Source organism: Streptomyces hokutonensis (assembly GCF_000376565.1).
In the GTDB taxonomy this organism is placed as follows: domain Bacteria; phylum Actinomycetota; class Actinomycetes; order Streptomycetales; family Streptomycetaceae; genus Streptomyces; species Streptomyces hokutonensis.
Genome location: NZ_BARG01000062.1, coordinates 1 through 57,671, shown reverse-complemented (window position 1 = coordinate 57,671; position 57,671 = coordinate 1). Strand labels below are relative to the sequence as shown.

General features: G+C 70.4%; 50 protein-coding genes and 1 pseudogene (1 of these 51 running past the window's edge). 35 read left to right on the top strand and 16 right to left on the bottom strand.

Annotation, left to right across the window (positions count from 1 at the left end):
• Positions 1-245 carry the final stretch of an ABC transporter ATP-binding protein gene (locus SSP08S_RS36570; RefSeq protein ID WP_019072608.1) on the top strand. It extends 1,633 nt beyond the left edge of the window, so only the last 245 of its 1,878 coding nucleotides appear in the window; its start codon lies off the left edge, out of view; the stop codon is at positions 243-245.
• An 11-nt stretch (positions 246-256) separates the two neighbouring features.
• On the opposite strand, the gene SSP08S_RS36565 is transcribed toward SSP08S_RS36570, so the two are convergent.
• The 3 genes from SSP08S_RS36565 to SSP08S_RS56580 all read right to left on the bottom strand — a co-directional run bounded on the left by SSP08S_RS36565 (position 257) and on the right by SSP08S_RS56580 (position 2,972).
• Complete coding sequence (locus SSP08S_RS36565; RefSeq protein WP_019072607.1) at positions 257-1,708, bottom strand: purine-cytosine permease family protein; 1,452 nt, start codon at positions 1,706-1,708, stop codon at positions 257-259.
• A 163-nt stretch (positions 1,709-1,871) separates the two neighbouring features.
• Positions 1,872-2,453: an Rv1733c family protein gene (locus SSP08S_RS36560; RefSeq protein WP_019072606.1), complete on the bottom strand. Its 582-nt coding sequence runs from the start codon at positions 2,451-2,453 to the stop codon at positions 1,872-1,874.
• Positions 2,454-2,579: 126 nt separating this feature from the next.
• Entirely contained in the window at positions 2,580-2,972 is a 393-nt protein-coding gene (locus SSP08S_RS56580) for an STAS domain-containing protein (protein ID WP_019072605.1), read from the bottom strand.
• A gap of 212 nt (positions 2,973-3,184) precedes the next feature.
• On the opposite strand from SSP08S_RS56580, the gene SSP08S_RS36550 reads away from it, so the two are divergent.
• From SSP08S_RS36550 to SSP08S_RS36525, 6 genes are all read left to right on the top strand, one after another.
• Positions 3,185-4,285 carry a zinc-dependent alcohol dehydrogenase family protein gene (locus SSP08S_RS36550; protein ID WP_019072604.1) on the top strand — a complete coding sequence of 367 codons (1,101 nt, stop codon included), beginning with the start codon at positions 3,185-3,187 and terminating at the stop codon, positions 4,283-4,285.
• Entirely contained in the window at positions 4,278-5,027 is a 750-nt protein-coding gene (locus SSP08S_RS36545) for a helix-turn-helix domain-containing protein (protein ID WP_019072603.1), read from the top strand. Before SSP08S_RS36550 ends, SSP08S_RS36545 begins: the two co-directional genes overlap by 8 nt.
• Before the next feature lie 49 nt (positions 5,028-5,076).
• Positions 5,077-5,523, top strand: coding sequence for a pyridoxamine 5'-phosphate oxidase family protein (locus SSP08S_RS36540; protein WP_019072602.1), 447 nt, complete (start codon positions 5,077-5,079; stop codon positions 5,521-5,523).
• Positions 5,524-5,872: 349 nt separating this feature from the next.
• Entirely contained in the window at positions 5,873-6,925 is a 1,053-nt protein-coding gene (locus SSP08S_RS62030) for a HEPN domain-containing protein (protein WP_158697263.1), read from the top strand.
• Between the two features lie 216 nt (positions 6,926-7,141).
• Positions 7,142-7,975, top strand: coding sequence for a universal stress protein (locus SSP08S_RS36530; RefSeq protein ID WP_019072600.1), 834 nt, complete (start codon positions 7,142-7,144; stop codon positions 7,973-7,975).
• Positions 7,976-8,111: 136 nt separating this feature from the next.
• Positions 8,112-8,732, top strand: a complete 621-nt coding sequence (locus SSP08S_RS36525) for a DoxX family membrane protein (RefSeq protein WP_019072599.1) — start codon at positions 8,112-8,114, stop codon at positions 8,730-8,732.
• An 82-nt stretch (positions 8,733-8,814) separates the two neighbouring features.
• Here SSP08S_RS36525 and SSP08S_RS36520 read toward each other — a convergent pair whose 3' ends face one another.
• A complete protein-coding gene (locus SSP08S_RS36520) occupies positions 8,815-9,249 on the bottom strand; it encodes a pyridoxamine 5'-phosphate oxidase family protein (RefSeq protein ID WP_019072598.1) in 435 nt (144 codons plus the stop codon).
• A gap of 562 nt (positions 9,250-9,811) precedes the next feature.
• Between SSP08S_RS36520 and SSP08S_RS36515 the strand changes: the two genes are divergently transcribed.
• The 3 genes from SSP08S_RS36515 to SSP08S_RS62025 all read left to right on the top strand — a co-directional run bounded on the left by SSP08S_RS36515 (position 9,812) and on the right by SSP08S_RS62025 (position 12,915).
• Complete coding sequence (locus SSP08S_RS36515; RefSeq protein WP_019072597.1) at positions 9,812-11,539, top strand: GAF domain-containing sensor histidine kinase; 1,728 nt, start codon at positions 9,812-9,814, stop codon at positions 11,537-11,539.
• Positions 11,540-11,840: 301 nt separating this feature from the next.
• The gene (locus SSP08S_RS36510; RefSeq protein ID WP_043259926.1) at positions 11,841-12,689 is read left to right on the top strand and encodes a universal stress protein; all 849 of its coding nucleotides are present in this window, start codon (positions 11,841-11,843) and stop codon (positions 12,687-12,689) included.
• An 88-nt stretch (positions 12,690-12,777) separates the two neighbouring features.
• Positions 12,778-12,915: a hypothetical protein gene (locus SSP08S_RS62025; RefSeq protein ID WP_158697262.1), complete on the top strand. Its 138-nt coding sequence runs from the start codon at positions 12,778-12,780 to the stop codon at positions 12,913-12,915.
• A 62-nt stretch (positions 12,916-12,977) separates the two neighbouring features.
• Here SSP08S_RS62025 and SSP08S_RS36505 read toward each other — a convergent pair whose 3' ends face one another.
• Positions 12,978-13,967, bottom strand: coding sequence for an Acg family FMN-binding oxidoreductase (locus SSP08S_RS36505; RefSeq protein WP_019072595.1), 990 nt, complete (start codon positions 13,965-13,967; stop codon positions 12,978-12,980).
• A 136-nt stretch (positions 13,968-14,103) separates the two neighbouring features.
• Positions 14,104-14,793 (bottom strand): response regulator, encoded by a 690-nt coding sequence (locus SSP08S_RS36500; RefSeq protein ID WP_019072594.1) that lies wholly within the window; start codon positions 14,791-14,793, stop codon positions 14,104-14,106.
• A 229-nt stretch (positions 14,794-15,022) separates the two neighbouring features.
• Between SSP08S_RS36500 and SSP08S_RS36495 the strand changes: the two genes are divergently transcribed.
• The gene (locus SSP08S_RS36495; protein ID WP_019072593.1) at positions 15,023-15,592 is read left to right on the top strand and encodes an Rv1733c family protein; all 570 of its coding nucleotides are present in this window, start codon (positions 15,023-15,025) and stop codon (positions 15,590-15,592) included.
• A gap of 65 nt (positions 15,593-15,657) precedes the next feature.
• Here SSP08S_RS36495 and SSP08S_RS36490 read toward each other — a convergent pair whose 3' ends face one another.
• Positions 15,658-16,317: a CBS domain-containing protein gene (locus SSP08S_RS36490; RefSeq protein ID WP_019072592.1), complete on the bottom strand. Its 660-nt coding sequence runs from the start codon at positions 16,315-16,317 to the stop codon at positions 15,658-15,660.
• Between the two features lie 35 nt (positions 16,318-16,352).
• Positions 16,353-16,817, bottom strand: coding sequence for a Crp/Fnr family transcriptional regulator (locus SSP08S_RS36485; RefSeq protein ID WP_019072591.1), 465 nt, complete (start codon positions 16,815-16,817; stop codon positions 16,353-16,355).
• Positions 16,818-17,013: 196 nt separating this feature from the next.
• On the opposite strand from SSP08S_RS36485, the gene SSP08S_RS36480 reads away from it, so the two are divergent.
• The 13 genes from SSP08S_RS36480 (at position 17,014) to SSP08S_RS36420 (ending at position 31,564) form a co-directional block, all read left to right on the top strand.
• Positions 17,014-17,214 (top strand): hypothetical protein, encoded by a 201-nt coding sequence (locus SSP08S_RS36480; protein WP_043259932.1) that lies wholly within the window; start codon positions 17,014-17,016, stop codon positions 17,212-17,214.
• Between the two features lie 122 nt (positions 17,215-17,336).
• Complete coding sequence (locus SSP08S_RS36475; protein WP_019072589.1) at positions 17,337-17,840, top strand: hypothetical protein; 504 nt, start codon at positions 17,337-17,339, stop codon at positions 17,838-17,840.
• A gap of 682 nt (positions 17,841-18,522) precedes the next feature.
• Positions 18,523-19,149 carry a DoxX family membrane protein gene (locus SSP08S_RS36470; protein ID WP_019072588.1) on the top strand — a complete coding sequence of 209 codons (627 nt, stop codon included), beginning with the start codon at positions 18,523-18,525 and terminating at the stop codon, positions 19,147-19,149.
• Between the two features lie 150 nt (positions 19,150-19,299).
• Positions 19,300-20,205 carry a universal stress protein gene (locus tag SSP08S_RS36465; RefSeq protein WP_019072587.1) on the top strand — a complete coding sequence of 302 codons (906 nt, stop codon included), beginning with the start codon at positions 19,300-19,302 and terminating at the stop codon, positions 20,203-20,205.
• Positions 20,206-20,239: 34 nt separating this feature from the next.
• The gene (locus tag SSP08S_RS36460; RefSeq protein ID WP_019072586.1) at positions 20,240-21,262 is read left to right on the top strand and encodes a zinc-dependent alcohol dehydrogenase; all 1,023 of its coding nucleotides are present in this window, start codon (positions 20,240-20,242) and stop codon (positions 21,260-21,262) included.
• Positions 21,263-21,267: 5 nt separating this feature from the next.
• Complete coding sequence (locus SSP08S_RS36455) at positions 21,268-22,146, top strand: universal stress protein (protein ID WP_019072585.1); 879 nt, start codon at positions 21,268-21,270, stop codon at positions 22,144-22,146.
• An 80-nt stretch (positions 22,147-22,226) separates the two neighbouring features.
• On the top strand, positions 22,227-24,608 hold the full coding sequence (locus SSP08S_RS36450) for a phosphoketolase family protein (RefSeq protein ID WP_019072584.1): 2,382 nt from the start codon (positions 22,227-22,229) through the stop codon (positions 24,606-24,608).
• 31 nt (positions 24,609-24,639) lie between these two features.
• Positions 24,640-25,653 (top strand): type I glyceraldehyde-3-phosphate dehydrogenase, encoded by a 1,014-nt coding sequence (gap, locus tag SSP08S_RS36445; RefSeq protein ID WP_019072583.1) that lies wholly within the window; start codon positions 24,640-24,642, stop codon positions 25,651-25,653.
• Between the two features lie 149 nt (positions 25,654-25,802).
• Positions 25,803-28,493: a bifunctional acetate--CoA ligase family protein/GNAT family N-acetyltransferase gene (locus tag SSP08S_RS61255; protein WP_019072582.1), complete on the top strand. Its 2,691-nt coding sequence runs from the start codon at positions 25,803-25,805 to the stop codon at positions 28,491-28,493.
• Positions 28,494-28,505: 12 nt separating this feature from the next.
• The gene (locus SSP08S_RS36435; protein ID WP_019072581.1) at positions 28,506-29,237 is read left to right on the top strand and encodes a CBS domain-containing protein; all 732 of its coding nucleotides are present in this window, start codon (positions 28,506-28,508) and stop codon (positions 29,235-29,237) included.
• A 20-nt stretch (positions 29,238-29,257) separates the two neighbouring features.
• Positions 29,258-29,767, top strand: coding sequence for a flavodoxin domain-containing protein (locus tag SSP08S_RS36430; protein ID WP_019072580.1), 510 nt, complete (start codon positions 29,258-29,260; stop codon positions 29,765-29,767).
• A gap of 217 nt (positions 29,768-29,984) precedes the next feature.
• Entirely contained in the window at positions 29,985-30,971 is a 987-nt protein-coding gene (locus SSP08S_RS36425; RefSeq protein WP_019072579.1) for an Acg family FMN-binding oxidoreductase, read from the top strand.
• A gap of 5 nt (positions 30,972-30,976) precedes the next feature.
• Positions 30,977-31,564, top strand: coding sequence for an Rv1733c family protein (locus SSP08S_RS36420; RefSeq protein ID WP_063739205.1), 588 nt, complete (start codon positions 30,977-30,979; stop codon positions 31,562-31,564).
• Between the two features lie 1,419 nt (positions 31,565-32,983).
• Here the strand turns inward: SSP08S_RS36420 and SSP08S_RS36415 are convergent.
• The 3 genes from SSP08S_RS36415 to SSP08S_RS36405 all read right to left on the bottom strand — a co-directional run bounded on the left by SSP08S_RS36415 (position 32,984) and on the right by SSP08S_RS36405 (position 35,162).
• Complete coding sequence (locus SSP08S_RS36415; RefSeq protein ID WP_019072577.1) at positions 32,984-33,616, bottom strand: CBS domain-containing protein; 633 nt, start codon at positions 33,614-33,616, stop codon at positions 32,984-32,986.
• Positions 33,617-33,710: 94 nt separating this feature from the next.
• Entirely contained in the window at positions 33,711-34,172 is a 462-nt protein-coding gene (locus SSP08S_RS36410) for a Crp/Fnr family transcriptional regulator (RefSeq protein ID WP_019072576.1), read from the bottom strand.
• A 159-nt stretch (positions 34,173-34,331) separates the two neighbouring features.
• The gene (locus SSP08S_RS36405) at positions 34,332-35,162 is read right to left on the bottom strand and encodes a universal stress protein (RefSeq protein WP_019072575.1); all 831 of its coding nucleotides are present in this window, start codon (positions 35,160-35,162) and stop codon (positions 34,332-34,334) included.
• 165 nt (positions 35,163-35,327) lie between these two features.
• Here SSP08S_RS36405 and SSP08S_RS36400 point away from each other — a divergent pair, with 165 nt between their 5' ends.
• Both SSP08S_RS36400 and ppdK read left to right on the top strand, forming a co-directional pair.
• Positions 35,328-36,230, top strand: coding sequence for a universal stress protein (locus SSP08S_RS36400; protein ID WP_019072574.1), 903 nt, complete (start codon positions 35,328-35,330; stop codon positions 36,228-36,230).
• Positions 36,231-36,245: 15 nt separating this feature from the next.
• Positions 36,246-38,933 carry a pyruvate, phosphate dikinase gene (ppdK, locus tag SSP08S_RS36395; protein WP_019072573.1) on the top strand — a complete coding sequence of 896 codons (2,688 nt, stop codon included), beginning with the start codon at positions 36,246-36,248 and terminating at the stop codon, positions 38,931-38,933.
• Positions 38,934-39,041: 108 nt separating this feature from the next.
• Here ppdK and SSP08S_RS58405 read toward each other — a convergent pair whose 3' ends face one another.
• Complete coding sequence (locus SSP08S_RS58405) at positions 39,042-40,034, bottom strand: hypothetical protein (protein WP_051106051.1); 993 nt, start codon at positions 40,032-40,034, stop codon at positions 39,042-39,044.
• A gap of 186 nt (positions 40,035-40,220) precedes the next feature.
• On the opposite strand from SSP08S_RS58405, the gene SSP08S_RS36385 reads away from it, so the two are divergent.
• Positions 40,221-41,285: a PIN domain-containing protein gene (locus SSP08S_RS36385; protein ID WP_102133493.1), complete on the top strand. Its 1,065-nt coding sequence runs from the start codon at positions 40,221-40,223 to the stop codon at positions 41,283-41,285.
• 92 nt (positions 41,286-41,377) lie between these two features.
• On the opposite strand, the gene SSP08S_RS36380 is transcribed toward SSP08S_RS36385, so the two are convergent.
• The 4 genes from SSP08S_RS36380 to SSP08S_RS36365 all read right to left on the bottom strand — a co-directional run bounded on the left by SSP08S_RS36380 (position 41,378) and on the right by SSP08S_RS36365 (position 47,887).
• Positions 41,378-42,931, bottom strand: coding sequence for an acetolactate synthase large subunit (locus SSP08S_RS36380; RefSeq protein ID WP_026179139.1), 1,554 nt, complete (start codon positions 42,929-42,931; stop codon positions 41,378-41,380).
• 28 nt (positions 42,932-42,959) lie between these two features.
• A complete protein-coding gene (locus tag SSP08S_RS36375) occupies positions 42,960-44,333 on the bottom strand; it encodes an FAD-binding oxidoreductase (RefSeq protein ID WP_019072569.1) in 1,374 nt (457 codons plus the stop codon).
• A 142-nt stretch (positions 44,334-44,475) separates the two neighbouring features.
• Positions 44,476-46,068: an oleate hydratase gene (locus SSP08S_RS36370; RefSeq protein WP_019072568.1), complete on the bottom strand. Its 1,593-nt coding sequence runs from the start codon at positions 46,066-46,068 to the stop codon at positions 44,476-44,478.
• 334 nt (positions 46,069-46,402) lie between these two features.
• On the bottom strand, positions 46,403-47,887 hold the full coding sequence (locus tag SSP08S_RS36365) for an anion permease (protein ID WP_102133496.1): 1,485 nt from the start codon (positions 47,885-47,887) through the stop codon (positions 46,403-46,405).
• 385 nt (positions 47,888-48,272) lie between these two features.
• Between SSP08S_RS36365 and SSP08S_RS36360 the strand changes: the two genes are divergently transcribed.
• The 8 genes and pseudogenes from SSP08S_RS36360 (at position 48,273) to SSP08S_RS56570 (ending at position 57,609) form a co-directional block, all read left to right on the top strand.
• The gene (locus SSP08S_RS36360; RefSeq protein WP_026179138.1) at positions 48,273-49,676 is read left to right on the top strand and encodes an APC family permease; all 1,404 of its coding nucleotides are present in this window, start codon (positions 48,273-48,275) and stop codon (positions 49,674-49,676) included.
• Between the two features lie 53 nt (positions 49,677-49,729).
• Positions 49,730-50,950 (top strand): arginine deiminase, encoded by a 1,221-nt coding sequence (locus SSP08S_RS36355; RefSeq protein ID WP_019072565.1) that lies wholly within the window; start codon positions 49,730-49,732, stop codon positions 50,948-50,950.
• Positions 50,951-51,008: 58 nt separating this feature from the next.
• A complete protein-coding gene (gene argF / locus SSP08S_RS62905) occupies positions 51,009-52,010 on the top strand; it encodes an ornithine carbamoyltransferase (RefSeq protein ID WP_019072564.1) in 1,002 nt (333 codons plus the stop codon).
• A gap of 3 nt (positions 52,011-52,013) precedes the next feature.
• Positions 52,014-52,937: a carbamate kinase gene (locus SSP08S_RS62900; protein WP_019072563.1), complete on the top strand. Its 924-nt coding sequence runs from the start codon at positions 52,014-52,016 to the stop codon at positions 52,935-52,937.
• A 148-nt stretch (positions 52,938-53,085) separates the two neighbouring features.
• A complete protein-coding gene (pflB, locus tag SSP08S_RS36340) occupies positions 53,086-55,344 on the top strand; it encodes a formate C-acetyltransferase (RefSeq protein WP_019072562.1) in 2,259 nt (752 codons plus the stop codon).
• A gap of 5 nt (positions 55,345-55,349) precedes the next feature.
• On the top strand, positions 55,350-56,087 hold the full coding sequence (gene pflA, locus SSP08S_RS36335; protein ID WP_043259929.1) for a pyruvate formate-lyase-activating protein: 738 nt from the start codon (positions 55,350-55,352) through the stop codon (positions 56,085-56,087).
• A gap of 78 nt (positions 56,088-56,165) precedes the next feature.
• Positions 56,166-56,834: an HAD family hydrolase gene (locus tag SSP08S_RS36330; protein ID WP_019072560.1), complete on the top strand. Its 669-nt coding sequence runs from the start codon at positions 56,166-56,168 to the stop codon at positions 56,832-56,834.
• 16 nt (positions 56,835-56,850) lie between these two features.
• Positions 56,851-57,609: pseudogene (locus SSP08S_RS56570) on the top strand (transposase).
• Positions 57,610-57,671: the final 62 nt, after the last annotated feature.

Here is a 57,671-nt window from a genome sequence, read left to right as displayed (position 1 = left end):
ACCTGGACAACACCTCGGAGGCCGCCGTGCAGGAGGCCCTGACGGAGGCACTCCAGGGCCGCACGGCCGTGGTGATCGCCCACCGGCTGTCCACGGTGCGCTCCGCCGACCAGATCCTGGTCGTCGAGGCGGGGCGCATCGTGGAACGCGGCACGCACGACGAACTCCTCGCCGCCGACGGGCGATACGCCGAGCTGTACCGCACGCAGTTCGCGAAGCAGGCGGTACCGGACGCGGTCGTATAGGGGGCGCGGGGTCAGGGCTCGCGGTGCTCGTGCGCCGCCTTCTCCAGCTCCTCGGCCTCCGCCTCCGCCACCCTGATCTCGGCCTCCACGTCGATCGAGCGGCTGAGCCACCAATACAGCAGACCGGCGACCGGCAGGCCGACGAACAGGGAGAGGTCGGCGCCGTCCATGGCGTGGGCGATCGGGCCGACGTAGAGGGTGCCGACGGAGAAGAACGGCACCATCACGCCGAAGCCCACCAGGTAGGAGATGATCCCGTGCCAGCCCCAACGGCCGTAGATGCCGCGCGGGTTGAAGATCTCCGCGATGGCGTAGTGACCGCGGCGCACCACGTAGTAGTCCATCAGGTTGACCGCGGTCCACGGGATGAACAGATAGAGCACCAGCAGCAGGAAGTTGTTGAAGTTGGTGAGGAAGTCGGAGGTCGCGGCGAAGGCGCCGACCAGCGAGAGCGCGGCGGTCAGGCCGATCGTCAACGCCCGGACGGCCACGGTCGGTTGGACCTTCTTGAGCGAGTCGATCGCGCTGATCAGGGTCAGCGAACCGCCGTACATGTTCAGCGCGGTGACGGAGATCAGGCCGAGCGTGGCGAAGAGGAGCACGATCGCGCCGAAGCCGCTGAACACCTTGTCGCCCGCCGCGTTGATCGAGCGGATCGTGTCGAAGTCCTTGCCCGCCCAGGCCGCGAGCAGCGCGCCCAGTGTCATCAGCCAGACCCCGCCGAGCGCCGAACCGAAGTAGGTCCAGTAGAAGGTCTTGCGGACGGTCACGTCCGGCGGGAGATAGCGCGAGTAGTCCGACACGTAGATCGCCCAGCTGATCTGATAGCCGGCGACCACGCCGAACTGGGCCAGGAACGGCGTCCAGGAGAAGCCGCCGAGGTCGAAGGAGCCCGCCGGGTAGTGCAGGGTCGCGAGCACACCCACGGTGAAGATCCCGAAGACGACCAGGAAGGTGTACGTCAGGAACTGCTCCGCCTTGTGGATGACGTCGTAGCCCACCAGCGCGATCACGAAGCCGATGACGGTGACCACGGCCACCCACATCTTGGTGTTGCCGTGCACCGTGGTGTGCAGCGCCTCACCGGCCAGGATCGTGTTGAAGACGTTGAAGCCCGCGTACTGCACATAGGCGAACAGCCACACCAACAGGGCGCCCACATAACCGAATTGGGGCCGCGACTGGATCATCTGCGGCAGTCCGAGCTGCGGGCCCTGGGCCGAGTGGAAGGCCATGAAGAAGGTGCCGAGCAGGGTGCCGGCGACGATCGCGATGAGCGACCAGATGAGGTTGCCGCCCTCGGTGATGCTGATCAGGCCGACCGCCAGCGTGGCGATCTGCGCGTTCGACATGAACCACAGGGGGCCGAGGTGCCACAGCTTGCCGTGGCGCTCGTTCAGGGGGACGTAGTCGATGGAACGTATCTCCAGCCCCGACACCCGGGGCTCTGAGTCGGTGGTCACGGTGCCTCCCAGGTGCTGATCCAGCCTCTGTGGCCACATTCATCCCCCACGGGGGACCCGGCAACCGCAACGGATACTGTGAAACCAGCCCTTGACCCGCGACTGCGGGCAGGGAGCCGAGTCCCGGAGTGTCCGACACCTGCACATCGTCATCGGCCGAACGTCAGCCTGTCTTGCGGCCCCAGCTCGGCCCCACCAGTTTCCACTCCGTGTCCCAGGAGTCGATACGGCGCTGATCCAGCCGGTACCGGGCGGCGGCTCCGGCACCGAACGCCAGACCGGCGAAGGCGGTCGTGGCGATCAGGCCCAGGACGGCGGATTCGAGAGTCGCGTCGGTCCGGCTCGGGGGTTCGTAGGTGAGACTGCCTGCGGCGTTCACCCAGATCACGACCTCGGATCCGGCCTTCTTCCCGGTCTCCACCAGCGTGCTGCCCGTACGGCGGGTGCCGTCGGCGGTCGTCCAGCGGACCTCCGCCTTGATCAGGTCTCGGGCTCCGCCGACCGTCGAGCTCGGGGACGGGGTGTCCGTGAGGAGCACCGCTTGTATCGAGTGCCGCTCGGTGCGCTGCGCGGAGAACACCTCGTCGGCGGCGTGGAACGTCACCAGGCCACAGAGCGCGCCGCCCACCAGGACCACCGTCCACATCACCAGGACGATCCAGGCCTCGACGATGTCGTCGTGGCGGCGCAACGGATTGCTCCGCAACCGCCACAGCCGCTTCTTCAGACGTCTGTTCCTGCCCATGGGTCCGCACCTCCTCGTCGTGGTCACCAATACGAAGGTGCCGGTCCGGAACGCGGGCGGGCATGGGCCGAAGAGGGACTGCCGGGTACCCGCTCGGTACCTCGACCCGGGGCCCGGACGGGCCGTTCAGCCCGCTGTGGCGGAGGCGCCGCCGGAGTCCGGACCGGCGGCCAGAGCGGTCGACAGCCGCGCGTGGATCTCGAAGACATCGGCGAGCTGGGCGTGGCGCAGGATCCGCAGGAAACCCGTCCTGCCGGTGACGAGCCGGAGCCGTCCGCCCCGGGCCGCGATCCGGTTCTGCGCCCGGCACAGGACGCCGAGACCGGCGCAGTCGATGAACGACAGGGCGCGCAGGTCCAGGACGAGATCGGGGGAGGGGGCCGTCAGCGCGTCCAGACGAGCCGACAGCGGCTGCCCCGTGAGGAGGTCGATCTCGCCGTGCAGTTCCATGACGGTCGTCCCGGCGATCACACGTTCCGAGGAACGCAGAGCGGTGGCGGGGGTGTGGATCTCGGTCATGGTGTGAGCCAACCGGCCAGGTGGTCCCGCCAGGAAGGGCCGACTGGACCTGTCCACATGTTCGACCTGGGCCGTTCGGCCCATGCGGTGGCCACTCGGTCGGGACGACCCGTTCGTCCGGCCGATGAGGGCCGACCGGCCCAAGCGGGGAGCGACGGACCCGGACACGCTGGACAGGCGGGGGGCAGTCGACCGAGTGGGGAAGGAACGTCATGAAGGGCTACGTCTTCCACGGTCCGGGACAGTCCTCCTGGGACAACGTCCCGGATCCCGGCATCAAGGACGCCACCGACGTGATCGTGCGCGTCGACGCCGTCACCATCTGCGGAACCGACCTGCACATCCTCAAGGGCGACGTACCCGAGGTGCGCCCCGGCACGATCCTCGGCCACGAGGCGGTCGGCGAGGTCGTGGAGGCGGGCTCCGACGTGCGGACCGTACGGCCCGGGGACCGGGTCCTGGTCTCCTGCATCACCGCCTGCGGGCGCTGCGCCTACTGCCGTAAGGCCATGTACGGACAGTGCCGCGACGGCGGAGGCTGGATCCTCGGCCATCTCATCGACGGCACCCAGGCCGAGTACGTGCGCGTCCCGCACGCCGACCTCTCCGTCCACCCGCTGCCCAGCACCCTGGACGCCAGGGACGCCGTGCTCCTGGCGGACATCTTCCCCACCGGGTACGAGGTGGGCGTGCTCAACGGCCAGGTGCGCCCCGGAGACACCGTCGCCGTCGTCGGCGCCGGCCCGGTTGGACTGGCGGCCATCGCCACGGCCCGGCTGTTCTCGCCCGAGCGCGTCGTCGCCGTGGACCTGGCCGCCGCCCGGCTGGACGCGGCGAAGCGGTTCGGCGCCGACGCCGTCGTGGACGCCCGCGAGACCCCCGAGCAGCTCGTCGCCGATCTCACCGACGGGATGGGCGCGGACGTCGTCATCGAGGCGGTCGGCGTGCCGGAGACCTTCGAGCTGTGTACGCGCATGGTGCGGCCCGGCGGACACATCGCCAACGTCGGCGTCCACGGCAAGCCCGCGACCCTGCACCTCGAAGATCTGTGGATCAAGAACATCACCATCACCACCGGCCTGGTCGACACCCACTCCACCCCCACCCTGCTGAGGATGGCCGCCGCCGGACGGCTGCCCACCTCGCAACTGGTCACCCACACCTTCCCGCTGGAGCGCATGGAGGAGGCGTACGACGTCTTCGCCAAGGCCGCCGACACCGGCGCCCTCAAGGTCGTCCTCGGCGGGGCTGGGCACGAGGAAGTCGCCGTTCGCGCAGTAGGAGAAGAAGAGGACGTGACGAGCCATGCCTGACCCGTTTCCGCTGAACGTGACGGAGGGATCGCCCACCGGCGATCTCGGACGCCGGATCGCCGTACGGCGCACGGCACTTGGCCTCTCCCGGGAGGAGACGGCCGACCGCGCGGGGGTGGCGGCGAGCTACCTCCAGTACCTGGAGGAGTTTCCCGGTGCCGCTCCGGGCCGGAGCGTTCTCCTCAGGCTCGCCGCGGCCCTGGACACCACCGTGACCGACCTCGCCGGGGGCGGCAGCGATCTCACACCTGGCCAGGGCCGGGCCGGCTCGGACCCGACGTTCACCGGGCTGACCGTCGAAGAGTGCCGTGAGCTGCTGTCGACCCACGGGGTGGGCAGGGTCGCGGTGCCCACCGCCTCGGGACCCGTCATCGTCCCCGTCAACTACAGCGTGGTCGACGGCGCGATCGTGTACCGGACCGCTTCCGGCGCGATGCCGTCCCGGGCGGCGGGCTGCCAGGTGACCTTCGAGATCGACCGCATCGACGACGCGTTCGGCGAGGGCTGGAGCGTGCTGGCGCTCGGCCGGGCGCGGTCCGTGACCGACGCCGACGACGTGCGGCGGCTGACGGAACACGCGTCCAGCAAGCCGTGGGCCGGCGGCCCGCGCGAGGAGTGGATCCGTATCGACGCGCTGAGTCTCACCGGACGTCGGATCACCACGCGCCGAGGGACGTTCTCCGGAGAGAGCGGGACTGATGGCCCTTCACCCGCCGATCCTGCACGGCGAAACATGGAGTGACACCTACAGACCCACAAACCCGCGCACAGGGCGAGAGACGGACTGGCTGATGTATTCCAACGACGGATTCCGCGAACTGGAACGACACGAGTGCCTGCGCCGGCTGGGGCAGGCCCCCGTCGGCCGCATCGTGCACACCCGCCAGGCCCTGCCCGCCGTACTGCCCGTGAACTTCTGTCTGGACCACGACGGCGCGGTGCTGCTGCGTACCTCCGCGGCCTCGGAGCTGGTGCGCGCGATCGACGGCTCGGTCGTCGCCTTCGAGGCCGACGAGGTCGACGCCGTCGCGCACTCCGGCTGGAGCGTCGTCGTCACCGGGTCGGCCACCGTCGTGACCGACCCGGCGGAGCACGAACGCATGCTCCGAAACGGCCCGACCTCCTGGGTTCCCTCGTCCCAGGAGGTCTTCGTCCGGATCGAGCCCGAGCTGGTGACGGGACGTGAACTCGTGGGCGGGCGCTCGATGTACGGGGTGGGTCTCACCGGGGCGACCTGACGACGGCCCGAGCGATCCGCCCCGAGTGCCCTGCTGTGAGCTTCCTGTCCGTAAACCCTTAGCACCGGCGACGGGCGCTTGGCGCAACCCGACGTGTGGGAACGGCACAACAAATTCCGCGGCAGCACCTTGTCTCCCAGGTCCTGCTCAGACAGTTCACCGTGCCCGGGCCGAAAGGCAGCGGGCGGCAACCACTCCCGTTCGACCTGCGCAACCCGGGGCGCCGGCACAAGCTCAAAGGCACACGAGCATGCGGCTGGGCCGAGAACTTCGTCGCCCTTGAGCGGCCTGCGCGATCCACACGTGCGCTCCGGGTCGTACGCCGTTCCCGAAGAAGTGGTCGCCCCCCTTGGACGACGGCTCGATCGCCATCGGCGTTCAGGACGAGCGCCATTCCGGACGGCGTGTGAAGTCGTCGCGTGAGCGGGTGGTCGTACGGGCGACCCGACCTTCCGGGTTCACCTTGGACGACATTGACAAGGACATCACGGGGCCGCTGCGAGCTCTGGTGGCGATCGGCGTCGACGAACCGGTCAGTGTTTTCAACTTGCGTGTCAGTCCCGAGGCCTCGCCGCCCGAAGGGAGACTCGTACGACCCTTCGATGTCGATCCTCCTGAGGGCGAGGAACCCGAGGTCCTCTCTTCGGCAGTGCCTTCTCCCCTCCCGCTGTCACCTGCCGTTGAGGACATGCCGTCATTCCTTGCCTCCTGGCCGGAAGTGGCTCGCCGCTGCTCGGTCCCCTTGGACGCGGTGGAGCCGCGTCTTCGTTCGGGATCTCTCCAACTGCAGTTCTTGGACGTCGTGAACGCCGCCGAGACCCTGCACCGTGCCCTTCATGCCGACCCGACCGAGTACCCCTTCGCGGAGCGCGTGCGCAAGGGACTTGAACAGTCGGAGATCAAGTTCACGGCCCGTGAGCGACGGACCGTCCGTGACGCGGTCAGGTTCACTGAAGTGCCCCTGGAACGACGCCTGCTCGCTCTCGCCGAGGGCCTCGGCCCGGACGTCTGTGCCTGGCTCTTCGCCGGCGCCGTCCGCCCCTGGGCCTTCGTCACCGCACGCCTCCGCAATGTGCTCAGCCACGGATTTGCAGCATCCGACGGTGTCCACGAAGAGCCCGGCGCGCTCGCGGGAGCACTGCGCCTGACGGAAGCGGTGATCACACTTCGCCTTCTCACCGAGGCCGGACTTCCCTCCGGCGCGGACCTGTTGACCCGGCTCGAACGACACCGCGGCCTGCGCTCGCTCTCGAAGCAGACGGTCGCCGACTGGCATGCGCTGGCACACCGGATCAATCCCGACCAGTGGGCGCTGCCGGACCCTGGTCCTCAGCACGCTTTAGGTGACGCCGAAGCCCTCGAAGTAGAAACGGATCCAACCATTCTGGCGCCGCCCGCGTAGCACTGTGGAGTGCCGGTTCCCCTGCCCTCGCATCGGGAGATGCCTGGACCGTACGGCCCCTCAAGAAGGGGCCGTACGGCATGTCATCAGGTTCCTGCGGCCCCTGACCCGGCCCGTCCGCACAGGACGAGCATCGTCGTCGGAGCCGTTGCGCGCCTTGGCGGCCCCTTCCCGTCGAACAGCGTGAGCACGCAACAGTCAGAAGGGAAACGGGACATGACCATCCATCATGTGGTCGTCGGAGTGGACGGTTCGCTGATCTCCGTACGGGCGCTGGACCGGGCCGCGGACGAGGCCGCGCGGCGCGGCGTCGAACTGACCGTGGTGTACGCCGTGCCCGACAGCGACGAAGCCGGGCCGGTCCTGGCGTCCGCCCTCACGCGCGTCGGAACACGTCACCCCGAGCTGACGGTGTCGACCAGGGACGCCGTCGGCGGTCCGGTGCGCACGCTCGTGCGGGAGAGCGAGGGCGCGGATCTCACCGTCGTAGGGACCCGGGGCATGGGCGGCATCGCCGGCCTGCTGTTCGGCTCGGTGAGCCTGCGGCTGGCCGCGCAGGTGCGCAGCCCGTTGCTCGTCGTCCGCGGCGACCATCCGTGCGACGACGGAAGGCCCGTGCTGCTCGGCCTGGAGGGCGACAACGACCAGGACACGGCGTTCTACGCCTTCCAGGAGGCCGAGCGGCGCGGCGTCCCGCTGCACGTCCTGCACTCCTGGAGCCACCGGCACGTCACCCCCGAACTGCCCTCCCTGGTCGCGGCGACGAGCCCCGGCCAGGAGCAACTCGTCCAGCAGGGAAGGGCGGAGGACTCCGTTCCGCGTTTCGCCCTGTCCCGGCTGAGCGAGCGGCACCCCGGTGTCCGGGTCGAGAGCCGCACGGTCCGCACCGGGCCGGCGCACGCCCTGCTGGAGGCCACGCGCGACTGCGCCGTCGTGATCGTCGGCGCGCACCACCGCACCCACCGGTTCGGCCCCCGGCTGGGACCCGTGGCGCACACCCTGCTGCACCGCTCCCACAGCCCGGTGATCGTGGTGCCCACCGCCAACTGACCTGGCGGACAGGGACGTTCGGCCCCTCGCTCCGGGCCTGGCAGCCCCTCCGCCGACGCGCTCCGCCGCGAGACATTGAGGGCGTAACGAGAGTCCTCTGATCCAACGCATCGTTCCCTCGAAAGGGATGAGCATCATGGCAGTCCACAACCAACCCCAATCCCACCCGCGCTTCCACTTCCCGTCCCTGCACCGGACCGGGACGGCGCAGGCCACTACCGACACGGCAACAGCGACCACCACGGCGCGTGCCTACGCCTTCGCGTCCCTGCGTCTGCTGACCGGGTTCGTCTTCCTGTGGGCGTTCCTCGACAAGACCTTCGGCTTCGGTTACGCCACCCCCTCCGGCAAGGGCTGGATCGACGGTGGTTCGCCGACGAAGGGTTTCCTGAGCAGCGTGGCAGCCGGTCCGATGGAGTCGACGTTCCACGACTGGGCCGGTGCGGACTGGGCGAACTGGCTGTTCATGCTCGGTCTTCTCGGCATCGGTATCGCGCTCATCGCGGGTGTCGCGCTGCGGCTGGCCGCGGTGGCGGGCACGGCGATGATGGCGCTGATGTGGATCGCCGAGTGGCCGCCGGCCAGGCACCTCTCCGACGGATCGCTGAGCATGTCGTCGAACCCGTTCGCCGACTACCACCTGATCTACGCCGTCGTGATCATCGCCCTTGCGGCGGCCGGCGCCGGCGCCACCTGGGGTCTGGGCAAGGTCTGGGCCAAGCTCCCGATCGTCCGCGACCGCAACTGGCTGAAGTAGCAGCCAAAAGCACGTCGTGACCGGGGTACCGCCGCACAACAGCGGCGGTACCCCAGTCAGTTGAGTGAGTTCGGGCCGAACCTCAGCAGGGCCAGTCGGCGGAGACGAGCAGCAGCCCGGTCACCAGGTCCGGGTGAATGCGCACCACATAGTCCATTGTCTGCCGCACCCAGGGCCGCAACAGCCTTTGATACCGGGCCAGTTCACCGCTGTCGGTCACCAAGTGGGCGTAGCCCGTGACCACCACGCTCCAGCCGAGGTGAGTGTCGGGGGCGATGTCGTCGGCTTCGTACGCGACGACGACTCCCGAACCGTCGGCCTGGAGGGTACGCGAGGTCATGGCTGCGCCCTCGTGGGTCCCGATGACGATGACCCCGTCGTCGACGATGTGGTTGACCGGACGGATGGTCGGCAGCGCGTGCTGGGTGAAGGCGATCCTCCCCAGCGACACGCTGCCCAGCAGACGCAAGGCCTCTTCCGTGGTCGTGGGCAGCCTCCGTACGGGTTCGTCACTCACTGCGTGGGGTCTCCGGCCGACGGCCCACCGGGCAGATGCAGCCGATGGACAGGGTGTGTAGGGGCTTGATCAGCCAATGGAACGGCGCCGGCGCGGGATCCGATAGGGCCGATCGGCCTCTCGTCGTCGGCCGATCGGCCCGTTGCTCTGCGTCCCGGCCCGCGGTTGCCGGCGCCGTCGACGCCGAAGACGAGACTGCCCGCCGTTCCGGCGCCGCCCTACAACCGTCGCGACACCACGGCAGCGGTTACGGCGTGGGTTCCGGGCCCGCCACGGACGAGGCTGAGAATCCACAGCAGACGCCCACGGTCTACAGCGAAGCCGACGTCGAACCCGCTCTGTGCTGACCTGGGCCGTCACGCAGTAGGACACCCCGTTGGCGGGGCAGCCCGGGCGACGGGTGACAGGGCGGTCCCAACAGGGATGAGAACTGATCGGAGTTCCCGGTACGAGGGCACGACAGAGGCCTGATCCCGTGTTCTCGCCGCCCTCCGACCGATACGGTGGCACAAGACCAGATAGGTTGACCTGTGGTGTGGTTAGGCGATCTGGAGGACCACCGGTGGCAAGCGCTGAGGATTCCCGGGAGGCCCGCGTACGGCTGCCGCAGTTGAAGCTGGACGAGCTGCTGGAGGAGCTCCAGGCGCGGCTGGACGCGGCACGCGGTACCCGCGACCGGGTGCACAGCCTGCTGGAGGCGGTGCTCTCCGTCGGCCGGGAACTGGAGCTGGAGCAGGCCCTCCACAGCATCGTCGAGGCCGCCGCGGTTCTCGTCGACGCCGAGTACGCGGCGCTCGGCGTGATCACCCCGGACGGAAAGGCCCTGTCGGCCTTCCACACGGTCGGTGTCACCGAGGAGCAGATCGCCCGCATCGGTCCGTACCCGGAGGGTCATGGCATCCTCGGCGAGCTGATCCGCCACCCCGAGCCGCTGCGTCTCGTGAAGATCTCCGAGCACTCGGCCTCGTACGGCTTCCCGCCCAACCACCCGCCGATGAACACCTTCCTCGGTGTACCGATCCGGGTGCGCGACCAGATCTTCGGCAACCTCTACCTCACCGAGAAGCGCGCCGGAGCGCAGTTCGACGACGAGGACGAGTCCGTCCTGTCCACCCTGGCGGTGGCGGCCGGTGTCGCGATCGACAATGCCCGCCTGTACGAGGAGTCCCGGCTGCGGGAACGCTGGCTGCGGGCGAACGCGGAGATCACCCACACCCTGCTGTCCGGCGACGCTCCTGCCAAAGTTCTCGGCCTGATCGCCGAGCGGGCCGGCGAGATCACGGGCTCCGCCCTCGCGGCAGTTGCCCTGCCGATGGAGGACACCGAGACCCTTGCGGTGGAGATCGCCGTCGGCATGGACGCCGAGGCCCATCAGGGGCTGATACTGCCCATGGACCGCAGCCTGATGGGGCTGGCCTTCTCCGGTGCCGCCCCCGTCACCAGCGTGGACGCGAGCAACGACGGTCGTATCTCCTTGGAGCCACGGCGCTTCGAGGGACTCGGCCCCGCGGTGGCCGTGCCCATCGGTTCGGGCGAGGCCGGTGTGCGCGGCGTGGTCCTGCTCGCGCGAGAGGCCGGACGACAGCCCTTCTCGGCGACGGAGACCGAGACCCTTCAGGCCTTTGCCGCGCAGGCGGCCGTCGCCATGGAGCTGGCCGAACGCCGACGGGACGCCGAGGAGGTCGCGGTGCTCCAGGACCGCGACCGTATCGCCCGGGACCTGCACGACCTGGCCATTCAGCGGTTGTTCGCCACCGGCATGACCCTCCAGAGCGCGGGCCGCTTCATCGACCACGCCGGGGCCGCCGAGCGTGTGGACCGCGCGGTGGACGATCTCGACGAGACCATCAAGATCATCAGGTCGACGATCTTCGGCCTGCGGGCACGTGACGGTGGCGCCGGGAAAGGGCTACGGGCTCGCGTCGTGCGCGCGGTCGGTGAAGCCGCGCCCGTGGTCGGCTTCGCACCCAGCGTGCGGATGGAGGGGTTGGTCGACACCGATGTGCCGCGGGAGATCGCCGACCAGGTGATCGCCGTGCTGACCGAGGCGCTGACCAACGTCGCCCGGCACGCGCGGGCCGGCCGGGCCGACGTCGCCCTGGAGACGGACGGCCGTGAAGTGCGCCTGACCGTGACCGACAACGGTGTTGGCATTCCGCCCGAGGGGCGTCGCAGTGGTCTTGCCAACATGACTGAGCGCGCTGAGCAGTTGGGCGGAGAGATGGACTGGTCCACTCCGCCGGACGGCGGCACCAGACTGGTGTGGCGGGTGCCGGTGACCGAGGGGTAGGGATACCGCGATTGCCCGGCCGTCCCGCGTGCGGACGGTTCCAGGCTCACTGAACACGAGGTCGAGGGCGGGGCGACGACTGACGGCACTGGCCGTCCGTCGCCCCGCCCTTCGGCGTTGTGGAGTTGGTCGCCGAGTCGTCCGGAGGGGCACCGGGTCCGACAGGTACGGGCACGGGGGCCGGTCGGTGGGTCGACGGGGTCCGTCCGGCCCCTGTGGGCGTGCCGGGGGCCGCACGAGTCTGGAGTCCAGTGAAGCGCCGCTTCCAACAGGGAGGGTGCCTGGAGAGGGGTGGACTGTGATGAGTGGCCCGGTGGTTGTGGGAGTGGACGGTTCGCGGTCGAATCTGGCGGTGGTGGAAGTTGCCGCGAAGGCGGCCGAACGGCTCGGAGTCGGCCTGGAGTTGACGCAGGTGGTCGGCTGGCCGGCTGGAGCCGGGCGGTTCGGCATTCCCTCGTGGGAGAGGGACGGGACCGGTGGGTACGCGTCGGCGAGGGGCGTGCTGGCCGAGGCCGAGCGGCAGGCCCACAGCGCCGCACCGCAGGTGCGGATCTCGCGCGAAGTCCTCGTCGGCGAGCCCGGGAACGTGATGGAGGGCGCGTCGCACACCGCATCGCTGACGGTCGTCGGAGCCGATAGCGCGCCGGTGTACGGCACCTCGCGCAGGGGATCGCCGGCCGCGTGTCTGTCCGCACGGGTGTCCGGTCCGCTGCTGGTCGTACGCGGCAGGCCGAACCCGGTCGGTCCGGTGCTGCTCGCGGTGCACGGCACGGCGACGCTGCGTGGAGCCGCCGAATTCGCCTTCGCCGAGGCCTCGGCACGCGGGGCGGACCTCGTGGCCGTGTACCTGCGGAACATCTCCGCCGTACGTCCCTACGGCGGGTCCGCCCATGGAGTGACCGAGGACGAGGAGGACCTCGCGCTCGCAGACGCTCTGGCAGGGCTGTGCGAGAAGTACCCGGACGTCACCCTGCGGTGCCGCCGGTCTCGCGGCCGAGCCCGTCGAGCCCTCGTCGAGGCCAGTGCCGACAGCCAGCTCCTCGTGGTCGGAGCGCGCGGCCGGTTCGGGTTCGTGGGCCTGCCGCTGGACCCGGTCTGCCAGACGGCGCTGCGCGAGGCGGACTGCCCCGTTGCCCTCGTCCACTGCTGACGCTTGCGGACGGCCGTACGAACCAGAGGCCGGTAGAACGCCATCAGGCGGTCTGCCGGCCTCTCGGTTCTGAAAGTGATCCACCTTGGTGCCGACGAGCCGAAGCCGTGGGAGCGCGGGCCGAAGGTCGGCCCCCTTCACGCGTCATGTCCTGGCCGCCGACGACGAGTTCACCGTCCACAAGATCACCGACGACGCCACCGCAGGGGCCCGGGGCGCCTGGTGAGGGCCATGCTCGCCAGTGTCGCTGCCGGACATGGACCCGGGCCCGGTTGACCAGCCGTGCCGTCAGGCGTGCGGGGTAAGCCGTGCGTCTTCCCTCAGGACCTGACGCGCCGTACGGCGTGGTGAGGCGGGCCCCTGTGGGCCGTAGCCGAGGCGGAGCACCATCTGGGGGTGCGCCCGGCGGCTGTCCGTGAGTTGCTCGCGCAGGTCGGGCCACTCCAGCGCCTGGTGGAGCAGGGAGGCCCGTACGCCGTGTTCGGTGGCGACCAGCAGGACGCGTTCGAGTGCCTCGCCGGCGCGCAGCCAGTCCGTCCGGCGGTCGTGGAGGGTGGACAGGACGGCGAGGGAAGGACGTTTCTCGAAGGGGCGGGCGACGAGTGTCATGGGACGCCGGTGAGCACCGAAGTCCCGCATCGGGATCCGTTCCCGGAAGTCCTGTGGCCCGACCGCCTCCGGCGGCATGCCGAGCGAGTCGCTGTCGGGACGGTGGACCCAGCGGCGGCTCTCCGCAGCCCGGTCCGAGTCCGCGGTGTTGCGCTGCTCCGCCTCACGGGTCAGCCGCAACAGCTGGTCGGTCTCCGCCGGTCCGGGGAGGTCGAGCGTCGCACCTTCCGCATGGGCCGCCTCGGCCAGTTCGGCCAGCACGGTGGCCGGCACTTGGCGGTCGGCGAACGGGAAGCGGCTGCTGTGCCGGCGCCACACCGCGTCGTACAACCGCGGCGCCGCCGAGAACCGCGCGGTTCCGGCGAGTCGTACGGTGGCCAGCAGATCGGGTTCGTGAGGCCGGGGGAGCAGCCGGGTCACGGGCTCCCAGCCGTGGTGGGCGACCGCCACGCGCAGGTTGAACAGCGCGCAGCCGACCGAGACGTGCAGGGCGCGCCCCGACGGGTCGGTGTGCCGCAGGCCGCGTTCCGCGACCGCCCGGATCTCCAGGGTCACGGTGCCCGGGTCGAGGCGGAACCGCCAGGGCTGGGTGTTGTGGATCGAGGGTGCGGCGACGGACGCCGCGATCAGTGTCTCCAAAGTCGGGACGTCGAGAACCGTGCTGGACATGTGGTCTCCTCCCCGCCCCGCGGCCCGACGGCGGCCGGGCTGTTCGCTGTTCGTGTGCCCAGCGTGGTCCTGCGAGGAGGGCCAGGAGGAGGGGCCGTACGGCCTTGGGAGCGCGCCGGACGGCCCGGCGCGCGGCTCAGTTGCCGGACTCGGGCTGCTCCAGGTGGGAGGCGAGCACGGCGGCCTGCACCCGGCGCTGGACGCCCAGCTTGGCCAGCAGCCGGGAGATGTGGTTCTTGACGGTCTTCTCCGAGAGGTACAGCTTCTTGCCGATCTCGCGGTTGGTGAGGCCGTCCCCGATCAGTGCGAGGATCTCCCGTTCACGCGGGGACAGACTCGCCAACTCCGGTGCCATCTCCGGGGCTTGGGCGGGTTCGGCGCGCAGCGAGCGCATCAGGCGGGCCGTCGTCGCGGGGTCGAGCATCGACTGCCCGGAGGCGACCGTCCGGACCGCCGAGACGAGGTCGGTGCCCTTGATCTGCTTGAGCACATAGCCGGAGGCCCCGGCCATGATGGCGTCGAGCAGGGCGTCCTCGTCGTCGAACGAGGTCAGCATCAGGACGGCCAACTCCGGCATCTGGTCGCGCAGTTCGCGGCAGACGGTGATGCCGTTGCCGTCGGGGAGACGTACGTCCAGGACGGCGACGTGCGGGCGCACCGCGGGGGCCCGCACGAGCGCGTGCTCGACGTTCTCGGCGTCGCCGACCACCGAGATGTCCTCCTCGGCGTCCAGCAGGTCGGCCAGGCCACGTCGTACGACCTCGTGGTCGTCCAGCAGGAACACGCGGATCGGATCCTGTGCGGTGAAGGTGCGTGCCTCGGTCATCTCGACCCCTTGTTCCCCGGAGGATGAACGGACTGCGGGCCGTCCGTGGACACGATCATCACGCGCCCGGCCCGGAAGCACTAGGGCCGACCGGCCCAACCGGCCCTTTCTGCGTGTCCTTACCGGCCCCCGTGCGACGGCCGGGCGGCCCCTCCCGGGCGGCTATCACCCAGTGGGAGCGTCCTCTTGTTCTCGTCTTCTTCATGATGCCCGTGAGGGGGTGTGACCGATGCGGAAGATCAAGCGAGTGAAGGTCCTGGGGTGGCGCTGGCGGCGCAACGAACTGCGTCGGCACAGCGACGTGGTGGAAGCGTGGATCGTCCTCAGCGCCTGGACGTTCGCGATGGCTGCCGGGACTGTCGCCGGTGTGGCCGGCGCCCAGAGTGTGGCGGCGGCGCAGGAGAGGAACGCGGCGGAGCATCGGCCGGCGACCGCCGTATTGCTCGGTACCGTGCCGAGTGCCGCGGCCGGCTACAACCGGGTGCGGGCGACGGTTCGCTGGACCGACGCGCAGGGCACCGTACGCACCACCACGGCGGATGTGAAGGCCGGGGGTCGCGTCGGCGGCACCGTACCGGTGTGGACGGACGGTCGCGGCCACCTGGTGGACGAGCCCGCGAGCCCGGCCGTGGCGGCGGCTCGCGCGGTGCTGGCCGGAACGGGGGCAGGACTGGCCGGCGGACTGTTCGTGCTCGCCGGTGGACGTCTGATCCGGCTGAGGGTGGAGCGCCGGGCCACCGAGCAGTGGGGCCAGGAGTGGGAGCTGACCGGGGCGCGCTGGCGGCGCAGCACCGGCTGAGACGCCGTTGCCTCGTCGGTGGTCGGTGGCCGGCGGGGCAACGGCTTACGGGGCGACCGTACTTCTCAGTCCGCGGAGCGGTCGGGCTCGTCGAGTGCGAACTCCACATCGACAACCCCCTCGACGGCTCGGACAAGCCGCGCGGCCACGGGAACCAGGGACGTGTCGCGTACCCGGCCGCCGAACCGTACGACCCCGTCCCGCACCTCGACCCGGACCGTCGACGCGGGACCGGGGAACAGGTACGCCACCACTTCGCGGCGCACCTCCTCCGCGATCTCCTTGTCGTCCCGGAGGAACACCTTCAGCAGGTCGGCCCGGCTGACGACACCCTCCAGCCGGCCCGCGTGGTCGACGACGGGCAGCCGCTTGACCTTGGCCCGGGCCATGGCCCGCGCGGCCTGCGCGAGGGTCGCGCCCGCGCCCACGGTCAGCGCGGGAGACGTCATCAGCTCACCCGCGGTCACCGAACCGGCCTTCGCGAGGTCCGACAGCCGACGCAACTGCGTGTACCGGTCGGGGTCGCTGTCGCGGAACTCCTCCTTCGGCAGCAGATCGGCCTCCGAGACGATCCCGATCACCCGGTCCGCCGCGTCGAGCACCGGCAGGGCGCTGACCTTCCGCTCCTGCATCGTGCGGACGATGTCCTTGAAAGCGGCCCCGCGGACGACGGTGGCGACGGTACGGGTCATCACGTCGCCCACGATGTGCGGTGATCCATGCATGGTCACTCCTCCCTGTTGGCGGTCCATCGGTGCGGTCACCGCATGCCGCCGCTGCCGTACGGGGCGTACAGGTCCAGCAGCCGGGTGCGGGCCGAGCGGAGCCGGTGGGCCACGATGTCGCCCACCCACTGGGCGACGGTCATGCCGAACGCGGGATCGTCCTTGCACAGGGTGCGTACGGCCGTGGCGTCGAACTCCCAGGCGCGTACCGGTGTCGTGGCCTCGGCGCCCAGGTGCCAGGCGTGCGGGCCGAACAGCCAGGACCAGCCGACGAGTTCGTTGTGTCCCAGCGATTCGATGACGGCGGCCCGGCGGCCGGGCACGTGCATGTCGAGGGCGATCGTGCCGGTGCGGATGATCCAGAACCGGTCGGCGCGGGCACCCTCCTCGAAGAGCCGGGTGCCCTGGGGGATCGACACCTCCCGTGCGAGCTTCATCAGCCGTTCGCGGTGCTCCACGGGCAGGGCCCGCGGCATGGTCGTGGTGGGGGAAGCGTTCATGGCGTGCCTCCAGAGAGTCTTACGGACCTACCACCTCCAGCGTGTGCCGGTGGGTCCCGCCCTGCCATGGGCCACTTGGCCTGCGGAACGGGCCGACCGGCGCCCCGTGCGAGCCTGGTGGCACCCTGTGTCACGACGCCTCCAGCGGTTCGATGGAAACGAGAGAAGAACTCGACAGACAGAGGGGGTGGACACCATGGGCACGACCTTGACACCGGAGTTCTGGAGGCAGTTCGCCGTTCTGCTGGTGATGGCGACCGCGCTCACCGTCGTGGCCGGCGCCGCACTCGACGCGCTGGTGCTGCGGATGCGCGCCCGCCGGACCTCGCAGCGGCCCTCGGCCGCGCGGGTGGTCCACACGCACCGGCCGGCCGGGCGGACGCCCGTCCATCACTGACGCACAGTTCGTGAAGGCCGGACCCGCAGTAGCCGATCCCTTTCGGTGACCTGCGGGTCCGTCGCTTCTCGCAACATAGGGGTGCTGTCGGCGGCCGAGCGGTGGGTTCGTACGATCGGACAGTGATCAAGCAGACGACGGTGCGCATGGGACGGAAGCAGGTCCTCGGGACCGTCGTCTGCGGTGTGATCGCCCTTTCCCTCGTCGGTGTCGCCGTCTACCTGGCCGTCTCGGCCGTCGGGCGCCTGGGGCTGGTCGGGCAGCAGCTGGCCATGCGGGTCACGTACTGCGACGCGACCGCACCGGCCACGACGTCCCGGGGCGGCAGTCGTCCTGACCTCGTCTGCCGCGGGTTCGTGGATCCGGCGCAGGCCTCCGGCCGCGGGACGCAGCGGATCACGGCGACCGGCTTCTCCTCCGAGCCCCGCTTCGGCGTGCCCGTGGAGGTGTCCAAGGAACCATGGGGGTCCTGGGTACCGGTGGACCAGGGCGCCTGGAACAAGCTGGGCCGGGGGCTCTCCCCGCTGGTCCCGCTCGCCTTCGCCGGCTTGTTCGCCAAGGTGCCGGTGGCTGTATGGCGCGGCCGGAGGAACTCCGGGCAGTCGCGCGAGGGGGCCTCGGCGTAGGAACGGGCTTCGCGCTCGAAGCCGACGCCGAGCCCGTCGGGCCGGGGAGCCGGCCGGAACGCACCGCTGGACCTGGGGCGCCGACCACCCGTGCCCCGGTCGGCGGCGCGCCGAAGCCGTCGAGTCCTGCTCGCGTCGTGGTGCGCTGACGGCCCACGGAGTCGCCGCGAGTTCGTTGCCGCGGATTCCGCGGAGCCGCCCGACGAACAGCCGAAGGGCGATGCCGCACCGGCACACCAGACCCCCCGCAAGGGAACGGCCGGGATCGCGGCCCACGCCTCCCGGAAGCCCGAAGGCCCGGCTGACCGTCAGCATGCTCTGCGCGAACGCCGGTGTGGTGCAGGCGAGTTAGGGAGGTCGCCGTCATTGAGCCAGACAGCACCGGCGCCGCAACGGCGGCAGCGGACGCCACTCCAGTGTCGGAGGCCTCGGCGCGATCCTCACCCGCGCTCACGCGTGTGCCCTTCAACTGCTGGGCGCAGCCCGCAAAGTCGAGGTTCCGCTCCCCGGCCCGGTGGGCCGCGCGCTGACCGGAGCCTGTCCTGCGGGGGGCCCAACAGGCCCTGTGGAAGGGGCCGTTCAGACCGCCACCGGCGGACCAACGGCATCAGGTGACGGACGTCCCGCCGCACCAGAGTGAGTGGTGCAACGAACGACCCGACACCTCGAAAGGACCACGATCATGGCCGTCCACGAGCACCCGCACCGCACCTCCGGCTTCCACCTGCCGACGTTCCGCAGGAACGGGTCCGCGTCCGAGGGCACCGTGACGGCAGCCGCTACGGAGACCACCAGGGCGCGTGCCTACGTCTTCGCGTCCCTGCGTCTGCTGACCGGGTTCGTCTTCCTGTGGGCGTTCCTCGACAAGACCTTCGGGTTCGGTTACGCCACCCCCTCCGGTGAGGGCTGGATCGACGGTGGTTCGCCGACGAAGGGTTTCCTGAGCAGTGTGGCGGCGGGTCCGATGGAGTCGACGTTCCATGACTGGGCGGGTGCGGGCTGGGCGAACTGGCTGTTCATGCTCGGTCTGTTGGGTATCGGTGTCGCGCTGGTCGCGGGTGTGGCGCTGCGGCTGGCTGCGGTGGCGGGCACGGTGATGATGGCGCTGATGTGGATCGCGGAGTGGCCGCCGGCCAGGCACCTCTCCGACGGGTCGCTGAGCATGTCGTCCAACCCGTTCGCGGACTACCACCTGATCTACGCCGTCGTGATCATCGCTCTCGCAGCGGCCGGCGCCGGAGCGACCTGGGGTCTGGGCAGGGTCTGGGCGAAGCTCCCGATCGTCCGCGACCACACCTGGCTGCGCTGACCGCAGCAGATACGGCGGGCCCTCGTGGAGGGGGCCCGCCGTGCGGCTGGCCATTGGGCCGAACGGCCCCTGCCGGGGACCTGCGGCCCCTGCCGCGGGAACCCCTACGCCACGAACCTGGAATCAGACATCCGTTCAGGAGGAAGAACCATGGTCCGCACTGTTGTCGCAGGTCTCGACGGTTCCCCCGAGAGCCGCGCCGCCGCCGAGTGGGCGGCCCGCGAGGCCGAACTGCGCGGCCTGGCGCTGAAGGTCGTCCACGGCTGGGAGCCTGCCCCGGACCCGTTGGCCCAGGCCCCGCTGCTGGGCGGTGAGACGCAACAGCACTGGAGCCGGCGCATTCCTCGCGAGGCGGGGGAGGGCCTGCGGCTGCGCCACCCCGGTCTGGACGTGACCGAGGACCAGGTGACCGGCACGCCCACGGACGCGCTGCTCGACGCGGCGAAGGACGCCGAACTGCTGGTCCTCGGCTCGCGCGGGCTGAGCGGCGTCGGCGGATTCCTCGTCGGCTCCGTCGGCCTCTCCGTCGTCGCGAACGCGGAGCTGCCCGTGGTCCTGGTCCGGGCCGGCGAACAGGCCGCCGACGAACACGAGAAGGACCCGGCGGGCAGCCCGTCGACCGACACCCCGTACCGGCCCGTGGTCCTCGGCCTCGACGCCGGCACCCCCGCCGACGCGGTCATCGAGTTCGCGTTCGCCGAGGCCGCCCGCCGCGACACCGGCCTGCGCGTCGTCTACGGCTGGAACCTGCCGCCGTACTACGCCTACGGCCTCGCGATGGACGCGGGCCTGAACGACGAGCTCTCCCGCGAGGAGACCGCCGCGCTCACCGAGGCCCTGAGTCCCTGGCGCCAGAAGCGCCCCGACATCGAGGTCGCCCTGGAGCCCCGCGTGGGCAGCGCCGCCGACCACTTGGTGGACGCCTCCCGCGAGGCCTCCCTGGTCGTCATCGGCCGCCGGATCCGCCGCGCCGCGCTCGGCGCCCACATCGGCCCGGTCGCGCACGGCGTCCTGCACCATGCCATCGCCCCCGTGGCCGTCGTCGCCCACGACTGACCCACCCCCGTCTTTCCCCCGAGGAGCATTAGCCATGAAGGCAGCAGTTGTACGGGCGTTCGGTGAACCCCTGGTCATCGAGGACCGCCCCGACCCCGAGCCCGGCCCCGGCCAGGTCCGTGTCCGCGTCGAGGCCTCCGGGCTGTGCCACACCGACATCCACGCCGCGCACGGCGACTGGCCGGTCAAGCCCAGCCCGCCGTTCGTCCCCGGCCACGAGGGCGTCGGCCTCGTCGAGAAGCTCGGCGACGGCGTCACCCACCTGACCGTCGGTCAGCGGGTCGCGGTGCCGTGGCTCGGCAAGGCCTGCGGGCGCTGCGAGCACTGCCTGTCCGGCTGGGAGACGCTGTGCGAGCAGCAGATCAACACCGGCTACGGCTGCGACGGCGGCTACGCGGAGAAGATGCTGGCCTGGGCCGACTTCGCCCAGCCGGTGCCCGACGGCGTGAGCGCGATCGACGCCGCCCCGCTGACCTGCGCCGGCGTCACGACGTACAAGGCGCTCAAGGTCGCCGGCGTGCGGCCCTCCCAGCTGGTCGCGATCTCCGGTGTCGGCGGGCTCGGCCACCTCGCCGTGCAGTACGCGAAGATCGCCGGCGCCCAGGTCGCGGCCATCGACGTCACCGACGAGAAGCTCGAACTAGCCACCGCGCTCGGCGCCGACCTCGTCATCGACGCCCGCAAGGACGACGTGGGAGAGGTGCTGAAGCGGCACGGCGGCGCGCACGCGGCGATCGCCCTGGCCGTGAACGAGGACGCGTTCGCCGCCGTCAACTCCGGTCTGCGGCGCGGCGGGAAGCTCGTCATGGTCGCCCTGCCCGCGCACGGCACGATCCAGGTCCCGATCTTCGACACCGTGCTCAACGGCACCTCCGTGATCGGCTCGATCGTCGGCACCCGGCAGGACCTCGCCGAGGTCTTCCAACTGCACGCCACCGGACAGACCAAGGTCATCTCCGAGACCCGCCCGCTGAGTTCGGTCAACGAGTCCATCGCCGACGTGCTGCGCGGCGACGTCAAGGCCCGGATCGTCTTCGACCTCGGCGCGGGGCGGTGACAGCCATGCCGAAGGCCCTGCCGATCGTCGTCGGCGTCGACGGCTCCGAGCCCAGCCTGCGGGCCGTCGACTGGGCGGCCGACGAGGCCGCCGTACGCGGACTGCCGCTGCGGCTGGTGTACGCGTCGCTGTGGGAGCGGTACGAGGGGACCTCGCTCGCCGACGACATCGGCAAGCCGTCCGAGCAGGTGCTCGCCGAGGACGTCGTGGCGACCGCCGCCCGGCGCGCCCACCACCGTCGGCCCGAGGTGGAGATCTCCACCGACGTGCTGCCCGAGGAACCCGAGTACGCCCTGGTGCGGGAGAGCCGCAGCGCCTCCGCGCTGGTGACCGGCACCCGTGGCCGCAGCGGTCTCGCCGAGGCGCTGCTCGGCTCGGTGAGCCTGACCGTGGCCGGGCACGCGCAGTGCCCGATGGTCGTCGTCCGCGGCAACCACGACAACCAGGCCCGCACCGCGACTCACGGCCGCGTCGTCGTGGGCGTGGGGGAGAAGCCGGCGGGCTCGGCGGCCGTGCGCTTCGCCTTCGAGGAGGCGCGGCGCCGCGGGGTGCCGGTGGAGGTCGTACGGGCCTGGCGCTGCCCCGCGCACGAGACCACCGACCATCCGCTGATGTCCGGAGAACCCGCCCGGCTGCACGAGCAACAGGCGGTCGAGTCCCTGGAGGCGGCGCTCCAGGACGCACCCGCCGACGTCGAGTCGCACCGCCGTGTCGTCGAGGGCCCCACCCGCGCCGTGCTTGTGGACGCCTCGCGCGACGCCGACCTCCTGATCGTCGGAGCCAAGCGCCGACCCGGGCACTACGGACTCCAACTCGGCCGTGTGGCCCACGGAGTGCTGCACCACTCCGCCTGCCCGGTCGTCATCGTGCCCGAACACCCATGAGCACGAGCCTCTCCAACTCCGCCTGTTGACCCAGTAGTTACGTCTCTCTCGACTCACACCGACGACTTCCGGAGCCTCCGATGCCCAAGGCCGAAAACCTGGACACCCCCGCACTCTCCGACGACGAACTGCGTACCCTGGACTCCCACTGGCGCGCCGCCAACTACCTTGCCGCCGGGCAGATCTACCTGATGGCGAACGCTCTGCTTACCGAGCCCCTGAAGCCGGAGCACATCAAGCCGCGGCTGCTGGGTCACTGGGGTACCTCGCCCGGCCTCAACCTCGTGTACACCCACCTCAACCGGGTGATCAAAGCGCGCGGCCTCGACGCGCTGTGCGTGTGGGGACCCGGTCACGGCGGACCCTCCGTGGTCGCCAACTCCTGGCTGGAGGGCAGCTACAGCGAGACCTATCCGGACGTGAGCCGCGACGCGGCCGGCATGGCGCGACTGTTCCGGCAGTTCTCCTTCCCCGGCGGCGTGCCCAGCCACGTGGCACCGGAGACCCCCGGCTCCATCCACGAGGGCGGCGAACTCGGCTACTCGCTCGCCCACGCGTACGGCGCCGCTCTCGACAACCCGGACCTGCTCGTCGCCTGTGTGATCGGTGACGGCGAGGCGGAGACCGGCCCGCTGGCCGCCGCCTGGCACTCCAACAAGTTCCTCGACCCGGTCCACGACGGCGCGGTCCTGCCGATCCTGCACCTCAACGGCTACAAGATCGCCAACCCGACGGTCCTGTCCCGCATCCCCGAGTCCGAACTCGACGAACTGCTGCGCGGCTACGGCCACGACCCGATCCACGTCACAGGCGACGACCCGCTCCAGGTTCACCGGGCCATGGCTGCCGCGTTCGACGACGCGCTGGACCGCATCGCCGTGATGCAGCGCACCGCCCGCGAGGACGGCGTGACCGAGCGCGTGCACTGGCCGGTGATCGTGCTGCGCACCCCGAAGGGCTGGACCGGCCCCGCCGAGGTCGACGGCGTCCCGGTCGAGGGCACCTGGCGCGCACACCAGGTCCCGCTGTCCGAGGTGCGTGAAAACCCGGAGCATCTACGGCAGTTGGAGGCCTGGCTGCGTTCGTACCACCCGGAGCAGCTCTTCGGCCCGGACGGCCGGCCCGTCGCGGACGTCCTGGCCTGTGTGCCCGAGGGCGTCAAACGCCTGGGCTCCAGCCCGTACGCCAACGGCGGCCTGCTGGTGCACGACCTGCCGATCCCCTCCCTGGACCGTTTCGCCGTCCCGGTCGAGAAGCCGGGCACCACCCTGCACGAGCCGACCCGCGTCCTCGGCGACCTCCTCGAACAGGTCATGCACGACACCTCGGTGAGCCGCGACTTCCGTGTCGTGGGCCCGGACGAGACCGCCTCCAACCGCCTCCAGGCCGTCTTCAACGCCAGCGGCAAGGCCTGGCAGGCGCAGACGCTGCCCGTCGACGAGCACCTGGAGCGGCACGGCCGCGTGATGGAGATCCTCTCCGAACACACCTGCCAGGGCTGGCTGGAGGGCTATCTCCTCACCGGGCGGCACGGACTGTTCTCCTGCTACGAGGCGTTCGTCCACATCGTCGACTCGATGGTCAACCAGCACATCAAGTGGCTGAAGACATCGAGGGAGTTGGCATGGCGGGCGCCGATCGCCTCCCTCAACTACCTGCTCACCTCGCACGTCTGGCGCCAGGACCACAACGGCTTCTCGCACCAGGACCCCGGCTTCGTCGACCACGTCCTCAACAAGAGCCCCGAAGTCGTCCGGGTCTACCTCCCGCCGGACGCCAACACCCTTCTCTCCGTGGCCGATCACGTCCTGCGCAGCCGCGACTACGTCAACGTGGTCGTCGCCGGCAAACAGCCCTGCTTCGACTGGCTCTCCATGGAACAGGCCCGCGCCCACTGCGCGCGCGGCGCCGGGATCTGGGAGTGGGCGGGCACGGAGAACGGCGGCGAACCCGACGTCGTGCTGGCCTGCGCCGGTGACGTCCCGACCCTGGAGGTGCTGGCCGCCGCCCAGTTGCTGCGCCGCCACCTGCCCCAGCTCGCCGTCCGGGTCGTCAACGTCGTCGACATGACCCGGCTGCTGCCGCGCGAGGAACACCCGCACGGGATGAGCGACTTCGAGTACGACGGCCTGTTCACCACCGACAAGCCGGTCATCTTCGCCTACCACGGCTACCCGTGGCTCATCCACCGCCTCGCCTACCGCCGGGCCGGCCACGCCAACCTGCACGTGCGCGGCTACAAGGAGTCCGGCACCACGACCACACCGTTCGACATGGTCGTCCGCAACGACCTCGACCGCTACCGCCTCGTCATGGACGTCATCGACCGCGTCCCCGGCCTCGCCGTCCGCGCCGCCGCCGTACGCCAGCAGATGGCCGACGCCCGCACCCGCCACCACGCCTGGATCCGCGAACACGGCACCGACCTGCCCGAAGTCGCCGACTGGACCTGGAACGCCTGAAGTCCCCTCCTCAGCAAAGGAGTTCACCGCCATGACCGTACGCGTCGGCATCAACGGCTTCGGCCGGATAGGCCGCACCTATCTGCGCGCGGCACTCGACCGCGCCGAGGCGGGCACCCAGGACGTCGAGGTCGTCGCCGTCAACGACATCACCTCGCCCGCCACCCTCGCCCACCTCCTGGAGTACGACTCGACGTTCGGCCGCATCGGACGCGAGGTCCTCCATGACGACACCTCGATCACCGTCGACGGCCGACGCATCGAGGTCACGGCCGAACGCGACCCGGCCGCCCTCCACTGGTCCGACTACGGCGCCGACATCGTCATCGAGTCCACCGGCCGCTTCCGCGACCGCGACTCCGCCGCCCTGCACCTCAAGGCGGGCGCGCACACGGTGCTGCTGTCCGCGCCCGGCAAGAACGCGGACGCCACGATCGTGATGGGGGTCAACGACAAGACGTACGACCGCCGCCAGGACCGGATCGTCTCGGCCGCCTCCTGCACCACCAACTGTGTCGCCCCGATGGTCAAGGTGCTGAACGACGCCTTCGGCATCGAGCGCGGCATGATGACCACCATCCACGGCTACACCAACGACCAGTCCCTCCTCGACGCCCCGCACAAGGACCTGCGCCGGGCCCGCTCGGCGGCCCTGAGCATCATCCCGACCAGCACGGGTGCCGCCCGCGCCGTGGGCCTGGTGGTGCCCGAGATGGCGGGCGCCCTGGACGGCATCGCCGTACGCGTACCGGTGGAGGACGGGTCGCTCACCGACCTCGCGGTCGTCCTGAACCGGGAGACGACGGCGGACGAGGTCAACGCCGCGTTCACCGAAGCGGCGGACGGCCCGCTCAACGGCATCCTGCGCGTCTCGAAGGCCCCGATCGTCTCCCGAGACGTCATCGGCGACCCCGCGTCCTGCATCTTCGACCCGGCACTCACCCAGGCGAACGGCACCCTGGTCAAGGTCTTCGGCTGGTACGACAACGAGTGGGGCTACACCAACCGCCTCCTCGACCTGACGGCGCTGGTCGCCGACGACTGAGCACGACCGCGAGAGGCCCCGTGAGGTGGGCCTGTGGGCGGATTCCCGAGGGCCGAAAGGCCCCATGGTCCGCCCCCAGGCAGCCCATGGGGCCTCTCCCCGTTCCGCGGGACGCTCGAAGTGTCGAAGAAACCCGGAGGAGACCCGTGATGACGGACGACGTACTCAGCCGACCCACAGTCCACGCCCTGCTCGCGGACGGCAGCACCGTGTGCATACGTCCCGTGCGGCCCGGCGACCACGACCAGCTGCGGGGACTCTATGAGGAGATGTCCCCGGAGCACCTCCGGCTGCGGTTCTTCGGAGTGAGCCGCCGGTCCGCCGAGATGGCGGCCGACCGGGCCTGCCGGCCGCACCCCGGATACCGGGCCCTGCTCGCCGAGGCCAAGGGACAGGTGATCGGACTCGCCGAGTACGACACCGGCGGTGCCGGGACGGCGGCAGACATCTCCGTCGCGGTCGCCGACGGACTCCACCACCGCGGCATCGGCACCCTTCTCGTGGAACATCTGGTCTCCGCCGCCCGCGCCGAGGGCGTCACCACGTTCACGGCCGACGCGCTCAGCGAGAACCACGAGATCCTGCGGCTCTTCGCCGACCTCGGCCTGCGCACCGCCCGCCGCTTCGAGGGCCCAGAGATGCGCTGCACCATCGAGCTCGACGAGGACGAGAACTACCTGTCGGCCACCGAGGCACGCGGCCGGGCCGCCGATGTCGCCAGCCTCGTACCGCTGCTGCGCCCGGACGCGGTCGCCGTCGTCGGCGCCGGACGTACGGCCGGTTCCGTGGGCCGCGCGATCCTGCACCACCTGAAGGCCGGCGGCTTCACCCGCCGCCTCTTCGCGGTGAATCCCGCGGCCACCTCGATCCTCGGCGTGCCGAGCTATCCCTCCGTCGGCGCCCTGCCCAGGACCCCTGACCTCGTGGTTGTCGCCGTACCCGCCGCCGCTGTCCCGGCCACCGCCGAGGAGTGCGGCAAGGCGGGCGTACGCGCCCTTCTCGTCGTCACGGCGGGACTCGACCACGCCCAGGCCACGGCGCTGACGGCGGCCTGCCGGACGTACGGCATGCGGCTCGTCGGCCCCAACTGCCTCGGTGTCTCCAACACCGACCCGGAACTGAACCTCGACGCGACCTTCGCCGCGGGCCACCCGAGCCCCGGCACCGCGGGCATCGCCGTGCAGTCCGGCGGCGTCGGCATCGCCCTGCTCGACGGACTGTCCCGGCTCGGCGTCGGCGTCTCGACCTTCGCGTCCCTGGGCGACAAGTTCGACGTCAGCGGCAACGACATGCTCCAGTGGTGGGAGAGCGATGGCACCACCGACCTCGCCCTGCTGCACCTGGAGTCCTTCGGCAACCCGCGGGCGTTCTCCCGCACCGCGCGGCGCGTGACCCGCCGTATGCCGGTCCTGACCGTGGACGCGGGCCGCACCGACGCGGGCCGTCGCGCCGCCGCCTCGCACACCGCGGCAGCGGCCACCCGGACCATGACCCGCGGGGCGCTGTTCACCCAGGCCGGCATCACCGCGACCCACTCGGTCGGTGAACTCCTCGAAGCCGCCGCCCTGTTGCACTCCCAGCCGCTGCCCACCGGCTCCCGGGTCGCGATCGTCACCAACGCCGGCGGAGCCGGGGTCCTCGCCGCCGACGCCTGCGCCGAGGCCGGGCTCACCCTGCCGACGCCCACCCCCGAACTCGTCGACGACCTGCTCGCCGTACTGCCGGAAGGCGCCGCGACCGGCAACCCGATCGACGTCACCGCGGCCGTGAGCGAGGAGCAGTTGAGGGACTGCGTGGACCGGATCATGCGGCACGCCGGCGTCGACGCCGTGCTGGTGGCCCTGGTGCCCACGGCGGTCGCCGAGGCGACCGGCGACGATCTCGTCCGGGCCCTCACCCGCGCAACCGGACACCGGCCGAAGCCAATCGCGGTGGTGCGGCTCGAACAGGCCTTGCCCGTCGAGCTGTTGCCCACCACGGACGGCCGTACCGTCCCCGCGTACGCCGAACCCCAGGCGGCGGCACGGGCGTTGGCGCACGCCGCCCGCCGTGCGGCCTGGCTCGCCCGGCCCGCCGGGACGATCCCGGACCTCGACGGAGTCGAGACCGCACGCGCCCGCACCTTCGTCGAGACGTACCTCGACGCGAACGCGGACGGCGGCTGGCTCGATCCGCGCCAGTGCGCCGAACTCCTCGGCTGCTACGGCATTCCCCAGCTCGCCTGGGCCTGGGCTGACACCGAGGACGGCGCCGTCCTCGCCGCCGAACGGTTGCGCGGCGCCGACGGCCGGGTGGTCATGAAGGGCCACTGGCCGGGCCTGCTGCACAAGAGCGAACAGCGCGCCGTCCATCTCGACCTGCGTGGTGACGCCCAAGTACGGGCCGCCTTCCGGGACTTGGAGACCCGGTTCGCCGGACTGCTGACCGGCGTGGTCGTGCAGCCGCTCGCCGAGCGCGGCACCGAGCTGTTCGCCGGTGTCGTCCAGGACCAGGTGTTCGGACCGCTCGTCCTGTTCGGGCTCGGCGGCACCGCGACCGAGATCCTCGCCGACCACACCGCCCGGCTCGCCCCGCTCACCGACCACGACGTGCACGACCTGATCACGGCCCCGCGCTGCGCCCCGCTCCTGTTCGGCGCGCACGGCAGCCGGCCCGTCGACCTCGAAGGCCTCGAACAGCTGCTGCTGCGGCTGTCCCGGATGGCGAGCGACCTGCCCCAGTTGGCCGAGGCCGACTTCAACCCCGTACTCGCGGCACCGGGCGGAGTCTCCGTCCTCGATGCTCGCGTCCGCCTGCTGCCCCGCGGGGCGCAGGACCCGTATCTGCGCCGACTTCGCTGAGGAGGGAACACCATGAAGCACAACAAGGTCGGCTCCGTGATGACCACGGAGGTCGTTCGCGCCACCTACGGAACGCCGTTCAAGGAGGTGGCACGCCTGCTCGGCGAGCACCGCATCAGCGGCCTGCCGGTTGTCAACGAGGACGACAAGGTCCTCGGAGTCGTCTCCGAGACGGACCTGATGGCTCACCAGGCCGAGGCCCCCGACCCGTACGAGGCGAAGAAGCGGTTCCGGTTCGCCGACCTGACGCGCAGCGCCAGGCGGCGGGCCGCGAAGGCCACGGCCCGCACCGCCGGTCAGCTGATGACCGAACCCGCCGTCACCGTGCACGCCACCGACACCATCGTCGAGGCCGCGCGGACCATGGCCCAGCATCGCGTGGAGCGGCTGCCCGTCCTTGACGAGGAGAACCGGCTCGTCGGCATCGTCACCCGCCGCGACGTGCTCCAGGTCTTCCTGCGCTCCGACGCGGACATCCACGACGAGGTCGTCGAAGAGGTGCTGGTCCGTGCCCTGTGGCAGGCGCCGCGCAGCATCGACGTCTCCGTGGCGGAGGGCGTCGTCACGCTCGCCGGCCAGATGGAGCGCAAGAGCGAGACGGAGATCGCCCTCTCCATGACCCGTCAGATCGACGGTGTCGTCGCGGTCGTCGACGAGCTCACGTATCGCCTGGACGACTCGCAACTCCGCCCGGAGGAGCCGAGGTTCCACGGTGTCACCGAGGACTGGGTGCGCCACCTGTGAAATGAGAGGAGGGGACTGCCATGCCCACCAGCGTGCTGGTCACCTATGGAACGACGAACGGATCGACCGCGGGGATCGCCGAGGCCGTTGCCGAGGTCCTGCGCAAGGCCGGCTTCACCATCGACGTGTTGCCCGCCGGGTCCGTCCTGAGCGTCATGCCCTACGACGCCGTGGTGATCGGCAGCGGACTGTACGCCGGCCGCTGGCACCGCGACGCCCGCCGGTTCCTGAACCGGCACGGCCGTCAACTGGCCGAGCGCCCGGTGTGGTTGTTCAGCAGCGGTCCGCTCGACGCCTCGGCCTCGGAGCGGGACATCCCGCCCGTGTTCGGCGTGCGGCGGGCCATGGCCCGGCTCGATGCCAGGGGGCATGTCACCTTCGGCGGTTGTCTGGAGGAGGGGGCCAAGGGGCGCATCGCCCAGTCGATCGTGCGCAACGGGAAGGGCGGAGACTTCCGCGACTTCGGTGCGATCGAGGAGTGGGCTGGGCGGATCGCGGACGAGTTGCTGCCGAAGGGGAAGGAGGACTGACCGACCTGTCGTACGTGCACTTCGGAGGGGACGGCCCCGGCGCGGTACCGACGCGCCGGGGCCGCCCCGGACCGGGGTGGTGACAGCCGGGCAGACGGTTCGGCACCGGTCCGGAGAGGGCCGTCCAGGCCCGACAAGGGGACCGAAGTCCCATACGCCCAGGGCCGATGGGCGAGGACCCTGAAAGGGAACGGGGACGGTCGACGAAGGGGGCACCATGTCTCTGACCCACGCACAACACGGCCGCGCAGCCCTGCACTTGGCCCACGCCGCGTCCCTCGCGCCCTCGCCGCACAACAACCAGCCCTGGTTCTTCGCCGAGCAGGGTCACGACCACGGCTTCGAGATCCACGCGGACCGCGACCGCCGGCTGGTCCTGACCGACCCCGGCGGCCGGGAGGCGGTCGTCGCCTGCGGGGCGGCGCTGTTCAACGCGCGGATCGCCGTGCGCAACCTCGGCTTCCGCCCCGCCGTCGACCTGCTCCCCGAGACCGGCAACCCGGCCTACCTGGCCCGTGTGGCCTTCGCCGCCCACGCCCCGGTCACCTACGACGAGGCGCTGATGGCGGGCGCGATGGCACACCGGCACACGCACCGCGGGCCGTTCGCCGCCGAGGCCGTCGCTGAGGAACTGCTCGACGAGCTGCGGGAACACGCACGGGCCGAGGGCGCCGCCCTCCAGGTCGTAGACGACCCGGACCAACTGGACCAGCTCGCAGACCTGGTGCGCACTGCGGAGGACGTGCACCGCGCCGACCGGCGGCATACGGCCGAGATCGCGGGATGCGTCGGGCCGGCCGGGGTGCCGGCCGAGGCGTGCCTGTACCACCCCGACTGCGTACTGCTGGCCGCCCGCGACTACATGGGTCTCGCCCGCCAGTTCGCCGTACCGCCCCAGAAATGGGTGTCGCGCACGGGCACGGTCGCCGTTCTGACCACCCCGTACGACACCCGCTCGGACTGGCTGCGCGCAGGGCAGGCGCTCCAGCGGGTACTGCTGTACGCGGCGGCCCATCGGGTCAGTGCGGCTTTCCACACCCAGCCCCTCGAAGTGCCCGCGCTGCGCGCGGAGTTCCGCACACGCATCGCCTTCGGCCGATTCCCGCAGATGGTCCTGCGCCTCGGCCACCCGACCCAGACCTGGGCCACGCCACGACGCACGCCCGCTGAGACGCTGCTCCGCAGCGACATGCCGGTCAGGTGAGGATCGTGACCCCCAGCAGGCACGGAAAGGTGGCCGGAGTGCGCTGGTGGAGGCTTCGGCGCAACCCCCTCAGGCGCCGTAGTTACCTCGTCGAGGCCTGGTTGCTGCTCGCGGTCTGGATCCTCGCGGTCGTGGCCGCGGCCGGCGCGGGCGTCTGGACGGTCCTCGCCGTGGAACGGCACATCGACGCCCTGCGGGCCGACCGGCACTCGGTGACGGCCGTGCTCGTCGAGGACGCCCAGCGCACCGTGGGCACGGCCGACGGCAGCGACAACTACCGGGCCACCGTGCGCTGGACCGCGGCGGACGGCACGCAGGCCATAGGGCTGGCCCGGGTGGACTCCAGCAGCAAGGCCGGATCCACCACCCATGTGTGGCTGGACACCGAGGGCCGTCTCGTGCCCGACCCCCCGACCGCGACGCAGGGGCGGATCGAGGGGATGGTGCTGGGCGTGTGGGCCGCCGCGGGCGCCGGCGGAGCGGTGCTCCTTGGCGGTCGGGGTGTGTCCGGGCGACTGGAACGGCGCCGGTTGGAGCAGTGGGACGCTGAGTGGACGCGCATCGGTCCGCAGTGGGGCCACAAGACCGGCTGACGTGCGCCCATACGCCAACGGTCGGTAGATCCATTGGAGTTGATCCGTTTGATGGGGTTCCTTAAAATTGGATCTGGTCGGTATTTCGTGACAGTTGCGATCGCAGCAGGATCCGTGTGCGGAGGAGCCGGAATGAGCCTCGGCCGTATATTTACCGCTTGATCGTCTTAAACGGTTGCAATGGCCCTCAACGACTCCGTAGCTACAGGTGAGCATCATGCCAGCGAGGACGGCATCCCAGTTCTGGCGGATGAATCCGGCGAGGCTCGTCACGGTGGCCCGCCACAACGACTTCGGACCGGGCCCGGCACGGGTACGCGTAGTCAGACCCTCAACCTTCCGACGAACGTGCGCTGTCCGCATTCGGCGACATCGCACAAGAACTGCTGAACCTCCAGCTTCACCCCCACACCATGCCCGGAGCGAGTCAGGCGCGCAGTTCGGGCACGTCAACTCCGAAACGGCGCTGTGGGCTTCGGCCACTACAGCCCCGCCCACCACAGCCAACCGGTCCAGCATCATCCCCACGGCATTCGGGAACAGTGAATGTGACGGATGATCTGACCGGAATCGCTTTCAGGGAGCGCCATTGCTGCAAGCTCTGCCCAGATCAAAAGCGTCGTACAAGGCAGCACTGCGGCAGAGATTAGTCCGAGTCCCTCTTATGGGTTCTGCGCAGTGGGTACTTCCCAGGAGGGGCGGCGACCACGAGGGTGTGGATCTTGTGCGACTGACTATTGATCGTACGCAACTTGCTTATGCCGCCAAGGTTACTTTCTTGGCCGCTCGGGCCCTACACGGCGATCCGACGGTCGTTATCGGTACGAGCTTGGCGTGGCACTTCTATCCGAAGACGAAGCTAGTCGTTGACGCCTGCCGTGCGCTGGACGATCCGTGGCCCCTGCTCGCTGAGAAAGCCGTCACAGCCACCCCTCCCGTCAGGCCAACAGCACAGCGAGACCGTCCACACCGTGGCGGAAAACATGTCACCCAACCCCGTCGAACATCAGAGTCCACAATCGCTGGGAAACACCACACCAGTGACGCCGAACGACGGCGGGAGCGCCACCGAGCCCAACGCGCGGCACGAGGGGAAGATCCGGAAGTTGAGCGGGACTACCGCGAGGCACAACAGCAACGAGCGCAGAATGACCGCCGCAGGGCTCGGCTGGCGGAACACCCACAAGGGGAGGAACCAGGGCGCGAGCGGATCAGTCCAAAGAGGCCCCGGCGGCCATCTCGCGCTGACGACTACACGTACCGGCCTCGCCCCCTGCGCCATGGCCGCTGGTAGGCATCTACCGGTCTCCGATCGTGACGGTCACGAAATACCGACCAGATGCGTTTTCACGGATGACCATTGCGTTCAGCCGCCATTGAGTGAGTTCCGGCTGGGAGTTGGTACTCGCCGAAAGAACTTCAGCGGTGCGTGAGGTCGAGCCGGACGTCCACAACGCCCTCCACCGCCCGCATCGCCCGGGCGGCCACCGGCACGAGCGTACGGTCGGGCAGGGGACCGCCCAGCGTGACCACGCCGTTGGTCACCTCGACGGTCAGCGCGGTGGTCACCGGGAGGCGGCCGAGCACGCTGCGTCGGATCTCCCCGGCGATCTCTTCGTCGGGACGGAGGAAGACCTTGAGCAGGTCCCCGCGGCTCACGATCCCCTGCAGCAGGCCGACTCCGTCCACGACGGGCAGCCGTTTGACATGGCGCCGGGCCATGATGCGCGCGGCCTCGGCGAGCGGGGCATCGGCGTGCACGGTCACGGCCGGGCTGCTCATGAGCTCGCCCGCGGTCACCGCCCCCGCTTTGGCGCGGTGCGCGGGATCGCTGTCGCCCGCCCCGTCCTCGCCGCCGCGGAACTCTTCCTTGGCGAGCAGGTCTGCCTCGGACACCACCCCGATGACCCGGCCCTCGCCGGCCAACACGGGGACGGCGCTGACCTTCCACTGGCTGAGCAGTTCGACGACGTCCTTGAACGGCGCCTCGCTGCCGACGGCGACGACGGTATGGGTCATCACATCGCTCACGGTGTACGGAGATTCGGACATCACAGCCTCCCGTGGTCTTTCCTGAGGTGGGGACGGGCGTCGGATCGAGGAAATGGGTGGAACTCCGGGTGCTGTCGGGTGAGTACGGCGGTCATCACGGTCCTTGCTCCGCGGGCGTCGCGCGCAGGTCGACCAGCCTGGCGCGGGCGGCGCTCAGGCGGTGGGCCAATACCCGGCCGACCCAGTGTTCGACGGCCCGGCCGAACTCGGCGTCGTCCAGGTACATCAGACGGACGGCGACCGCGTCGAACTCGTAGGCCTCCACCTGCGTCACCGCGGTCGCGCCCAACTGCCAGACGTACGGCTCGTACAGCCAGGACCAGCCGACGAGATCACCGATCCCGAGTGTCTCCACGACGGGAGGCGGGCGGTCGGGCAGACGGATGTCGAGGGCGGCGGTGCCAGCCTTGATGATCCAGAACCGGTCGGCGTGCCCGTCCTCCTCGAACAGCCGGGTGCCGGGCGGGAAGCAGACATCGCGGCCCACCCGAAGCAGCCGTTCGCGATGTATCGGGGGCAGCGCGTGATTCATGCGGAGCGCGATCGAAGGGGGCATCACTCTGTCTCCGTTCCGTGTTCGGCAGGGCTACGCGGAGGGTGTGCGTGCCGAAGACGACGATGCGTAAACCCATCCTCGTACCTCTCACCGTGCGCCACCGCCGCCGGCTTTCGCAGGGGCCGAACGACCCATCGGCCGAGGCCGACCCGCCCCGGCCTACGACGGCACGACGGCGACCGGGCATCGCGCGTGCTTCAGGAGGGCCAGTGCGGTGGGGCCCGGTGCGGTGTGCCGGCCGATCACCACCAGTCCGGACGTTCCGGAGGCGTGGGCAAGGGCCTCGGCCGGCGGGAACAGCAGCACGTCCGCGCGGACCTCGACGTCCGGGTACTTGCCGTGCCACGGCCGCAGCGCGTCGGTCAGCAGGTCCTCCTCGTGGTCCTCGCGGGCGGCGCGTTCCTGCTCCGGCAGCGGGAGGAGCGAGGCGGCGGCGCTCGCGGGAAGTGCCCAGGCGTGCACCGCGTGCAGCGGGACGCCGTGCTGCCGGGCCGCCTCGAAGGCGAAACCGAGCGCGCCCCCGGACGGGTCCCGGGCGTCGACGCCCACGGTCACGGCGTCGGTGTGACCCGGCACATCGAGCCCCGCGAGCGTTCCGGGCACGAGGAGCAGGGGCCCGGCACACCCGGTGGCTAGGGCCGCTGCGGTCGAGCCCAGGGGCGTCCGGGTGTGCTGACCCTCGCCGCGCAGCCCGAGCACGACCAGTTCCGCGTGCGTGCTCGCCGACCGTAGCTCGGGGACGGGCGCCCCGGTGAGATTCGCTGCCCGGACGGTCAACGACGGGTGGCGGGCGGTGAGTTCGGCGACCACGTGGCCCGCCACGGTGTCCGGGCGGTAGGGCCACTGTTCCACCGGGTCGAGGTTCTCCGGTGGTGCCACATGCACCACGCGCAGCGGTAGCCCGCGCCGCAGCGCCTCGCGTGCGGCCCAGTCCGCGGCGACGCGGCTGCGTGCCGACCGGTCGACTCCGGCGATGATCACTCGTTCCATGGTGTGCCGCCTTCCAGGTCCGTGGCCCCTCCACCATGACGGTCCGGGGCGGGCGCGTGGTGGGGCCGAACGGACCCGGGTGGTGACCTGGCGGCCCATACCTGCGGGCGGAGCGCGGGACGACGCTGGAAGGGAGGAGCAGACCGAGCGCAGGAGGTGCGGACCATGCTTCCGCCCGTCATCGCCGGAGTCGACGGTTCCGCGGAGAGTCTCGCCGCGGCCGACTGGGCCGCCCGGGAGGCGGCACGCCGCGACCTGCCGTTGCGGCTCGTACACGTCTGGAACTGGCATCCGCGCCAGGAGGACGGCGAACCCGTCACGGCCGCCCAGCGTCATCAGGCGCGCCGTGTCCTGCGGCAGGCCAAGGAGAGGTGCCGTGCCGTCGCCCCCGGTCTCCGCCTCCACGAAGAGCAGGTCGAGGGTCCCGCGACCGCGGCTCTGGTGAAGGCGGCCGAGGAGGCGGAGCTGCTGGTGCTGGGCTCGCGCGGCCTGAGCGGGTTCACCGGGCTCCTTGTGGGCTCGGTCGCGCAGGGCGTGGTGGCCCGCGCCACACGTCCCGTGGTGCTCGTGCGGGCGGACGAGAAGGCCGCCGACGAGCACCTTCCGGCAGGCGACGGACGCGGCTCCGTCCTGACCGGCTACCGGGACGTGGTCCTGGGCGTCGACCTCGGCGATCCCTGCGACGCGGTGATCGAGTTCGCCTTCGAGGCGGCCCGCGTGCGCGGCGCCCGCCTCCGCGCCGTCCACGCCTGGCAGCCGCCGTCCCCGCTGGGGCTCGGCCCCGGCGAGATCGCCCTGGTGAGCGGCCCGCAGCGAGCCGAGGAATGGCACGGTTTCCTGTCCGCCGTACTCCAGGTGTGGCGCGACAAGTACCCCGGCGTCGAGGTCGCCGAGACCGTCGCCGAGGGCCGGGCCCAGTCCGCGCTGCTCCGGGCCGCCTCCGGAGCGGGCCTTCTCGTGGTCGGCAGGCACCTCACCGAACGACCGGCGGGTCCGCGCATCGGCCCCGTCACCCATACCGCCATCCATCACGTCGGCTGCCCCGTGGCCGTCGTACCTCACGAGTGAGAGGCCCGAGTCCTGATGACTGCGCCGACCAAGTACGTGTACGAGTTCGCCGAAGGCAGCCGCGAGATGGCCGCCCTGCTGGGCGGCAAGGGCGCCGGCCTGGCCGAGATGACCCGGCTCGGGCTGCCCGTGCCGCCCGGATTCACCGTCACCACCGAGGCCTGCAAGGTCTACCTGAAGACGGGCGAGGAGCCGCCCGAGCTGGCCCTCGAGACGGCCCGCGCGCTGGCCGGACTGGAACGGACGATGGGCCGCACCCTCGGCGCGCCCGACGATCCGCTGCTGGTCTCCGTCCGCTCGGGCGCCCGCTTCTCCATGCCCGGCATGATGGAGACCATCCTCGACATCGGCCTCAACGACAGGTCCGTCACCGGGATCGCCAAGGCGTCCGGGCAGGAGCGGTTCGCCTGGGACTCCTACCGGCGGCTCATCCAGATGTTCGGCCACACCGTGATGGGCGTCGACGGCGACCTGTTCGAGGAGGCCATCGCCGCGCACAAGGCACGCCGCGAGGTGACCGGCGACCACGACCTCGACACCACCGAACTCGCCCTGATCACCGAGGAGTTCAAGGCCATCATCCGCAAGGAGACCGGCGAGGACTTCCCGCAGGACCCGGCCGAGCAGCTGACCCGCGCCATCCGCGCCGTCTTCGACTCCTGGAACGGCGAACGCGCCCGCGTCTACCGCCACCGCGAACACATCTCCGAGGACCTCGGCACCGCCGTCAACGTCCAGGCGATGGTCTTCGGGAACCTCGGTGACGATTCCGGCACCGGCGTCACCTTCACCCGCGACCCCGCCACCGGCGAACGCGGCATGTACGGCGACTACCTGCCCGACGCACAGGGCGAGGACGTAGTCGCGGGCGTCCGCGACGCGCTGCCCCTGATCGAGCTGAAGCGGCTCAACCCCCGCGCGTACGTCCAGCTCAGCGATCACCTGCGCACTCTGGAGCACCACTACCGCGACCTGTGCGACGTCGAGTTCACCGTCGAGCGCGGCAAGCTGTGGATCCTCCAGACCCGCGTCGGCAAGCGCACCGCCGAGGCCGCCTTCCGCATCGCCCACGACCTGCGCGAGGAGGGCACGATCGGCGCGGACGAGGCCCTGGTCCGCGTCGACGGCACCGAACTGACCCGCCTGATGTTCCCCCGCTTCGACACCACCCCGGCCGACGTGCCCCTCGCCCAGGGCGTTCCCGCCTCCCCGGGCGCGGCCGTGGGCGTAGTGGTCTTCGACTCCGCCGAGGCGGTACGACGCGCCGCGGCCGGCGAGGCCACGGTCCTCGTCCGCCGGGAGACCACCCCCGACGACCTCCCCGGCATGATCGCCGCACAGGCCGTCCTGACCAGCCGCGGCGGCAAGACCAGCCACGCCGCCGTCGTCGCACGCGGCATGGGCAAGGTCTGCGTCTGCGGCGCCGAATCCCTCACGGTCGACCCGACGACCCGTCAATTAACCGCAGAATCCGGCGTGTTGGTGCACGAGGGCGACACCGTCTCCGTCGACGGCACCGCCGGCACCGTCCACCTCGGCGCGCTCCCGCTGACCGCGTCCGACGTCGGCCGCGCCCTCGAGACCGGCACCACGAGCGGCCCACTAACGGATGCGGTTCTGGGCGCCCTCGCCCACGCCGACTCCGTACGACGCCTCGAAGTGCGGGCCAACGCCGACACCCCCGAGGACGCCGTACGCGCCCGCGGCCTCGGCGCGCAGGGCATCGGGCTGTGCCGTACCGAGCACATGTTCCTGGGCGAACGCAGGGCGCTGGTCGAGGCGATGATCCTGGCCCGCGACGACAGTGCCCGCCGGGAGGCCCTGGCCGCACTGCTGCCCCTCCAGCGCGAGGACTTCACCGGCATCCTCACGGCGATGGACGGACTCCCGGTGACCATCCGGCTCATCGACCCGCCGCTGCACGAATTCCTGCCGGACCACACGGAGTTGGCCGTACGCCTGGCCCGCGCCGAGCACCCTGACCCGCACGACCGCGAACTGCTCGCAGCCGTCGAGCGCATGCACGAGCAGAACCCGATGCTCGGGCTGCGCGGCGTCCGGCTCGGCCTGGCCGTGCCCGGACTGATGGCCATGCAGGTGCGGGCGATCGCCGAAGCGGCGGTCGCGCGACTGCGGGCCGGTGGCCGGCCACGCGCCGAGATCATGATCCCGCTCGTCGGAACGGTCGAGGAGCTGCGGCTGGCCCGCACCGAGGCGGAAGAGGTCCTCGCCGAGGTCCAGAAGGAGACCGGTGCCACCCTCGACTGCCCGATCGGCACGATGATCGAACTGCCGCGCGCCGCACTCACCGCCGGGCGTATCGCCGAATGCGCCGACTTCTTCTCCTTCGGCACCAACGACCTCACCCAGACCACCTGGGGCCTGTCCCGCGACGACGCCGAGGCATCCTTCTTCCCGCTGTACCTGGAGAAGGGTGTCTTCACCGTGTCGCCGTTCGACACGATCGACCAGGAGGGCGTGGGCCGACTCGTCGAACTGGCCGTCGAGGCCGGCCGCAGCGTCAACTCCCGCCTGGAGACCGGGGTGTGCGGCGAGCACGGCGGTGACCCGGAGTCGATCCACTTCTTCCACCGGGTGGGCCTGGACTACGTCTCCTGCTCGCCGTTCCGCATTCCGGCGGCACGGTTGGAGGCGGGGCGGGCGGCGCTCATGGACATCACCGGGGGTAGCGACAGCAGGTGAGTGGTTCGGTCAGCGATGAGGGCAGAGGGCACAGGTCTCCGTGGTCAATCAAGGAGCGATGACCACGGGCCCTGTGCCCGCCTGGGCTTGCGGCTTGGCCGCCGCACCCTAGTGGTCGTCCGTGCACTCGTACTGTCCCCAGCTCAGTGAGCCGTGCGCGCGGTCTACCTTGATCTGCCCGTGGTTGAGGACGTACGGGGCGGCGGCGAGACTGGGGTCGGTCCGGACAATATTGGCGGCGAGCGCCGCGACGCGTGAGTCGATCGCGGGCTCGGCACCCAGCAGGATCTGATCCAGGTACGCGGCGTAGTGCCGCGCGGCGCCGGGGCGTCGGTCCAGGGCGGACCTGGCAGTACGGAGCTGCTGCTCGGTCAGCTCGCCGTCCTGGTGGTTGCGTTGGCATCTGCGGCACAGGCGGATCAGTCGCCACGGATCGGGTGCCTCGGGCTGCTCTCCCGTCTTGCGGAATCCGGGTGGCCATGGCGTCGGTTCGGGGTCTTCCATGAGGACGATGTCGATGAGTTGTCGGGTCTCCCCGCACACTGAGCACTCGGGGCTGAGCGCGTGCATCAGCCCCCGGGTGGCGTCGGACATGGGTGGCGGCTCGGCCTGGTTGGCTTGGGCATCCTCCTCGTGGCGGGCCTGCTTCCAGAGCCGATCAATGCGCCGGTCGATGTTGTCGAGACTCTCCTCGCGGTCGGTCTCGGTCCCCAAGTCTCTTGCCCGCTCTGCTAGTTGGAGGGCGACGGCCGTCACAACGTCCAAACTGGGCAACTTCGCCTTGGCGAAGGCGTTGTGGATGGTGGTGTGGCCGGGCCGGCCTCCGAGACGCTTGGCGATGTCCCGGGTGGTGGGGCACCCGGCCCTTTGGTGCAGCATGTGCAATTGCCGATTGAGATCGCGGCGTGCCCCGGGAGGCAGTTGAGGCTGTTTGATGGCTCCAGGTCGGCCCATGTAGCGCTCCCTTCCGTACCAGTGTCGGGCATCAATTCTCGGAGGCTTCTTCGTCTGGCATCGGCGCCAATGCAACCTCACCCGGCTGATGCCCCAGACGATCAGCGCGACGAGGAGGCCAGAGGCGACGTTCTCGATGAACGACATAGAGCGAGCCTCCACCCGGACCAGGGCCGGATGGACAGATATGAACAGCGGAGGCCTGCCGATTTCAGTGCGCCGGACCAGAAACGCGATTCTGATGCTGGGCCAGTTCTCCGACGCCGTCGGCCAGGGCCGTGCCGGGACGGAAAATCCTGCCCGGATGTCAGTGGCTGCGGCCACACTTGATGCATGACGCAAGACCGTGCCGCTTGGGCAGCGCAGTTGCTGGTCCCCACCGGACCCGCCATCAACCCGATGGCGTTGAGCCGGCAGATGCTGCTGCCCATCCTCGATGCCAACGCGCTCCTGGTCGAAGCCTGCTACATGGTCAAGCACGGCCTCCACCAGGACAAGATCACCGGCCTGGCGGGAACGGGCCGCGCCAACCCCTACGTCGCCGCGCACGTCCCTGGCGAGATCGCCAGGCACCTGCCGCGTATGGCGGACCACTACGGGGTGCCGGAACAGCAGGTGCGCCATCTGCTCGAACGGGAGATCCTTCCCTCCCTCCGGGTGGTCGACCTGGAGATCCGTGATCACCTGTCCGGCCAGACCCAGCGCATCCTGCGGGTCGACCCGGAGATGCCGTTGCGACATCGGGGCGACCCGGACGACGCGCCCACGATGGCGCTCGCGGAGTTCCTGGGGCCCTGCGTCATCGTCTCCCAGGACAGCGTCTTCTTCCGTTTCGGGTTCGGCGTCATCGAGTGGGTCCCCGTCGCCCAGGGGGTACTGCGCATGGCCGGCCTGGAAGCCACGGCCGCGGACGCGCTGGTCCTCATCAACCTCGTGTTTGAGCTGTTCGGAGCAGGCCTCCGAAACCTGGTCGTCCTGGCTGCGAACCACCCGCTGCTCGCGACGGTCATCACGGCCGGGCTGCTGTGGTGGTGCCACCGCAACGGCTACCTGGCCCGCGACAACTGGCAGCAACGCCTCGCGCGGGTGCGGGAGGCGGCCAGGCCACTGCTGAAGGTGACCGAGGCGGCGATGAACGAGCACCAGGCGCTCAGCGACTCACTCGTCGTGGTGGAGCCCCCGGCCTGCCCCACCAGCGAGCAACTGGCTGCCCGGCACCTCGCGCGCTGCGGTCGGTCCCTGACACCCGCGCAACTTCGCGACGCGCTCGCCCGACGAGGTCACGTAGTCTCCGCCGCGCAGTTGAAGCGAGACATGCAAGCACACCACGCGTTCGTCCGCGCGCCCGGCGATGTCTGGACGATCGGCCGCCCGGTCGAGGGATTCGACGACCTGTAGTACCTCGTTCTCGTACCTGTTGCATCATCACAAATGCCCAGGTCACCCATGCCTTCCAACACGTCGCAAGGTGACCGTTGGTCGGTGACGGCTCAGAACAGCGTCGGCACAACCGCCTCGATCAGATGCGGCCCCGGCTCGGCGAAAGCCTCTCGCAACCGGGCCATGAACTCCGCGGCGGTGGTCGCCCGCGACGCCGGTACGCCCATGCCCCGGGCGAGGGCGACGAAGTCGAGGCCGGGACGGGTCAGATCGAGCAGGTCGCGGTGGGCGGGGCCGTTCGCACGTGTACCGAGGCGCTGGGACTCCATGGTGAGGATTGCGTAGGAGCCGTTCGCGAAGACCACGGTGGTGATGTCGAGCCCCTCGCGGGCGTGCGTCCACAGCGCCGAGACGGTGTACATGGCGCTGCCGTCGGCCTCCAGGCACAGCACCGGCCGGCCGGGGCAGGCGATCGCCGCACCGGCGGCGAGCGGCAGGCCCTGGCCGATGGCTCCGCCGGTGAGGGTGAGCCAGTCGTGGCGCGGTGCGCCCGCCGTGGCCCCGGGGAGCCAGAGGCCGGAGGTGTTGGCCTCGTCGACCACGATCGCCCCCTCGGGCAGCAGCGCCCCGATGGCCGTGGCGGCGGACTCTGCGGTCAGCGCGCCGGTTGGCGATGCCGGCCGTGTGGCGGGCTGCAGCACCGCCGATACGTCCGCTGCGACGGAGTTCGCCAAGTCGCCCAAGGCAGCGGGGATATCGTCGGTCGCCGTGGCGAGGGTGTGTACCTGGCAGCCGTCCGGCACCAACTGACTGGGCAGGCCCGGGTGGGCGAAGAACGACACCGGGGCGCGGGCACCCACCAGCACCAGGTGCCGTACGCCGTTGAGTTGCGCCATCGCTCCCTCGGCGAGGTAGCCGAGCCGCTCCACCGACGGCAGGCCCGCGCCGCGTTCCAGACGGGCCGGGAACGTCTCGCACAGCAGCCGGGCACCGGTGGCGGCGGCGATCCGGCCGGCCTCGCTCAGCCCCGGTTCACGGGTGGCTGTGCCGCCGAGGAGCAGGGCGGCGGGTTCGCCGGAGCGCAGGGCCGCGGCCACGATGGCGAAGGTCTGTTCCGGTACGGCGGCGGGTGACCGGGCCGCGACCGGCGGTGCGGGTCGGGCACCGTCCGACCAGGACACGTCGGCGGGCAGCAGCACGGTGGCCACCTGCCCAGGAGCACCCGCCGCGGCGGCCACCGCCTCCGCCACGTCGCCGCCGACGGTGGCGGGGCCGGCGCAGCGGCGGACCCAGCCGGAGACGGTACGGGCCAGCGCGTCGACGTCGGACTCCAGCGGCGCGTCGTACTTCTTGTGGTACGTCGCGTGGTCGCCGACCAGGTTCACCACCGGGGTGGCTGCGCGGCGGGCGTTGTGGAGGTTGGCCAGGCCGTTGCCGAGCCCCGGGCCGAGATGCAGCAGGGTGGCGGCGGGGCGGCCGGTCATCCGGCCGTAGCCGTCGGCCGCTCCGGTGGCCACGCCTTCGAACAGGCATGGGACGGCGCGCAGGCCGGGCTCGTCGTCCAGGGCGGCGACGAAGTGCAGTTCGGAGGTGCCGGGGTTGGCGAAGCACACCTCGACGCCGGAGTTCCTGAGGGTGCGGGCAACGGCATGGGCACCGTTCACGGTGATTCCGCCCTTCATGTGGATGCGGTCAGTCGAAGAGGACGCCGGGGTTGAGGATCCCGTCGGGGTCGAAGGCGTGCTTGATCCGGCGCATCAGCTCCACCTTGGCGGGGTCCTCCAGCTCCAGGAAGTACCGCTTCTTCGCCGTACCGATGCCGTGCTCGCCGGAGATCGCCCCGCCGAGCTCCGTGCCCGCCCGGAACAGCCGTCGCAGGACCTTGTCCCGCCGTTGCCCGTCCGGTTGGAAGACCGCGAGGTGCACGTTTCCGTCGCCCGCGTGCCCGCAGCCGGTGACGATGGATCCGCTGTCCCCGGCGATGACGTCGGCTGCGGCGAACAGGCGGGGCAGGGAGGCGCGGGGTACCACGATGTCCACGATCTCGTCGGCGCCGGCCGCCTTGGAGGCCCAGAACGCCCGTTCCCGGGCTTCGATCAGTTGGCGTGCGGCTGTTGCGGGCAGCACGTAGACGTCGGCCGCGCCCAGTTCGAGCAACTGCCCGCCGAGTGACTCCACATCGGCTTCGAGCCGTTCGGCCGACTGCCCTTCGAGGACCACCACCAGATAGGCGAGTGCCGTGTCGCGGACCTGTTGCGGGATGCCGAGCCCGAGGTCCTGCTGGGCGGTCATCGCCGCCATCGTGAGCATGTCCACGTACTCCAGGACCAGCGGATCAACGCCCGTGGCCAGCAGGCGCGGCACCGCGCGGGTGATCTCTTCGGCCGTCGCGAAGGGCGCCAGCACCGTCGCACTCTGCCCGCCGCGGGGTTTCAGACGCAGGGTCGCCTCGGTGACCAGGGCGAGGGTGCCCTCGGAGCCCACGAGGAGCTGGGTCAGGTCGTAGCCCGTGCTCGTCTTGACGTATTTTCCTCCGCTGCGCACGATCGAGCCGGAGGCCAGGACCGCCTCGACACCGAGGACATGGTGGCGGGTAACGCCGTGCCGGACTGCGTGCATGCCACCGGCGTTGGTGGCGATCGTGCCGCCGACCGACGCGCTCGACTCACCTGGGCGTACCGGGTAGCACAGCCCGAACTCGGCTGCGTGGTCGTCGAGTTCGGCCAGGGTGACCCCCGGCTGGACCACGGCTACGTGGTTGTCGGCGTCGATCTCCACCACGTGGTTCATCCGCTCGAAGGACACGACGATCCCGTCCGTGCTGGGCACGCAGGCCCCGCACAGCCCGGTGCCGGATCCCCGTGCAGTGACGGGGACGCGCTGCGCGGCGGCGACCGCCAGGATCTCGGACACTTCGGCGGTCGCTGCGGGACGCACCACGTACCTCGCCCGTCGGGCCGCGACGGTCAGCGACTCGTCGTGCCCGTACTCCTCGGGAACGTGGTCCTCCATGAGCACGTGCTCCGGCCCTACCACCTTCGCCAGGAGCGATCCGGTGTCGGTCATGATCCGGTTCCCTTCGGTGGGTTTCTCGCCCCGGCCTCCGCGCGCGGGTCGACGATGCGCTCACCAGAATGTGGGCATGGCGGCGGACACGGGAAAGGTCAACCAGCCCTAATTCAGGGCCGGTTGACCCATCCGCTCGCACTCAGGCCAGCGCGGCCCTGAGCACGTCGAAGGCCGTCGCCGGATCGGCCAGCGCGTGGTAGATGCCGGGTATCTCGCGCTCGTCGAGGCCGAGCAGGCCGTAGACGGCGTGCATGGCGCCGCGCACGGAGTACTCGACGGTGAAGACCACGTCCTCGGGGATCTCCGTGAACTGGCCCAGGAAGGCGAAGTTGGCGGAGCCGCGCGGGATCACCAGGGGCCGGTCGTGCACGGTGCGCGGGGCGAACTGGCTGGTGATGTACGGCATCATCACCGGGATCACGGTCGTGGTCGCCGCGACCTGCTCCTCGATGTCCGACATCCCGAGGTGGCCGAGGAGTTCGGTGAGGATCTCCCGGCCCGTGGCCTCGGCCATCGGCTTGCCGACGAAGTCGCCGTCGCGGTCGGTGAACAGGCCGTAGCCCCACAGGGTGTAGACGTTCTCGGGCTGGCCGTCGAAGTGCGGGGCGTGCGGTACGACCACGGACATCAGCCAGTTGGAGTCCTTGAACGTCATCAGCGCGCCCGTGCCGGGGAGGTTGCCGGACAGTTCCTCGATGCGGTGCAGGAGGAGTGGGTCGCGCATGGTGAGGGTGAAGGACTCCCACTTGGCCTCGTCCACGTTGTCGTTGAAGGCGGTGGGCCGGCCGAAGTCGTCTGCCTTGGCGGCGATGGTCTCCCAGAGCCGCCATCCGCCGTCCCGCTTGTCGCGGACGAGTTCCGGCGCGCTGTCGTCGGTGCCGTAGGCGGCGTCGGCGGTCATCGAACCCAGGGTGAGGAACGCGTAGTCGTCTGCGGTGAGTTCGTACGTGTCCGGTCGGCCGTCGCGTTCCACGTGCAGGCGGCGAGCGCGTCGTACGCCCTCTTCGGCGGTGGTGAAGTCGACGTCGGTGACCCGCACGCCGTACTCGAAGACCACACCGCGGGTCTCCAGCCAGGTGCGCAGCGGGCGGATGATCGAGTCGAACTGGTTGAGGCGGGTGCGGCGCACGCCGGCGAGGGTGTGCATGCGGGGGAACTCCTGCATGAAGCGCAGGAGATAGCGCTTCAGTTCGATGGCGCTGTGCCAGTTCTGGAAGGCGAAGGTGGTGCGCCACATCGCCCAGAAGTTGGTGGCGAAGAAGTGCGGGGAGAAGAAGTCCTCGATCCTGCGGGCCCCGATGACTGTCTCGGGCAGCACCAGCAGACGGGTCAACTCCAGGCGGTCGCGGGTGTCGAGGCCGTAGTCCGCGGCGTCGAGGATCGTGGTGCCCGGGCCGATCAGGCGGGCCTTGGCGTCGGTGGGCCACTTGGTGTTGAACTCGGTGATCTCCTCGCGTACCGAAACCGTCCCGTCGGTGAGGGTGGGGATCGTCTCCAGGAGGTTCCACAGGCAGGTGTAGGCCTCCTCCTCCAGCATCCGGCCGCCCCGGGTGACGTACCCGGCGGGCTCGCCGCTGCCGTCCATCGAGCCGCCGGCGATCGGCAGTTCCTCCAGGACGTGGATGTGCTCGCCGGGGAAGTCGGCGTCGCGGACGAGGAAGGCGGCGACCGCGAGGGAGGCGATGCCGCCGCCGACGAGGTAGGCGTGGGATGAGTGCGGAGCGTCTGCCATGACGTCCCTCCGTTCTGCCGCCCGGGTGGGATACGGGCGGTCGACAGTGTTCAGGACCCGGGCACGGACACCTGCTCTGGTTTCGCGGTGTGGGGTGCGGCGGGCGGCGCCGGGGCGCTCGGGGCGAGCGTGGCGGCCTTGGTCTTCAGTCAACTCACCGGATGATCAAGCGGGCAGGGGCCGGAGGTCCCTGCCCGCCGGCGGATGGTCCCGGCCTTGGTTGCCGTGTGGGACGGAGGGTGCTCACGAGTCGGCCCCTGCCGGGGCCCGCGATCGCACGCCGACGGCCCGGCTGGAGCGCCGGGCCGGGCGGACGACAGGTGGGGGAGCGGTCTCACCAGTGGCCGAGGACCTTCAGCCACAGGGCGCCCACGCCCATCCAGATGACGATGTTCGCGCCGGCAGCGATCAGGCCGGTGCGCCACCATTCGCCGAGGGTGACGTACCCGCCGCCGAAGAGGACCGGAGCCGGGCCGGAGGCATAGTGGGTCAGGCCGCCGTACAGGGAGCTGATGAAGCCGAGCACCAGGGCGGCCATCACCGGCGGTGCGCCGGTAGCGATCGCGGCCGAGAGGAAGGCGGCGTACATCGCGGCCACGTGCGCGGTGTTGGAGGCGAAGAGGTAGTGGGAGAAGAGGTAGACCAGCGTGAGGATCACGAACGCGGTCTGCCAGCCCACCCCGTCGGTGGCCTTGGTCATGGTGTCGCTGAACCAGCCGATCACCCCGAGTTCCTGGAGCTGACCGGCCATCATGACCAGGACGGAGAACCACACCAGCGTCGTCCAGGCCGACTTCTCCGCGACCAGGTCGCCCCACGTCAGTACGCCGGTGACGAGCAGCAGGGCCACACCGGTGAAGGCGGAGACGGTGGCCGAGAGGTCCCAGACCTGGCCGCCCACCGACCACAGCAGGAGCAGCAGGACGAAGACCGCCGCCATGGTCCATTCCTGACGGGACATCCGGCCGAGCTCGGCGAGCTGGGCGCGCGCCTGGCCCGGCGCCTCCGGCGTGGCACGGACGGTGGGCGGGAACACGCGGTACAGCAGCGCGGGGAGGACCAGCAGGGCGACCAGGCCGGGAACGATCGCCGCCAGGGCCCAGGAGGTCCAGGTGAGGTGGATGTCGTGGTCCGCGGCGAGCTTCTGCACCAGGGGATTGGCGGCCATGGAGGTCAGGAACATGGCGCTGGTGACCGTGTTGATCTGCATGGCGGTGACGGTGAGGTAGGCGCCCAGCGTGCGGCGGCTCTCGTCGCCCGGGTGCGAGCCGGCGTTTTCGCTCAGTGAGCGGATGACCGGCTGGATGACACCGCCGGAGCGGGCGGTGTTGCTGGGGGTGGCCGGGGCCAGTACGAGGTCGGTCAGGGTGATGCCGTAAGCGAGTCCCAGGCTGCTGCGGCCCAGGGCGCGGACGAACAGCAGGGCGATACGACGGCCGAGGCCGGTCTTGGTGAAGCCGAGGGAGATGAAGAACGCCGCGACGATCAGCCAGATCGTCGGCTCGGAGAACCCTCCGAGCGCGACATCCGGCTCCAGGGTGCCGGTGATCATCGTGACCGTCAGGCCGACCAGGGCGACCGCGCCCAGCGGCAGTGGCTGCAGGATCAGGCCGAGCACGGTGGCCGTGAAGATGGCCAGGACCGCCCACCCGCCGGACTTGATTCCATCGGGCTGCGGCAGGAGATAGACGACCAGGCCCGCCAGGACCGGAACGACCCACTTCAGCGCTGTTCCCACGGTCACTGTCCTGGGCGGGGTGACGCTCGTACCGGGCGCCGCCCCGGTGGGCGATCCCTCGGAGTCTTTGAAGGGAGCCATCTTTTCCATCCCACGGGTCGGGTCCGGCGCTCCTCGGAGCCTCGGCCGGAACAGGGGCGATCATGTGGGTCCACGCTGAGGGAGCGGGGTGCGGCCGGGCATCGGGCGATCGGCCCTGCTCCTGGGGCCGAACGGCACCTGCTGACTCCTGCGGGTGGAGGACGGGTCGGCCACTGGGCCGTTCGGGACGTGCCGGTTGGGACCAATGGTCCCGAGGGGGGATATTCGGCCACTGATCACGGGCGTCGGCTCCGAGAAGGATCGTGCGTGGATCGACGGATCCGCTCCGACCCGAACAGGGAGCACAACCATGCCCAGGAACAGACGAAGTGACGACTCGTCACTTCCCAAGGCCGCCCTCGGCCTCTCCGGCGCGACCGCGCTCGTGGTCGGCACCATCATCGGAACCGGAGTGTTCGCGCTCCCCTCGGCCCTCGCACCGTACGGGCCGATCTCGCTCGTGGCGTTCGTGATCGTCACCCTCGGCGCACTCGCCCTGGCGGTGACCTTCGGGGCGCTGTCGAAGCGCGTCCCGGCGAGCGGCGGACCGTACGTCTACGCCCGTGAGGCCTTCGGCGAGTTCGCCGGATTCCTCAACGCCTGGTCGTACTGGATCACCGCCTGGGCGGGCAACGCCGCGATCGTGGTGGCCTGGGTCGGTTACGTCGAGGTGTTCGTCAACACCGGCCACAAGACGGCGATTTCGATCCTCATCGCGCTGATCGGGCTCTGGATACCCGCCGCGATCAACCTCACCGGCGTACGGAACATGGGCGCCTTCCAGGTGTTCACCACCGTGCTGAAGTTCCTCCCGCTGCTCTTCATGGCCACCATCGGCCTGCTGTTCGTCGACCCGCACAACTTCGGCTCGTTCAACGCCAGCGGCCAGTCGGCCATGGGCGCCATCTCGGCCGCCGCACCCATCGCGCTGTTCAGCTACATCGGCTTGGAGGCCGCCTCGGTGGTCGCCGGCCGGGTCCGCGAGCCCGGCCGCAACGTCCCGCGCGCCACGATCTACGGCACCCTCGCCTGCGCCGTCATCTACATCCTCGGCACCCTCGCCGTCTTCGGCACCGTCTCGCACGGCCGACTCGGCGCCTCCACCGCCCCGTTCACCGACGCCGCCAACAACATCCTGGGCGGCACCTGGGCCGGCGACACGGTCGCCGTCGCCGCCATCGTCTCCGGCATCGGCGCCCTCAACGGCTGGACCATGCTCTGCGCCGAGATGCCCTACGCTGCCGCCCGCGACGGACTCTTCCCCGGCGCCTTCGCCAGGCTGCGCGGCGAGAGCGGCGTGCCGGTCTTCGGCATCATCGCCTCGACCGTGCTGGCCTCGCTGATCACCGTGTTCAGCTACACGCGCTTCGACGACGTGTTCACCAAGATCGTGCTGCTGAGCGTGCTCACGGCCGTGATCCCGTACCTCTTCTCCGCCGCCGCCCAGCTGTACTGGCTGGTGGTACGAGGACGCGAGAGCATCGCCGGCCGGCGGCTGGCCCGCGACGTCACCGTCTCGGTCCTGGCGATGGCCTTCTCGTACTGGGCGATCCAGGGAAGCGGCTACCAGACCGTCTACTACGGCCTGTTCGTCCTGCTCCTCGGCCTGCCGGTGTACATCTGGCTGAAGCGCGGCCAAGGCGTCTACGGCGAGGAGCCGATCCGCGAGCCGGTCTCCGAGGGCCGGGCTCCCGAGACGCTCACACCGCCGGTCAAGCGGATCTCCCGCGGACTGCCCACCACCCGCACCGGCGGCCTCCGCAGGAATCTCCTCCGCCACCGCGACTGACCCCACCCTCTGTATCGGCCCCGCACCCGTACGACCACAGGAGCAGCCCCGCCATGAACACCACCACCTTCCATGTCGACTCCGAGGTCGGCCGCCTCCGTCAGGTGATCCTGCACCGCCCCGGCCTGGAACTCTCCCGGCTGACCCCGCGCAACGTCGACGCCCTGCTCTTCGACGACATCCTGTGGGCCAAGCGCGCCCGCGAGGAGCACGACGCCTTCGCCCAGGTCCTGCGCGACCACGGGGCCCGCGTGCACTACTTCGCCGACCTGCTGGCCCAGACCCTCGACGCTCCCGAAGCCCGGGACTGGCTGCTGGAGCGGGTCTTCACCCCGGCCACCGTCGGCCCCGCACTGATAGATCCCCTGCGGGAGCTGTGCATCGACCTCGACGGGGAGACCCTCGCCGCCCACCTCATCGGCGGAATCCTCAAGAGCGACCTGCCGCTCGCCACCCCGCACAGCCTGGTCTGGAACGCGCTCGACGCCGAGGACTTCGCGCTGACCCCGCTGCCCAACCACCTCTTCCCGCGCGACAACTCCTGCTGGATGTACGACCGTCTGTCGGTCAACCCGATGGCCAGGACCGCCCGGCGCCGCGAAAGCCTGCACGCCGAGGCCATCTACCGCTTCCACCCGATGTTCGCCGGCACGGTCACCACGCCACTCCTGGACGGTGAGGTCGGCACCCTGGAGGGCGGCGACGTCCACGTCCTGGGCAACGGCGCCGTCATGGTCGGTATGGGCGAGCGCACCACCGCCCAGGCCGTGGAGAACCTGGCCACCCGGCTCTTCGCGACCGGCACGGCGAACCGTCTGATCGCCGTCCAACTCCCCGCCGTCCGCGCCTACATGCACCTCGACACCGTGCTCACCATGGCCGACCGCGACGCCTTCACCGTCTACCCGGGCCTCGCGGACTCCCTGCGCTCGTGGACGCTCATGCCCAGCGACGCCCGTGAGACCGGATTCGAGGTCACCCCGAACTCCGAACTGGCCGGCGCCCTGGCCGAGGCCCTGGACCTGGACAAGGTCCGGATGCTGTCCGCACCGCAGGACATCCGCGGCGCCGAGCGCGAGCAGTGGGACGACGGCAGCAACTTCCTCGCCCTCGCTCCCGGTGTGGTCGTCGGCTACGAGCGCAACGTCACCACCAACACCTACCTCCGCAAACAGGGCATCGAGATCGTCACCATCGCCGGCGCCGAACTCGGCCGCGGCCGGGGCGGACCGCGCTGCATGAGCTGCCCCGTCGAACGCGACCCGGCCGCCTGACGGCCCGACCCGGCAAAGGGACCGCCCGACCGCCTGACCCAGCAAGGGGACCACCACCATGACCATCGACCTGCGAGGCCGCTCCTACCTGAGCGAACTCGACTTCACCGCCCCCGAGATCCACCACCTCCTCGACCTCGCCGCCGGCCTCAAGGCCGCCAAGCACAACGGCACCGAACGACCTCGGCTGACCGGCCGCAACCTCGCGCTGATCTTCGAGAAGACCTCCACCCGCACCCGCTGCGCCTTCGAGGTCGCCGCCGCCGACCAGGGCGCCCGCACCACCTACCTCGGCCCCGGCGACACCCACATCGGCGCCAAGGAGTCCATCGCCGACACCGCCCGCGTGCTGGGCCGCATGTTCGACGCCATCGAGTACCGCGGCTCCGACCAGACCCTCGTCACCGAACTCGCCACCCACTCCGGCGTCCCCGTCTACAACGGGCTCACCGACACCGCGCACCCCACCCAGAGCCTCTGCGACGTCCTGACCATGGACGAGCACAGCTCCAAGCCCCTGCCCGACATCGCCTACTGCTACCTCGGCGACGCCCGCAACAACATGGGCAACTCGCTGCTGTCCATGGGCGCCCTGCTCGGCATGGACGTACGCATCGCCGCGCCCAGGGCGCTGTGGCCGACGGCCGAACTCGTCGCCGCCTGCCGGGAGTTGGGTGAGAACAGCGGAGCCCGGATCACCCTTACCGAGGACATCGACACCGCCGTGCAGAGGGCCGACTTCCTGCACACCGACGTGTGGGTCTCCATGGGCGAACCGGCCGACTCCTGGCGGAAGCGGATCGAACTGCTTCTCCCGTACCAGGTGAACGAGAAAACACTGGCCGCCACCGGCAACCCGGACGTCAAGTTCATGCACTGCCTGCCGGCGCTGCACGACCGCCGTACCCACCTCGGCCAGGACCTCTTCGACACCTACGGCCTGGACGGCCTGGAGGTCACGGACGACGTGTTCTCGTCCCCCGCGTCGATCGTCTTCGACCAGGCGGAGAACCGCCTGCACACCATCAAGGCCGTACTCGTCGCCACCCTGGAGGACTGAACCATGCGTATCGTCATCGCCCTCGGCGGCAACGCCCTGCTGCGCCGCGGCGAACGCCCCGACGCGGCGGTCCAGGAGGCCAACGTCGACCGCGTGACCACCGCGATCGCGGCTCTCGCCCACGACCACGAGATCGTCATCACCCACGGCAACGGCCCCCAGATCGGCCTGCTCGCCGTGGAGAGCGCCGCCGACCCCGCCCTCAGCGCCCCCTACCCGCTCGACCTGCTCGGCGCCCAGACCCAGGGCATGATCGGCTCCCTGCTCGTGCGCACCCTGCACGATGCCCTGCCCGGCCGGCGGATCGCCGTGCTGGTCACCCACACCATCGTCCGGGCCGACGACCCGGCCTTCGAGCACCCCACCAAGTTCGTCGGCCAGGTGTACCCGTACGACGTGGCGTCCGCGCTCGCCCGCAAACGCGGCTGGCACATCGCCGCCGACACGACCGGCTGGCGTCGCGTCGTCCCCTCCCCGGCGCCCGAACGGATCCTGGAGACCGACACCATCCACGACCTGCTGGGCAGCGGCACGCTCGTCATCTGCGCGGGCGGCGGAGGTGTCCCCGTCACCTCGGACTACGACACAGGCGCGCTGACGGGCGTGGAGGCCGTCGTCGACAAGGACCTCACGGCAGCCCTGCTCGCCGAGGACCTGAAGGCCGACTTCCTGCTCATCCTCACCGACGTGCCCTGCGTCTACGAGGGCTACGGCACCCCCGACCAGCGGCCCGTCCTCGGCGCCACTCCCGAGCAACTGCGCGACGGCGACTTCCCGGACGGCTCCATGGGACCGAAGACCGAGGCCGCCGCCCGGTTCGTCGAGCACACCGGGGGACTGGCCGCGATAGGGGCCCTGGACGCGACGTACGAGATCGTCCACGGCCGGTCGGGCACCCTCGTGCGCCCTGATCTGCCCGTCGTATGAGGGCGTCCCGACGGGGGAGGGCCGTTCGGCCCCACCAGGGGGTCGGACGGCCGGGGCCAGTGCCCTGACCGGCCCTCCCGCCGGCGGAGGAGCCGCACGAGTATCGGTAGTGAGGCATTCCAGTGCGAAGCAAGGGAGAGAACCGGCGATGACCATCACAGCGACGGCCGGAACACGTTCGTCCGAGGCATGGCGCGGCTTCGCCGGCACCTCCTGGCGCGAGCGGGTCGACGTCCGGGATTTCATCCAGGCCAACTACACGCCGTACGAAGGCGACGCCGGCTTCCTGACCGGCCCCACCGACCGCACCCGCGCCGTCTGGGAGAAGGTCAGTTCCCTGTTCCCGGAGGAGCGCAGCCGCGGCATCCTCGACGTGGACGCCGCCACTCCCTCCACGATCACCTCGCACGCCCCCGGATACATCGACCGCGAACGGGAGTTGATCGTCGGCCTGCAGACCGACGCCCCGCTGAAGCGCGCGATCATGCCGAACGGCGGCCTGCGCATGGTCGAGAACAGCCTGCGGGCCTACGGCTATGAGGCCGACCCCTTCGTCACGAGCGTGTTCGGCACCTACCGCAAGACCCACAACGACGGTGTCTTCGACGCCTACACCCCCGAAATGCGCGCCGCCCGCAAGGCCGGCATCATCACCGGCCTCCCCGACGCCTACGGCCGCGGCCGGATCATCGGCGACTACCGCCGCGTCGCGCTCTACGGCACGGACCGCCTGATCGAGGCCAAGCGCGTCGAGCGGGCCAAGCTCGACGCCTGTGCGTCCGTTGCCGACATCATCCGGGATCGTGAGGAACTCGCCGAGCAGATACGGGCGTTGGGCGAACTGACCCGGATGGCGGCCACGTACGGCTGCGACGTCTCACGCCCCGCCGCCACCGCCCACGAGGCCGTCCAGTGGCTCTACCTCGGCTACCTCGCCGCAGTGAAGGAGCAGAACGGCGCCGCGATGTCGCTCGGCCGCACCTCCACCTTCCTCGACATCTACCTCCAACGCGACCTGGAGGAAGGGGTGTTGGACGAGACCCGCGCCCAGGAACTCATCGACGACTTCGTGATCAAGCTGCGGATCGTACGGTTCCTGCGCACCCCCGAGTACGACGCCCTCTTCTCCGGCGACCCGACCTGGGTGACGGAGTCCATCGGCGGCATCGGTACCGACGGCCGCCCCCTGGTCACCCGCACCTCCTTCCGCTTCCTCCAGACCCTCTACAACCTCGGCCCCGCACCCGAACCGAACCTGACCGTCCTGTGGTCGCCCCAACTCCCCTTCGCCTTCAAGGAGTTCTGCGCCCAGGTCTCCATCGACACCAGCGCAGTCCAGTACGAGTCCGACGACCTGATGCGCCCGCGCACCGGCGACGACACCGCGATCGCCTGCTGCGTCTCCGCGATGGAGGTCGGCAAGCAGATGCAGTTCTTCGGCGCCCGCGTCAACCTCGCCAAGGCGCTGCTCTACGCCGTCAACGGCGGCCGGGACGAGATGACCGGCGACCAGATCGCGACCCCGACGCCCCCGCTGACCGGCGAGTACCTCGACTACGACGAGCTGTCGGCGGCGTACGACCACGTCCTGGACTGGCTGGCCCGGACCTACGTCAACGCGCTCAACGTCATCCACTACATGCACGACAAGTACGCCTACGAGCGCATCGAGATGGCGCTGCACGACTACCCCGTGCACCGCTTCATGGCCTGCGGCATCGCCGGCCTGTCCGTCGCCGCCGACAGCCTCTCCGCCGTCAAGTACGCACGCGTGAAGGTGTTCCGGGACGCCACCGGCCTCGCCGTCGACTTCCGCACCGAGGGCGACTTCCCGGCCTACGGCAACAACGACGACCGCGCCGACAGCATCGCCGTAGGACTGGTGGAGTCCTTCATGGCGAAGGTCCGTCAGTACCCCACCTACCGGGACGCCGAACACACCCAGTCGGTCCTCACCATCACCTCGAACGTCGTCTACGGCAAGCACACCGGCAACACCCCCGACGGCCGCCACGCCGGACAGCCCTTCGCCCCCGGCGCCAACCCGATGAACGGCCGCGACCGGCACGGCGTCGCCGCCTCCGCCCTCTCGGTGGCCAAGCTGCCGTACGAACAGGCCCGTGACGGCATCTCGTTGACGACGACGATCACGCCGGAGGGACTGGGGCACGCGCCCGACGAACGCGCCGGGCACCTGGTGGGCATCCTCGACGCCTACATGTCGGCGGGCGGCTTCCACATGAACGTCAACGTCCTCGACCGGGCCACGCTGGAGGACGCGATGGAACACCCGGAGAACTACCCGGACTTGACCATCCGCGTCTCCGGCTACGCCGTCAACTTCGTCCGCCTGACCCGCGAGCAGCAGCTCGACGTGATCAGCCGCACCTTCCACGGATCGCTGTGAGCACGATGACGGCGACCAGTACAGGCCGGATCCACTCCTGGGACCTGTCCACCGGCGTGGACGGCCCCGGGACCCGGTTCGTCCTCTTCGTCTCCGGCTGCCCGCTGCGCTGCCTGTACTGCGCCAACCCCGACACCTGGCACATGCGCGACGGCCAGGAGGCGACGGTCGACGAGGTGATGCAGGAGATCGAGAAGTACCGCGCCTTCATCACCACGGCCGGCGGCGGAGTGACGGTAACGGGCGGCGAGCCACTGCTGCAGTCGGCCTTCACCGGCGACATCCTGCGTCGCTGCAAGGAAGCCGGACTGCACACCGCCCTCGACACCTCCGGCTTCCTCGGTGCCCGCGCCACCGACGAACTCCTCGCCGACACCGACCTGGTACTCCTCGACATCAAGTCCTTCCACGCGCCCACGTATCGCCAGCTCACCGGAGGCGAACTGGCGCCCACCCTGGACTTCGCCACCCGCCTGAACCGACTGGGCAAGAGCGTGTGGATCCGGTACGTGCTCGTCCCCGGCTGGACCGATTCATCGCCGGACGTCTACGGCCTCGCCCACTTCCTCGCCGGCCTCGGCAACGTCGACCGCGTCGACGTCCTGCCCTTCCACAAACTCGGAGCCTCGAAGTACGAAGCCCTCCACGTGCCCTTCCGCCTGCTGACAACGCCGACTCCTGGTCCCGATCTGGTCGGGCAGGTCCGAGACCAGTTCCGCGAGCTGGGTCTGGAGGCGTACTGATCCGCTCGGGGCGTCTCGGTTGTATCGAGCACTGGTGTGGACCGACCTGCGCAGTCTGCATGCTGGCATGATCACGGCGTGATCAGTGAGCGTGTGCAGCCCGGCCCCAGGAAGTGCGTCCTCTTCGACGTCGACGGCACGTTGATCGACGCTGTGGACAACCAGCGCCGGGTCTGGGCAAGTTGGGCGGGGCGATACGGATTGGACGCGATCGAGGTCTATCGGGTGGCCCTGCGGACACGGCCAATGGAGACCTTCGCAAAGGTGGCTCCGGACCAGGACCCACGGGAGTGCCTGGCTGCGCTGCACGAGTTGGAGGACGAGGACGTCCGGTCCGGCGTCTATGCGGCGTTCGACGGCGCGTCGCACCTGCTGGGCACCCTGCCGTCGGGGGCGTGGGCGCTCGTGACCTCCAACTACGAGCACCGGGTGCGCGGGCGATTTGCTCGTACGGGCCTGCCGGTCCCGCGCGTCATTGTGGACGCCGCGGCGGTGGAGGAAGGCAAACCCTCGCCCGTGCCCTACCTGTTGGCCGCCGAGCAACTCGGTGTCCGGCCTGAGAACTGCCTGGTCATTGAGGACGCCCCCTCCGGAGTCGAAGCGGGGCTGCGGGCCGGCATGACGGTGTGGGGCGTCAACACCGCGGTTGCGGTGGCCGGCGTGCACCGTCACTTCGCGAGCCTGCGCGAAGCGGTCCCCGACATCCTCGCCTTCGCCCGGCTGGAGGGATCAGCCGGAGTGGGATGATCACAGTGCGGCTCGTGTGATCTCGGCGTCGGAGTCGTCCTGGGTGACCCCGTTCACCGGGCTCGACCCGCGCCAGTTCGCCAGGCTGGTGACCGTGCTGCGGCGTGCGGGCGCGCAGACGCGGTTCGCAGGGGGCGGCCGTGGAGCCTGTCTCTGGAAGATCGGGCGCTGCTGGTCGCGGCGTACTGGCGGACCAACTTGACGATGCGCCAGCTCGCCCTGTTGTTCGGGGTGTCGAAGTCGGCCGCCGACCGCATCATCGACGACCGGGGGCCGAAGCTCGCGCTGCAGCCGCGCCAGCGGTTTGCAAGGGACGCCGTGCTGACCGTGGATGGCCTTTGGTGCCGACCCGCGACCACACAGTGGCCGAGCAGTCCAAGAACTATCGGTACTCCACCAACCATCAGGTGGTCATCGACGCCGATACCCGTCTCGTCGTTCTGGTCGGTCGGCCCGTGCCTGGCAACCGCAACGACTGCAAGGCGTGGGATGAATCCGGTGCAAAGGCCGCTGTCGGTGCCACGACGACGATTGCCGACGGTGGCTACCCCGGTCCTGGCCTGGTATGCCACACCGTCGCCGCAAGGGAGAGGAGTTGACCGCCTGCAAGGAGAAGCACAACAAGTCTCACAAACAAGTCCGTGCCCGCGTTGAGCTCGTCTTCGCACGCATGAAGAGCTGGAAGATACTGCACGACTGGCGTCTCCAAGGTGACGGCGTCTACCACGCGATGTGCGGCATCGCCCGCCTGCACAACCTTGCCCTCGCCGGATAGCGAGCGGTCCGCCAGTCGGCCGGTCTCGCTCTCTCGCACTAAAGATCATTTACGGGACGGCC

Coding starts and splice junctions, on each gene's coding strand:
- SSP08S_RS36405 (WP_019072575.1), bottom strand. CDS start 35,162: ATGGAACGAGTGATCATCGCCGGAGTCGACCGGTCGGCACGCAGCCGC.
- SSP08S_RS36550 (WP_019072604.1), top strand. CDS start 3,185: ATGAAGGGCTACGTCTTCCACGGTCCGGGACAGTCCTCCTGGGACAAC.
- SSP08S_RS36560 (WP_019072606.1), bottom strand. CDS start 2,453: ATGGGCAGGAACAGACGTCTGAAGAAGCGGCTGTGGCGGTTGCGGAGC.
- SSP08S_RS36365 (WP_102133496.1), bottom strand. CDS start 47,887: ATGGCTCCCTTCAAAGACTCCGAGGGATCGCCCACCGGGGCGGCGCCC.
- SSP08S_RS58405 (WP_051106051.1), bottom strand. CDS start 40,034: ATGTCGTTCATCGAGAACGTCGCCTCTGGCCTCCTCGTCGCGCTGATC.
- SSP08S_RS36385 (WP_102133493.1), top strand. CDS start 40,221: ATGACGCAAGACCGTGCCGCTTGGGCAGCGCAGTTGCTGGTCCCCACC.
- SSP08S_RS36510 (WP_043259926.1), top strand. CDS start 11,841: ATGAGTGGCCCGGTGGTTGTGGGAGTGGACGGTTCGCGGTCGAATCTG.
- SSP08S_RS36480 (WP_043259932.1), top strand. CDS start 17,014: ATGGGCACGACCTTGACACCGGAGTTCTGGAGGCAGTTCGCCGTTCTG.
- SSP08S_RS62900 (WP_019072563.1), top strand. CDS start 52,014: ATGCGTATCGTCATCGCCCTCGGCGGCAACGCCCTGCTGCGCCGCGGC.
- SSP08S_RS36490 (WP_019072592.1), bottom strand. CDS start 16,317: ATGCATGGATCACCGCACATCGTGGGCGACGTGATGACCCGTACCGTC.
- SSP08S_RS36415 (WP_019072577.1), bottom strand. CDS start 33,616: ATGTCCGAATCTCCGTACACCGTGAGCGATGTGATGACCCATACCGTC.
- SSP08S_RS56580 (WP_019072605.1), bottom strand. CDS start 2,972: ATGACCGAGATCCACACCCCCGCCACCGCTCTGCGTTCCTCGGAACGT.
- SSP08S_RS36470 (WP_019072588.1), top strand. CDS start 18,523: ATGGCCGTCCACGAGCACCCGCACCGCACCTCCGGCTTCCACCTGCCG.
- SSP08S_RS61255 (WP_019072582.1), top strand. CDS start 25,803: ATGACGGACGACGTACTCAGCCGACCCACAGTCCACGCCCTGCTCGCG.
- pflB (WP_019072562.1), top strand. CDS start 53,086: ATGACCATCACAGCGACGGCCGGAACACGTTCGTCCGAGGCATGGCGC.
- SSP08S_RS36425 (WP_019072579.1), top strand. CDS start 29,985: ATGTCTCTGACCCACGCACAACACGGCCGCGCAGCCCTGCACTTGGCC.
- SSP08S_RS36410 (WP_019072576.1), bottom strand. CDS start 34,172: ATGCCCCCTTCGATCGCGCTCCGCATGAATCACGCGCTGCCCCCGATA.
- SSP08S_RS36400 (WP_019072574.1), top strand. CDS start 35,328: ATGCTTCCGCCCGTCATCGCCGGAGTCGACGGTTCCGCGGAGAGTCTC.
- SSP08S_RS36500 (WP_019072594.1), bottom strand. CDS start 14,793: ATGACCGAGGCACGCACCTTCACCGCACAGGATCCGATCCGCGTGTTC.
- SSP08S_RS36430 (WP_019072580.1), top strand. CDS start 29,258: ATGCCCACCAGCGTGCTGGTCACCTATGGAACGACGAACGGATCGACC.
- SSP08S_RS36455 (WP_019072585.1), top strand. CDS start 21,268: ATGCCGAAGGCCCTGCCGATCGTCGTCGGCGTCGACGGCTCCGAGCCC.
- SSP08S_RS36460 (WP_019072586.1), top strand. CDS start 20,240: ATGAAGGCAGCAGTTGTACGGGCGTTCGGTGAACCCCTGGTCATCGAG.
- SSP08S_RS36375 (WP_019072569.1), bottom strand. CDS start 44,333: ATGACCGACACCGGATCGCTCCTGGCGAAGGTGGTAGGGCCGGAGCAC.
- SSP08S_RS36485 (WP_019072591.1), bottom strand. CDS start 16,817: ATGAACGCTTCCCCCACCACGACCATGCCGCGGGCCCTGCCCGTGGAG.
- SSP08S_RS36505 (WP_019072595.1), bottom strand. CDS start 13,967: ATGTCCAGCACGGTTCTCGACGTCCCGACTTTGGAGACACTGATCGCG.
- SSP08S_RS36495 (WP_019072593.1), top strand. CDS start 15,023: ATGCGGAAGATCAAGCGAGTGAAGGTCCTGGGGTGGCGCTGGCGGCGC.
- gap (WP_019072583.1), top strand. CDS start 24,640: ATGACCGTACGCGTCGGCATCAACGGCTTCGGCCGGATAGGCCGCACC.
- argF (WP_019072564.1), top strand. CDS start 51,009: ATGACCATCGACCTGCGAGGCCGCTCCTACCTGAGCGAACTCGACTTC.
- SSP08S_RS36545 (WP_019072603.1), top strand. CDS start 4,278: ATGCCTGACCCGTTTCCGCTGAACGTGACGGAGGGATCGCCCACCGGC.
- SSP08S_RS36370 (WP_019072568.1), bottom strand. CDS start 46,068: ATGGCAGACGCTCCGCACTCATCCCACGCCTACCTCGTCGGCGGCGGC.
- SSP08S_RS36525 (WP_019072599.1), top strand. CDS start 8,112: ATGGCAGTCCACAACCAACCCCAATCCCACCCGCGCTTCCACTTCCCG.
- ppdK (WP_019072573.1), top strand. CDS start 36,246: ATGACTGCGCCGACCAAGTACGTGTACGAGTTCGCCGAAGGCAGCCGC.
- SSP08S_RS36465 (WP_019072587.1), top strand. CDS start 19,300: ATGGTCCGCACTGTTGTCGCAGGTCTCGACGGTTCCCCCGAGAGCCGC.
- SSP08S_RS36435 (WP_019072581.1), top strand. CDS start 28,506: ATGAAGCACAACAAGGTCGGCTCCGTGATGACCACGGAGGTCGTTCGC.
- SSP08S_RS36530 (WP_019072600.1), top strand. CDS start 7,142: ATGACCATCCATCATGTGGTCGTCGGAGTGGACGGTTCGCTGATCTCC.
- SSP08S_RS36355 (WP_019072565.1), top strand. CDS start 49,730: ATGAACACCACCACCTTCCATGTCGACTCCGAGGTCGGCCGCCTCCGT.
- SSP08S_RS36540 (WP_019072602.1), top strand. CDS start 5,077: ATGTATTCCAACGACGGATTCCGCGAACTGGAACGACACGAGTGCCTG.
- SSP08S_RS36450 (WP_019072584.1), top strand. CDS start 22,227: ATGCCCAAGGCCGAAAACCTGGACACCCCCGCACTCTCCGACGACGAA.
- pflA (WP_043259929.1), top strand. CDS start 55,350: ATGACGGCGACCAGTACAGGCCGGATCCACTCCTGGGACCTGTCCACC.